We start from the raw sequence: 49,246 nt of genomic DNA, 5'->3' as shown, positions 1-49,246 counted from the left end.
CGGCGCCCCAGGCGGCGCGGCAGCCGGTGGTTTCCGTGGTCGCCCCGGCGGCGGCGGTGGCGGCGGTCGTCCCGGCCAGCGCGGTGGCGCGGCAGGTGCGTTCGGTCGTCCCGGTGGCGCAGTCCGTCGTGGCCGCAAGTCGAAGCGGGCGAAACGCGCCGAGTACGAAAGCATGCAGGCACCGGTCGTTGGTGGCGTGCGGTTGCCGCAGGGCAACGGCGAGACCATCCGGTTGGCCCGTGGCGCATCCCTGGTGGACTTCGCCGACAAGATCGATGCCAACCCGGCATCGCTGGTACAGGCGCTGTTCAACCTCGGCGAGATGGTGACCGCCACCCAGTCCGTGGGTGATGAGACCCTCGAACTGCTCGGCAGCGAGATGAACTACATCGTTCAGGTCGTGTCCCCGGAAGACGAGGACCGCGAGCTGCTGTCCTCCTTCGACCTCACCTACGGCGAGGACGAGGGTGGCGAGGACGACCTGGAGTTCCGTCCGCCGGTCGTCACCGTCATGGGTCACGTCGACCACGGCAAGACGCGCCTGCTGGACACGATCCGCAACGCCACGGTCCGCGAGGGCGAGGCCGGCGGCATCACCCAGCACATCGGTGCTTACCAGGTGCTGACCGAGCTGGAGGGCAACGAGCGACTGGTTACCTTCATCGACACCCCCGGTCACGAGGCGTTCACCGCCATGCGTGCCCGTGGTGCCAAGGCCACCGACATCGCGGTGTTGGTGGTCGCGGCCGACGACGGCGTCATGCCGCAGACGGTGGAGGCCATCAACCACGCGCAGGCAGCCGACGTGCCGATCGTGGTGGCGGTCAACAAGATCGACAAGGAAGGCGCGGATCCCCAGCGGATCCGGTCGCAGCTCACCGAATACGGCCTGGTGGCCGAGGAGTTCGGTGGCGACACCATGTTCGTCGACATTTCCGCCAAGAACGGCACGAATATCGACGCGCTGCTCGAAGCCGTCCTGCTGACCGCCGACGCCTCCCTGGATCTGCGGGCGAACCCCGACATGGAAGCCCAGGGTGTGGCGATCGAGGCGCACCTGGACCGCGGTCGCGGTCCGGTGGCCACCGTGCTCATTGCGCGCGGCACGCTGCGGGTCGGCGACTCGATCGTGGCAGGCGATGCCTACGGGCGGGTCCGTCGCATGGTCGACGAGCACGGCGAAGACGTCCACGAGGCGCTGCCGTCGCGGCCGGTCCAGGTCATCGGCTTCACGTCGGTGCCGGGCGCCGGTGACAACCTGCTGGTGGTCGACGAAGACCGCATTGCCCGTCAGATCGCCGATCGTCGCAGTGCCCGTAAGCGCAACGCGCTGGCGGCACGGACCCGCAAGCGCATCAGCCTGGATGATCTCGATGCAGCGTTGAAGGAGACTTCGCAGCTGAACTTGATCCTCAAGGGCGACAACTCTGGCACCGTCGAGGCGCTGGAAGAGGCGCTGCTCGGCATCGAGATCGACGATGAGGTGGAACTGCGCGTCATCGACCGCGGCGTCGGTGGTGTCACCGAGACCAACGTCAACCTGGCGTCGGCGTCGGACGCGATCATCATCGGGTTCAACGTCCGCGCCGAGGGCAAGGCCACCGAGCTGGCGAACCGCGAAGGTGTCGACATCCGGTACTACTCGGTGATCTACCAGGCCATCGATGAGATCCAGGCCGCGCTCAGGGGCATGCTCAAGCCGGTCTACGAGGAGAAGGAGCTCGGCCGCGCCGAGATCCGGGCGATCTTCCGATCGTCCAAGGTCGGCAACATCGCAGGCTGCCTGGTCCAGTCGGGCATCATGCGGCGTAACGCCAAGGCCCGTCTGCTCCGCGACAACGTCGTGGTCGCCGAGAACCTGACCGTGTCCTCGCTCAAGCGGGAGAAGGACGACGCCACCGAGGTGCGCGAGGGTTATGAGTGCGGTCTGACGCTGACGTACGGCGACATCAAAGAAGGCGATGTCATCGAGACGTACGAACTGGTCGAAAAGGCGCGCGTCTAGATGAGCGAAGCGAACAAGACAATGAAGGCACGGGTCTAGGTGGAGCGTCGTAATGGTTGATGTAGGACGGGCCCGTCGGCTCTCCAAGCGCATCGGCACCATAGTCGCCTCAGCGATCGAGTTCGAGATCAAAGATCCCCCGTTGGCCTTCGTGACCATCACGGACACGAAGGTGACGGGTGATCTGCACGACGCCACCGTCTACTACACGGTGCGTGGCGTGACTCTCGACGACGATCCGGACTACGCAGGTGCGGCCGCAGCCCTGGAACGGGCCAAAGGCACCCTGCGGACCCGGGTCGGGGCCGGCACCGGCGTGCGGTTCACCCCGACGCTGACGTTCGCGCTGGACAAGGTTCCTGAGACGTCCCAGAAAATGGAGGAGCTGCTGGCCCGTGCGCGCGCGGCCGACGCCGAACTCGCCAGGGTTCGGGAGGGCGCCAAGCCGGCCGGTGAAGCGGACCCGTACCGTGTGAGTGGGGTGGAAGAGGCTACCGGGGGAGCTGACGACGACACTGACGAGTGGGACGCTGAGGAATCCGTTGACCGCGATCGACCCGAAGACTGACACTGTCGTAGCTGGACGCCGGGTAGGCGCCGATGAAGCAGTCGAAGTGCTGGTTGCTGCACAGAGTGTCGTAGTGATCTGCCATGTTTTCCCCGACGCGGACACCATCGGAGCCGGCCTCGCGCTGGCTCAGGTGCTGGAGCGCTCAGGCAGGGCCGTCGAGGTCAGTTTCGCCGCCCCCGCCACGTTGCCGGAGTCGCTGTGCAGCCTGCCGGGCGGTCATTTGCTGGTCTCTCCCGACGAGGTCAGCACCGATGCCGATCTGGTGGTCACGGTCGACATTCCGAGCATCAACCGGCTCGGCGCGCTGCGCGAGCTGGTCGAGCCCCAACACCGCGACGTGGAGGTGTTGGTCATCGACCATCACGCTTCCAATCAGCTGTTCGGGACCGCCAACTACGTCGACCCGTCCGCGGATTCGACCACTTTGCTGATCGCCGAGCTGCTCGACGCCTGGGGCGAGGCGATCGACCCAGCCATCGGACACTGCCTGTACGCCGGGCTGACCACCGACACCGGATCGTTTCGCTGGGCCAGCGCCCGTGCCCACCGGCTCGCCGCGCGCCTGGTCGAACTGGGGGTGGACAACGCGACGATCAGCCGCACCCTGCTGGACACCCACCCGTTCGCGTGGCTGCCGATGCTGTCGCGGGTGCTGTCCTCTGCGCGGCTGAAGCCCGACGCGGCCGGCGGCCGCGGACTGGTGTACGCCGTCGTCGGCTACCGGGAGTGGGCCGATGCCAGGCCGGAAGAGGTCGAGAGCATCGTCGACATCGTTCGCACCACCCAGCAGGCCGAGGTCGCTGCGGTGTTCAAGGAGATCGAGCCACAGCACTGGTCGGTATCCATGCGCGCCAAGACATTTGACCTGGCGGCGGTGGCCATGACGTTCGGCGGCGGCGGGCACCGGCTCGCCGCGGGTTATTCGGCGACGGGATCGGCCGACGAGGTGGTCCAGGCGCTGAGTTCAGCCCTTGGCTGAGGCAACCGCTGTCCCGTCGGGGAGGCGGATAGCCGGACTGGCGCTGCCGGCGCTTGGCGTGCTGGCTGCCGAACCGCTCTATCTCCTGTTCGACCTCGCGGTCGTCGGACGCCTGGGCGCGCTGCCGTTGGCCGGCTTGGCGATCGGCGGCCTGGTACTCGGCCTGGTGGCCTCGCAACTGACCTTCCTGTCCTACGGGACGACCGCCCGGTCGGCCCGGTATTTCGGAGCCGGCGACCGCCCGTCCGCGGTCGGTGAGGGTGTGCAGGCCACCTGGCTGGCGATCGGGCTGGGCACCGTGATTGCTCTGGTCGTCGAAGTCGTTGGGGCTCCACTGGTTTGGGCTATAGCTGATGGCGGCGAGATCGCGGCGCAAGCCTTGCCGTGGCTGCGGATCGCAGTCCTCGGCGCCCCGGCGATCCTGATTTCGTTGGCAGGGAACGGCTGGATGCGGGGTGTGCAGGACACTGCACGTCCGTTGCGGTTCGTGATCGCCGGGTTCGCGTTGTCGGCGGTGTTGTGTCCGGTGCTGGTGTACGGCTGGCTGGGTCTGCCTCGGCTCGGGCTGACGGGTTCGGCGGTGGCCAACCTGGCGGGGCAGTCGCTGGCCGGACTGCTGTTCCTGTCGGCGCTGCTCGCCGAGCGGGTGCCACTGCGCCCACTACCCGTGGTGCTACGGGCCCAGGTGGTGATGGGGCGCGATCTGCTGGTGCGCACCCTGGCCTTCCAAGCGTGTTTCGTGTCGGCGGCTGCGGTGGCCGCCCGCTTCGGGGCGGCTGCGGTGGCCGCGCATCAGGTGGTGCTGCAGCTATGGAGTTTCCTTGCGCTGGTGCTGGATTCGTTGGCGATCGCGGCGCAATCTCTCGTCGGGGCCGCCCTGGGCGGTGGTCACACCGCGCATGCGAGGTCGGTGGCCTGGCGGGTGACGATTTTCTCGGCAGTGGCGGCGGCGCTGCTCGCATCGGTGATCGCGATCGGCGGATCGGTGATCCCGGCGCTGTTCACCGACGATCGGTCGGTGCTCGACGAGATCGGGGTGCCGTGGTGGTTCCTGGTGGCCCAGCTGCCGATCGCCGGGATCGTCTTCGCGCTTGACGGGGTGCTGCTCGGCGCGGGAGATGCGCGTTTCATGCGCAACGCCACCCTGGCCAGTGCGCTACTCGGGTTCCTCCCGTTGATCTGGCTGTCACTGGCGTTCGGGTGGGGACTGTTCGGCATCTGGTCGGGCCTGACCACCTTCATGGTGCTGCGGTTGGTCTTCGTCGGCTGGCGGGCGTTATCGGGACGCTGGCTGGTGGCGGGGACCAGCCCGGCCTGAGTCGGACCCGCAAAGGGTGGAACGGGCCGGCGTTACCGCACCTGGGCCCGACCGCGGTCCAGCACGGCGTCGCGGTTGGCGGCGATATCGTCGCCGCTGGTGCTGCGCATCCACTTGCGCGCCGACTCGGCTTCGATCCACAACGACGCATCGGTCTGCGCGGCATCGATGCGGTGATAGGAATCCAGCAGTGCATGGACCGCGTGCTGGTTGTTACCGACGATTGACGTGGCAACTGCCCGCGCGGCCGTCAACAGCTGGTCGTGCGGTACCACCTCGGTGACCAGACCGGCCCGCAGTGCGTCGTCGGCCGACAGGTAGTCGCCGGTCAGGCTCATGCGCCTGGCCATTCCGACGCCCACCTTCTGCGGAAGTCGCACCGAAAGGCCCCACGTCGGAAGCAGCCCCACCCGGGCGTGCGTGTCGGCGAACCTGGCCCGGTCCGACGCGATCAGCACATCGCAGTACAGGGCCAACTCGAGGCCGCCGGTGACCGCGGCGCCGTTGATCGCGCCGATCACGGGTTTGGTCATCGCGGGCCAGCGCGGCGAGATGTCGGGCAGCGCTGTCGAATCGCCGAGCTCCTTGAGGTCGAGGCCGGCGCAGAACACTGGGTCGGCGCCGGTGAGTATGACGACGTCGACGCCCGGCTCGGCCTCGGCGTCGGCCAGCGCGGCGAAGAACCGGTCCCGCAGCGCCGACGACAAGGCGTTGCGCGACTGTGGCCGGTTCAGCGTCAGGGTCTGGATTCGCTCTTCGGTCTCGATGAGGAGGATGTCGTTCGTCATGGAGCCAACCTATCGTGGTGGCATGTGCCGAAACATCACCGAGCTGCGCGGGCTTGAGCCCGCTGCCACCGACGAGGAGATCGAGGCCGCCGCCAGGCAGTACGTCCGCAAAGTCAGCGGGATCACCCGCCCCTCCGGGGCCAATGTCGGACCCTTGGAGAAGGCGGTCGCGGAGGTCACGGCCACCACCACCCGGCTGCTCGACCAGCTTCCGCAGCGCCGGCAGCCGCCCACAACCGTTCCGCCGCTGCGCCGGCCCGAGGTACGTGCGCGCATCGCCGCAGCCGCGAAGTGACCGCCGCCCTCAAAGAGTGGAGTGCGGCGGTACAGGCTCTGTTGGCAGGCAGCCAGACCGTGCTGCTGCGCAAGGGCGGAATCCATGAGAAACGCTTCGACGTCTCGGCCACCGATTTCCTGCTGTTCCCGACGGTCGCGCACAGCCACGCCGAACGGGTCCGCCCCGAGTACCAGGATTTACTCGGTCCTGCCGCCGCCGACAGTACCGAGACCCATATCGTCATCCGCGCCGCAGCGAAAGTCATTGCCGCAATTGAGGTTCGACGACCCGATCAGCTCGACGAGATCGCCGATCTACATATCTGGACCGCAGACTCGGTGCGCGCCGACCGGCTCGACTTCCGGCCCAAGCATCTGTTGACGGTGCTCGTCGTGCAGGCCAGCCCGCTCGTGCGGGCGGTCACCTTGGCCCGCACTCCCGAATTCGGGGGCTGCACAAGCTGGGTTTCGCTACCGGGCGCTACCCAAGTCGGGTCGCCCGTGCACGACGACGCCGTATTGCACGAGATTGCCGAGCGGGTCGGTCAGCACGTCGGCTGACGGTCGACGGGCAGGATCAGCCGTGACGGCATCGGGCCCGCCCCGAGGGCCACGCTGTGCGTGGCGGGCGCCATCGCCCGGCCCGTCAGCGCGGGTTCGTCGGTGCCCAGGTTTCGGGCGTAGCGCGGGTGCGAACCGCCCGCGATGATCACCCGGATCCGGTGACCGGCCCGGAACCGGTAGGCGATGTCGTCTAGCTCGAGCCGCAGGCCGGCGCGGTCGCCGTCGCCGGTGTACCGCTGGAAGCCGTCGCTGACATTGCGTGAACGGCCCTTCGGGTCAACCTCGCTGAGTCGGACGAACACATCGTGGTTGGGGTTGTCGCAGGTATGTGCCAACTCGACCACCGGTGTTCCCAGCACCGTCAGATCGGAGGCCAACGCCGCCCCGGTGAAGCTGATGACGTCGGTGCGCTCGGCCAGTGCGCTGTCATCGCGGTAGCCGCTGCTCGGCGAGAGCAGTCGGCCGCCGATCGTCGGGGTGGGATCGGCCGGATCGAAGGTGAAACTGGCGGGTGTGGGGGACGCCGCCGGGAGGGTGTCGACCAAGCCGCCCGCCGCCCCCAGATACATCACCTGCTCGCACGTCGTAGCCGGTGGCCAGTCGGGTAGGTCGACCCAGCCGCCGTGGACAATCTCCACCTCCACCGGGCTACGGTCCGGCTCCGGCTGGTGGGCCAGGTGCGTGCCCAGCCACGCCAACGACTCCCTGCCGACCAGGGCCGCCGCTCGTGTCGTCATCTGACCGTGGGTCCAGGGGCCGACGGTCAGGGCAACGGTCGCCCCCCGATCGCGCAGCTGCCGGTACTGCAGCAGCGTCTGGTGTAGAAACGTGTCCTGCCAGCCGGTGAGCAGCAGGATCGGGACGTCGACCTGTTCCAGCGCCGCCGACATCTGCCGCGGCACCCAGTACGGGTCGCCGGCGTCCGGTTTTGCCAGCCAGGACTCGTACCACCTGGCCTTCGTGCCGAGCAGTTCGCGTGCCGCCGCGCCCATCGGGGCTCGGCCGGCCACCTCTTCGACGATTCTGCCGGCCTGCAGACCTCGCACGATCTTGCGTAGTCGGGCCGGATCGTCCTGATGCGCCATCGCATCGCTCCAGCCGAGGAAGTCGCTGACCGCGAACGCACCGCGTCCCCAGGAGACCTCGTGGAAGTCGTGCGGCCCGACGGTGATGACGGCGGCGGCCAACTCGGGCGGCGGATCCGACAACATTGCCCACTGGGTGTATCCCAGATACGACAGGCCGATGGTCGCGAACGAGCCGGTGAACCACGGCTGATCTCGCAGCCACGCAGCGGTGTCGTGCCCGTCGGCGGCCTCGTTGACGATCGGCTCGAACTCGCCGCCGGAGCCCTGGGTTCCACGGACACTCTGCTGGATCACGTGGTATCCGCGGGCGGCGTAGATGGCCCCGTACAGCGACGTAAATGGCCATTTGCGGGGATACGGCGTGCGGACCAGCAAGGTGCCCGCCGGGCTCGACGTGCGTGGCGCGTAATGATCGGCGAGCAGTTCGACACCGTCGCGCATGGGCACCCGCACGTCACGATGCACGCAGAACTCCGTCGTCGGCGCCGGCATCCGCATGGCCCGGCTGATCGCTCGGCGGGTGCTTGTGCGCAGGACAGTTCCGAGGGTCACCCGGACAGGCTACCGGCGCCGGAAAACCTGCTCAGAATTTGTAGAACGGCGAAAGCTGTTGGCCCCGCGCCACATTCTCCTGCAGACAGTCCGGGGCGGGGTTGGAGTACTTCGGCGAATAGAACAACGACTGCTGGATCAATCCCCAGCTGGTCTTGTACGCGATCATGCAGGAAACCCACCAGCGGTCGTTCCAGTCGGTCGGCTTCATCACCCAGAACTGGGCGGCGCGATGCCCGTTGATAGTCAGTTCGACGGCGTCGGCCGGGAGACTCTGCTCGTAGGTGCGCCAGATGATCGGCTCGACGGCGAGCTGGTAGTTACCGGCGTCGTAGTGGCAGCGGCCACTGTCCTCGGGCTCGGGTGGGGTGAACCCGAGTCCGAGCCCGTCGGTGACATCGATCGGGATATCGCGGCAGGCGTCGAACGGGGACGGGTCGGTGGTGGGGATGACCAGACTGGGCGGTGGGGCATCGATCAGCGGCACGCCCGTGGAACGTAGCTGCAGATCGGGGACTCGGACCGCCTGCGGTCGCTGCGCACCCTCGCCCTGTGCAACGACGACGACCGCGGTGAGTAACGCCACCGTTGCCGCGACAAGCCGCATCCTGGTGACCATCATGCGGGGAGTGTACAAGTCAGCAGAAGCCCTTCATCGAAGAAATCAGAACCTGTTCTAGTTTCTCCTGGAAGCGGCCGATTGTTACTTCAGTAGGCTTGAACCTCGTGGCGACCCAAGAATCTCAGCGTGGCTCGCGGCCCACCCTGTGGGCGATCAGCGATCTGCACACCGGACACACCGGCAACAAACCGGTGACTGAGTCGCTCTATCCGTCGTCGCCCGACGATTGGCTGATCGTCGCCGGAGACGTCGCAGAGCGCACCGATGACATCCGGTGGTCCCTGGACCTGCTGCGTAAACGCTTTGCGAAGGTGATCTGGGTGCCGGGCAACCACGAGCTGTGGACCACCGCCAAGGACCCGGCCCAGGTATTCGGCCGATCCCGCTACGACTATCTGGTCAACATGTGCGACGAGATGGGGATCGTCACCCCCGAGCACCCCTTCCCGGTGTGGACCGACGAGGGTGGGCCCGCGACCATCGCGCCGCTGTTCCTGCTCTACGACTACACATTCCTGCCCGAGGGCACGGCAACCAAGAGCGAGGGCCTGGCCGTCGCCAGGGAGCGCAATGTCGTGGCGACCGATGAATTCCTGCTTTCCAGTGAGCCGTACGCCACCAAAGAGGCGTGGTGCCGCGACCGCCTGGCCTACACCCGCAAGCGGCTCGACGAGCTGGACTGGATGACGCCGACGGTATTGGTGAATCACTTCCCGCTGGTACGCGACCCCTGCGATGTGCTCTTCTACCCGGAGTTCGCACTGTGGTGTGGGACGGTGGAGACCGCCGACTGGCACACCCGCTACAACGCGGTGTGCTCGGTGTACGGGCATCTGCACATCCCGCGCACCACCTGGTACGACGGGGTCCGTTTCGAAGAGGTGTCGGTCGGCTATCCACGGGAATGGAAGCGCCGCAAGCCATATCGTTGGCTTCGCCAGGTGCTGCCCGATCCGCAGTATGCACCGGGGTACCTCAACGATTTCGGCGGTCACTTCTCCGTCAGTCCGGAGATGCGCGCAGAGTCCGAGAAGTTCCGCGAACGGCTCCGCAGCAGGCGGTCATGAACAGTCTGATCGGGGCGGTGCTGCCCGACACGGTCGCCTCGGCGGAGCTGTACAGCGATCCGCCCGATGTCGCACCGCTGCCAGAGGAAGAATCGCTCATCGCGAAGTCAGTTGCCAAGCGGCGCAACGAGTTCATTACAGTGCGGTATTGCGCGCGCCTGGCCCTGGCCGATATCGGTGTGCCGCCCGTGCCGATCCTCAAGGGCGACAAGGGTGAACCGTGCTGGCCCGACGGTGTGGTCGGCAGCCTCACCCATTGCGAGGGCTACCGCGGCGCCGTCGTCGGCCGGCGTGAGCAGGTTCGGTCGGTGGGAATCGACGCCGAACCCCACGGGGTCTTGCCCAAGGGTGTGCTCGACGCGATCAGCCTGCCCGTCGAGCGCGGTGAGCTCAGTGTGCTGCCAGGCGGCTTGCATTGGGATCGAATCCTGTTCTGCGCCAAGGAGGCAACCTACAAGGCATGGTTCCCACTGACTCACCGATGGTTAGGCTTCGAGGATGCGCACATCACGTTCACGATTGATGGAACCGGCGCTGAGACCGGTGCGAAAGGCAGCTTCGAGTCGCAGATCCTGATCGATCCGGCCGCCGAACACGGCGCCCCGCTGTCCACTCTGGCCGGTCGGTGGTCGGTGGCCGACGGCCTGGTGCTCACGGCGATCGTGCTGTGACAGAAGTTCCTCCCGGCCTGGTGATCGTCGACAAACCGGGCGGCATGACCAGTCACGACGTCGTCGGCCGCTGCAGACGCATATTCGGAACCCGCAAAGTCGGCCATGCCGGCACGCTCGATCCGATGGCGACCGGGGTGCTGGTGATCGGTATCGAGCGGGCGACCAAGATTCTCGGACTGATCTCTGGCACGTCCAAAACATATTCGGCCACCATCCGGCTGGGTCAGGCCACGTCCACCGATGATGCCGAGGGAGAACTGCTCCAACAGGTTTCAGCCGATCACGTCACCGACGAGGCCATCGAGTCAGCGGTCGCGGCCCTGCGCGGCGGTATCGAGCAGGTTCCGTCGACGGTCAGCGCCATCAAGGTCGGTGGAAAACGTGCCTACCAGCTGGCTCGCGAGGGGGAGACCGTTGAACTGAAGGCGCGTGCGGTGCGCATCGACCGGTTCGATGTCATTGCGATTCGTCGCGACGCAGGTCTGGTGGACGTGGATGTCGAGGTCGACTGCTCGTCGGGTACCTACATTCGCGCGCTGGCCCGCGATATCGGTGTCACATTGGCCGTGGGCGGGCATCTGACGGCGTTGCGGCGCACCCGGGTCGGCCATTTCGGCCTCGATCAGGCCCGCACGCTAGACATTCTCGCCGAGGGGCCCAGGCTGAGCTACAGCCTGGACGATGCGTGCCTGCTGGCCTTTCCTCGCCGCGACATCAGCGCCGACGAGGCGTTGTCCGCCAGCAATGGGAGAGCGTTGACGCCCGCCGGTATCGACGGGATCTACGCGGCAGTCGACCCGGATGGTCGGGTGACGGCGCTGTTGGAGGACGGGAAGTCTCGGACGAAATCCGTTGTGGTGATCAGGCCGTCAACCCTCTAGCGCGGCCAGTCACCCCGGCGAACTCCGGAGAATCCTTATCTTCCGACGGCAACATCTCATTTAACATGCTGTAAAAAGTGTCAGCCGGCATGCGGCGGTATATGTGACGACCCGGCATTCTGGCGGCCATCCACGACTCAGCGTCGGTGCTGAGGCGGTTGAATCAATCCTCCGAGTAGTTTAATATTGATTAGAAATTAATCCCTCTTGCCGGTTGGAGCCGCATAGCCCATGGTCGATTCCTTGCTTGCCGAGCGCGTCGCCATCGTCACAGGTGCTGGCCAGGGCATCGGACGAGAGATTGCCCGGACCCTGCATGCCCACGGTGCACATGTGGTGCTGGTTGACCTCGACGGTGACGCCGCCAAGGCCGCCGCCGCGGAGCTCGACGGTGTGGGATTGGCCTGCGACGTCACCTCTGAAGAGCAGGTCAAGGCGGTCGTCCGCGACACAGTGGGCGAGTTCGGCCGTCTCGACGTCTTCGTCAACAACGCTGGCATCACCAGGGACGCTTCCCTGAAGAAGATGACCGTCGACCAGTTCGATGCCGTCATCACCGTGCACCTGCGCGGGACGTGGCTGGGAGTCCGTGAGGCGTCGGCGGTGATGCGTGAGGCGAAGACGGGCAGCATCATCAACATCTCGTCGCTGTCCGGAAAGTCCGGCAACCCCGGCCAGACCAACTACAGCGCCGCGAAGGCCGGCATCGTCGGGTTGACCAAATCTGCGGCTAAGGAATTGGCGCACCACAACGTTCGGGTCAACGCCGTGCAACCCGGGCTGATTCGCACCCCGATGACCGAAGCCATGCCACCGGAGATTTTCGCCGCGCGCGAGGCTGACGTTCCGATGAAGCGGGCGGGCGAACCGGTCGAGGTCGCCGGTGCGGTGGTCTTCCTGGCTTCGGATCTTTCGAGTTACATCACCGGCACGGTCATCGAGGTCGGCGGAGGTCGGTACATATGACAGCGGTGTCGGTCGCCAAAGAAGCGGGTATCGGCCGAATCATTCTCGACCGACCGAAGCAACTCAACGCCATCAACGTCGAGTTGGGCGTGCAACTGGAGCAGGCGATTCAGCAGCTGGGTTCGGATCAGGACGTCAGTGTCATCCTCGTTCGCGGTGCGGGCGGAAACTTCTGTGCCGGAGGAGATTTCGCTGAGGTAGAGCGACTCCGTGAACAGGGGCCGGATGCGTTACGGTCGTTGTTCGTTGCCTTCCGCGCGGCCTGCGATGTCATCGCCGCCGTCGATGTTCCCGTCGTGGCAGCTGTTGAGGGCGTCGCGGCCGCTGGTGGATTCGAACTCCTGCAGGCTGCCGACATCGTGCTCGTCAGCGATGATGCGCGAATCGCCGACAACCACATCAGGTTCGGCATGATTCCCGGTGGGGGCAGCACCCAGCGGTTGCAGCGGCTAGTCGGCCATCAGCAGGCCATGGGATTGCTACTCAGTGGCGAACGAATCTCGGGCACCGATGCCGTCCGGCTGGGTCTGGCTTACCGCAGTTTCCCGCAGTCCGAATTCGAGTACGCCACAGAGGAATTCGTGGCAACCATGGCCGGTCGTCAGCGCAGCGCCCTGACGACCATCAAACACTTGGTTGTCTCGGGCTCGTGCAAACCGCTGCCCGAAGGGCTGGACGACGAACTTGTCGCGGTCGTGAACCACATCAGCCAAGGCGCCGGGCGCAACGGCGCGTCGGCGTTCAGCCAACGAGGAGCAGCTCAGTGACGACTGTCAATGCCACCACACCTATCGCGCTCGACGTGGACGGCGGCATCGCCCGTCTACGACTGAACCGACCCGAGGTCTCCAACGGGTTGAATGTCGAGCTTCTCAAGTCTCTCCACGAGGCGATCCTGACCTGTCACGCCGATCCGGGAGTCCGGGTCGTGCTGCTAACCGGTGAAGGCCGAAACTTCTGTGCCGGCGGCGATATTCACACCTTCGAGTCCAAGGGCGCCGCTCTGCCCGACTATCTACGTGAAGCAACGGCGTGGTTGCAGCTGGCTTCCGCCGCACTGATCCAGCTGCGGGTGCCGGTGGTAACCGCGGTGCAAGGCTTCGCCGCGGGCGGTGGCGGGTTGGGGCTGGTCTGCGCATCTGACATCGTCATTGCCGCCGAGTCGGCGAAATTCTTCTCCGGCGCCGTGCGCGTGGGAATGGCGCCTGACGGCGGGGTGTCGGTGACGCTCACCCAGCTGGTCGGCTTGCGGCAGGCGCTGCGGATCGTCCTGACCAACCCGACCTTGACCGCCGCCGAGGCCCTGCAGATCGGGCTTGTCACCGAGGTCGCCGCCGACGAAGCGTTACTGGCCCGCGCCGAAGAGGTCGCCGCCCAGCTGGTCGAACTGCCCACCCAGGCGCTCTCGGCAAGCAAGCGGCTGGTCTGGAACGGTGTCGGTGCGTCCGTCGAACAGCGGCTGGCCGAAGAGGCCCGCACGGTCTCTGAGCTTTCCGGTACCGCCGACGCACTGGAGGGTCTGCGGGCCGTCATCGAACGACGACCGCCCAGGTTTCAGAAGTGACTGCCGCTGCTGTGCTGACCGAGCAGATCGGCGCTGTAGCGGTGGTAACGATGAATCGCCCCGACAAGCTGAACGCGATCGACATCCCGCTGCGGTTGGCCCTCGCCGATGCGATCGAGGCCGCCGACGGCGACGCGAGCGTGCGGGCCATCGTGCTCACCGGTGCCGGAAGGGCGTTCTGCTCGGGCGGTGACATCGCCTCCATGGACCGGATGACGCCCCAGGACGCCCTGGAGCGAGCGCAACTGGCGCAGCGCGTCATCCGAGCCATCTGGAGTACCGGCAAGCCCGTCGTCGCTGCGGTGGAGGGAGCGGCGTTCGGCGCCGGGACCGCGCTGGCTGCGGCGTGCGATCGCGTGGTGGCAGCACATGACGCCAAGTTCGCGACAACTTTCACCAAGGTCGGACTGGCCGGCGATATGGGCGCCTACGTTTCGTTGCCGACCCGGGTCGGGGTGGCGCGAGCTCGGCAGATGCTGATGCTGCCCAAAACCGTTGGAGCGCAGGAGGCTTTGGAAATTGGTCTCGTCGATGCGGTCGTGGAGACCGGAACGGCACGCGCCGCCGCGCTGGATGATGCGACGCAATTGGCCGCCGGTCCGGCGGATGCGCTCGCCGTCATCAAGTTGCTGCTCGCCGAGGCGTCGGGTTCGTCACCGTTCATCATGCTCGATCGGGAGGCCGCCGAGCAGGCCGTGCTCTTCGGCAGTGACGACTTCGTCGAGGGCATCACCGCGTTCCGGGAACGGCGTCCCGCCGTCTTCGGCACCAAAGAAGGAGTTGGGGAATGACTTCAGGACTGACGGGGATCAGCCGCGTCGCGCCGCTGATCCAGCGCGATAAAGTGCACGCTTCGCTCTACACCGACCCGGCTATCTTCGCCGAGGAACTGACCAAGATCTGGTATCGCACCTGGGTCTTCGTCGGTCACGAAAGCGAAGTCAGCCAGCCGGGCGACTACGTCCGCAAGCGGCTCGGTCTGCAGGACGTCATCATGACGCGCGATCGCGACGGCGAGATTCACCTTCTGCTGAACAGGTGTGCGCACCGAGGCAATCAGGTGTGCGACGACGCCAAGGGGAACTCCGCAACTTTCCGTTGCCCGCTGCACGGTTGGACGTTCCGAAATACCGGCGAGCTCATTGGTTTCCCGTTCCATAAGGGGTACGGCACCCGCAAGCTCGACCTCGCGATGGGACGCGTTGCGCGCGTCGACTCCTACCATGGTTTCGTGTTCGGCAGTTTCGCCGAAGACGGGCCCTCACTGCTGGAGCATCTCGGCGCCGCGGCCGGTGAGATCGACCGGTTGGTCCGGCTGTCGCCGGAGAACCGCGTCGAGCTGACCGCGGGTTGGCTCGGGCACGAGACCCATTCGAACTGGAAGCTGCTGGCGGAGAACGAGACCGACGGCTATCACCCGCAGTTCGTGCACGGATCGATCTTCGGGGTCACCGGCAGCACCATTGCACCGCTGTACAGCGAAGCCTCGACTGCCGTCACCCGCGACCTCGGCAACGGTCACAGCGAAAATGACCTGCGCCCGGAATTTCGGAAGTTCGCCGAGCCGATGAGGTGGTTCGGCACCACCGAGCAGAGGGTGCCGGACTACGTCGCGGCGATGCGGACGCTGCACGGGGAGGCGGCCGAGCAGATCCTCATCGAGGGCGCACCACACGTGATGATCTTCCCGAACCTGTTCATCGCCGAGATCCAGGTGTTCAATATTCAACCGGTGGCGTCCAACCAGTGCACTCAGTACTCCACCGCGGTCCAGCTGGTGGGCGCACCCGAACTGAACAAGCGGATGGTGTCCCAGTGCGTCGGGTCAGTGGGTCCGGCAGGCATGCTCCTGGCCGATGACACCGAGATGTACGAACGTAATCAGCTGGGTCTCGAAGCCCGCCAGCCGGAATGGCTGCAGATTCGCAGGGGTTTACAGCGCGAGCGCACCGACGACAACGGCTTCACCGTCGGTGGTGCCACTGACGAGACCGGCATGCGGGGCTTTTGGTCGCACTACGCATCGTTGATGGAGGCAGAATGACCAGCACGATCAACGCGACCTCCGATTCGAGTGGCGAGCTGACAGCGGTACCAATCGGTTTCGACGTCCGCGAGGTCGAGCAATTCCTCTTTCAGGAAGCGCGTTTCGCCGACGAGAGTGACTACGACTCGTGGGAGGCGTTGTGGACCGACGACGCGCTGTACTGGGTTCCCGCCGGTAACGACGGGCCCGACCCGCTGCAGACGATGTCGGTGGTCTACGACAACCGCAACCGCATCTCCACCCGGCTCAAGCAGTTGCGGACGGGTCGGCGCTACGCCCAGGCACCACCGTCGAATCTGCGCCGCCTCATCTCCAATGTCGAGCTTCTCGGCGGCCGGCCTAGCGCAAGCGGTGGAACCGATCTGGAGGTGGGGGCCAACTTTCTGGTCGTCGAGTCCCGTGCGCGCGACACTCGCCTGTGGGGCGGACGGGTGACCTTCCGGTTACGGCGGGTGGATGACGGAACGCTGCGGATGTCCTACAAAAAGGTGGTTCTGGTGGACAAGGACAAGCCGCTGCCAACCCTGGGTTTCCTGATCTGATGTCCATCGAATTCAGCGGTGACGCGCCCCTCAACGTGCCGGGTATCGGCCCGTTGGTGGAAAGCGAATTCGCCCAGGTATCAGTCAATATCGACAATGCGGGGAACTCACCGCGGCTTCGTCTGGAAGACCTCCGGACCGGGCGGGTGCGCTATCTCGACGCTCTGGAACTGGAGACCATCGTCTGGCTGCCCGAAGGCAAGATGGCCCAACTGCTCGATCCTTCCGCCGATCGGTGGAGCGGCGCATGAGGCGTGCAGCGATCGTCGCCCCGGTACGCACCGCCGTCGGCGCCTTCGGCGGCAGTCTGCGGCCCATGCGCGCCGAAGACCTCGCCGCCAAGGTGGTCGAGGCGACCGTGCAGCGCAGCGGCGTCGACCCAGAGCGCATCGAGGACGTGGTCTTCGCGCAGTCCTACGCCAATTCCGAAGCGCCGTGCATCGGGCGGTGGGTGGCGCTGCATGCGAACCTGCCGATCACGGTGCCGGGTCTACAGATCGACCGACGCTGCGGCGGGGGCCTGCAAGCCGTCATCACCGCGGCGATGTCCGTTCAGACCGGAGCTGCCGATGTCGTGATCGCCGGCGGTGTCGAGTCGATGAGCAATATCGAGCATTACACGACCACCGCCCGATGGGGTGCCCGGTCGGGGAATCAGATGCTGTATGACCGTCTCGACCGGGGCCGCGAAAGATCGCAACCCACTTGGCGTTTCGGTGAGATCAGTGGAATGATCGAGACGGCGGAGAACCTGGCAGGTGACTACGGTATCGACCGTGAGGCAGCCGACGCCTTCGCCGCGCGCAGCCATCACCGGGCCGCCGCTGCCGTGGCCTCGGGTGCCTTCGATGCGGAACTCGTTGCCGTCGAGGTTCCCCAGCGCCGGGGCGAGCCAGTCGTGTTCGACCGTGACGAGGGCATCCGCCCCGACACCACGGCGGTGTCGTTGGCGAAGTTGCGCACGATCACCGCGGGTGGCACGGTCACCGCAGGCAACTCCAGTCAGCAGAACGACGCCGCCGCAGCGTGTCTGGTGGTGGCCGAGGACAAGCTCGAAGAACTTGGCCTCGAGCCCATCGGGTATCTCGAAGGCTGGGCTGCAATGGGCTGCGAGCCGTCCCGGATGGGTACTGGTCCGGTCGGCGCGGTGGAAAAGCTATTCAGTAAAACCGGATTCGGCTTCGACGACCTATCCCTGATCGAGATAAACGAGGCTTTCGCGGTGCAGGTGCTCGCGGTGCTGTCCGGTTGGGGACTCAAGCTCGCTGATGTTGACGACCAGCTCAACGTCAACGGCTCGGGAATCTCGCTTGGCCACCCCATCGGGGCCACCGGTGTCCGAATCCTGACCACCATGCTGCATGAATTACACACCCGTGGTGGGGGATTGGCATTGGAGACCATGTGTATCGGCGGCGGCCAGGGTATCGCCGCAGTCTTCCGGGGAGTCTGAGGGTGACGACGGGAATGCTGGCCTACGCCTCCTACCTCCCGCGGCGTCGGTTGGCCGGAGGTGATATCGGCCTGCGCCGGGGGGACCGGGTCGTCGCGTCTTATGACGAGGACAGCACCACCATGGCGGTCGCGGCGGCCGCTCGCGCGCTGCACGGGCAGGCCTTGCCGACCAACCTATACTTCGCCACCAGTAGCCCGGCTTACGCCGATAAAACCAACGCCGTGGCCATTCACTCCGCCCTTGGGCTGCCCGAAGACGCTTTCGTCACTGACCTGTGCGGGACTGGCCGCAGCACCATTGCGGCATGGCGATCCGCCGCTGCCACCGGAGGTCTCGCGGTCAGCGCCGACATCCGAGTGGGTCGGCCCGGCTCTGCCGATGAACGCCTCGGCGGTGACGGCGCCGCGGCCCTGCTGTTCGGTGACGGCCCTGCAATCGCCGAGATCGTGGCCAGCACGTCGCAGACGGCTGAGTTCCTCGATCGGTGGCGATCCCCGCAATCGGTCACCGGCGAACAGTGGGAGGAACGCTTCGGCGCGGAGCGCTACGCGGGGCTGATACGTGCGGCGGTCGAGAAGATTCTCGACGATGCCGGCCTCGCCGAGGTCGATCACGTGGTGATGGCCTGCCCCAACAGTGCTATCACCAAGCGAATTCCGACTCTGGTCAAGGCGGTGAAGGCCACCCATATCTCGCCCGTCGGGTTCTCGGGCGCGGCCGATGCCGCGATTGCGCTCTGCTCCGCGCTCGACGTCGCCGCACCGGGCGAGACGATCCTGGTGCTGTCGGCATACGACGGCTGTGATGCCCTACTCCTGTGTGCCACCGACCAATTGGTATCGACTCGCCAGGCGACGCTGGTCAGTGCGCAGCGCACCGGCGGCATCACGGTACCGCATTTGACCTATCTGTCCTGGCACGGTCTGGTCAAACTCGAACTGCCCCGGCGTCCCGAGCCCGACCGGCCCGCTGCACCTCCCGCGGCCCGCGCCGAAGGGTGGAAGTTCGGCTTTGCGGGAACACGTTGCCGCAATTGTAGATTCATACACCTGCCGCCACTTCGGGTGTGCCGCAGCTGCGGCGCCCTCGACGAGATGGACCCCGCTCCGGTATCGAATCTGCAGGGCAGCATCGTCACCCACACGGTCGACCACCTGGCGTATTCGCCGTCGCCACCGATGATCCAGGCCGTCGTCGACGTCGACGGCGGTGGGCGCTGCACCATCGAGGTCACCGACGCCGAGCCGGCGGAACTGCGGGTGGGTGCCAGGGTGGCCTTCACGTTCCGGCGCCTGTTCACCGCCGGTGGTGTGCACGACTACTTCTGGAAGTCGTATCTGTCGGACCAGGAAGACGAAGAATCGGGGAACGATGGCTAGCCGCGGGATCACCGACAAGGTCGCCGTCGTCGGCATGGGTTGCACCCGCTTCGGCGAGCGCTGGGACAGTTCGACCGAGGACCTGATCCTCGAGGCGTTTGGTGAGTGCATCGAGTCGACGCCGAATATCAGCAAGAGCGATATCGACGCCTACTGGCTCGGAACCTTGGGGTCGGGGCAGTCGGGCTTGACGTTGAGCCGCGCGCTCTCGACCGACGACAAGCCCGTGACTCGGGTCGAAAACTACTGTGCCACCGGTTCCGAGGCCTTCCGCAATGCCTGCTATGGGGTGGCGTCCGGCGCCTATGACGTGGTGATGGCGGTCGGCGTGGAGAAGCTCAAGGACTCGGGTTTCTCGGGTCTGATGCGCAGCGATCCGCCCAGTGATGGCACCTCACCGGAGTTGTCGATGACGGCGCCCGCAGCGTTCTCGCTGTTGGATCCCGCCTACTGCGCCAAGCACGGTGTGCATCCTGACGAGATGCGGGCGGCGATGACGCATGTTGCCTGGAAGAATCACGACAACGGATCGCGAAACCCCAAGGCGCAGTTCCGTTCACCGGTCGCTCCGGGGACGATCGAGAAGGCCGTCAAGGTTGCGGGTCGTCTTGGCGTCTTCGATTGTTCGGGTGTCTCCGACGGTGCGGCATGCGCGCTCATCGTTCCCGCAGAGCGAGCGTTGGAGTACACCGATACGCCCATGTACGTCAAGGGCTTGTCGCTGGTGGCGGGCTCGACGCGGGGTTCGATGGATTCCGGTTTCGATTACACCACTTTTCCCGAGGTCGTGCGTTCGGCGCGAGATGCCTACGCCCAAGCTGGAATCGGCGATCCCCGCTCTGAACTCTCGATGGCCGAAGTTCATGACTGCTTCACTCCCACCGAGATCGTCCTGATGGAGGATCTCGGTTTTTCGGATAGCGGGCTGGGGTGGAAGGACGTGCTCGGAGGCGACTTCGATGCGGACGGACGCCTGCCGATCAATCCCGATGGGGGATTGAAGTCATTCGGCCACCCGGTCGGTGCCAGCGGTCTACGCATGCTCTATGAAGCGTGGCTACAGTTCCGCGGCACCGCAGGGGACCGTCAGCTGTCCGATCCTCACACGGCACTTACACACAATCTTGGCGGCCGCCCTGGCGGCTGTGTATCGTTCGTATCGATCGTCGGACGCGAACTCGGTCGCTAGAGCCACCGTCATCTTGCTAAGAGATGAGCAGGAGTGCAGCCGTGATGAGCATGACGGTGGCGGTGGCGCCGTGGACTCCCCAGGCGATGGACTTGGGGCCCCCGCTGTTGAGCACGATGGCCGCGTCGGCCAGCGGAATTATGGTGGCGGCCAATATCACCCAGCCAAGTAGGTGGGTCGCCCCTGCGACCAAGAGAATGATGACGAACAGACCCGATGCGATATCGCGGACGCCTTTGACGCGGAGGTAGGCGGCGACTGAGGGCTGACTGACATCTGGCACCACGCCGTAGCCGCCGGCGCCGACGCGCGGCGCGATGATGAATCGTGCGCCGATGAAGATGATGGCCGCGGCGATGAGTCCAGCGAGCACGTATCCGATGGTGGTGGTCATATCGAGTACTCCAGCTTTCTTAGTGAGTAGGGGAGAAGGACGTCGGTTCTAGTAGGACGGACGCAACGTCGACGATCTCGTCGACATCGAAACCGGCCATATCGGCGGCGAATTCCGGGCTGGCCATGACGTCTCGGGTGATCTTTTCGGGGTCGGCGCCAGGTGGATAGTGGACGAGTGCGACGAGTCGATTCGCGCCTTCACCCTGTTCGGTCCACACACCCTGGGTGGTGACCCCGAACGCGGTGAAGGTAGCGAGGTGCCGGGCCCAGTGCACGGTTGCGTACCGCTGCAGAGCGTCCGGTGATCGAAGTGTGTAGATCCTGAGCTGAAACATCGAATGCTGCGCTGCCTTTCGCCGATAACGGCGGAGTGAGTCCGGTCGTGGACAACTGCTAGCAACGCTAACTCTAGACTTGCTAGATGTCAATAGCGGCGCTAACGCATCTAGCAGTGATACTCTTCGCGAATGGCCATCGAGGATCGACGTGAGCGTGAGAAGGCCGCCCGCCGGCGGCTGATCATCGAGACGGCCCGCAGGCTGGCTGAGGCAGAAGGCTGGGATGCCGTCACCACCCGGCGGCTGTCCACCGAGATCGAATACAGCCAGCCTGTCTTGTACAAGCACTTCGCCGGCATGGAACATATCGCTGATGCCGTCGCCATCGACGGATTTGTGGAACTCGGCGAGGTGACGCGGGCTGCCCGATCGGACACCGGCACCGCCGGCGACGTCCTGACCCGGATTGGCCACGCCTATCTCGACTTTGCCCGTGACAACCCGGCGGTGTACGACGCGATGTTCACCCGCTCGACGTCCTTTCGCTTCGCAGCCCTGGACACACCGCCTGAGCTGACGGCGGCCTTCAGCGAGCTGCGCCAAGCGGTCAGCCTCGTCGTCGACGAACAGCATGCGGACACGCTCACCGAGGTGTTGTTCGCCGCACTGCACGGACTGGTCACCCTCAGCCGTGCCGACCGGCTACGCCCGGACTTCGCCTCGGAGCGTCTTCAGCTGCTCGTCGAACTGTTCACCAGCAGAAGGGAAACGGAGCGCTAGGCAGCGTCGATACTCCTGAAGCTCCGCTGTTCCGGGGCGGCCACCGTATGACGAATCAGCTATCCCGCGGGTGGCTGGAGCCGAAGCAGGACCTCCGTCGGTCAGCAGCTGTTCGGTTGGCTGGCCGTTGCGCTCGCGATGAGGTCTTCTGCGATACCCCACTCTGCGAGCACGGCGCGCGTATCGGCTCCCAGCGGGACGGGAGCGGTGCCGACGGCGGCTGGTGTTCCGGAGAAGCGCGGTGCGGGAGCTGCTTGTAGGACACCGTTGTGTTCGACGACGGTGCCGCGGGCCTTCAAATGGGGGTGCTCGGCGGCTTCGCGCAGGCTCATGACCGGAGCGACACACGCGTCCGTCGGCTCGAAGACTTCGGTCCAGTGCGCCCGCGTGTTAGCGCGGAACGCTGCGGCGATCCGTTCGCGTGTTCGTGGCCACGTTGATCTGTCGTCCTGTAGAGCGGTGTCGACATCGTGCAGTCCCAGGCCGGCGAGAAGCAGACGATAGAACTTGGACTCGATCGCGCCGACGGCCATATGTTCGCCGTCGGCGGTCGCGTAGACCGCGTAGTACGGTGCTCCGCCGTCGAGCATGTTGACACCGCGTTCATCACGCCAGGTGCCGGTGTTGAGCATCGCGTGGGTTGCCGACAGCAGGTGTGCGGCGCCGTCGATGATTGCGGCGTCGACGGTGCGACCCTTGCCGGTTCGGCCGGCCTCCCATAGTGCGGCGAGCACCCCCATCACGAGATAGGTTGCCCCACCGCCGAAGTCGCCGACGATGTTGAGCGGGATCTGCGGTGGGCCGCTCGCGTCACCGATGGCGTGCAGTGCTCCGGTGAGCGCGATGTAGGAGACGTCGTGACCGGCCCGGTTGGCGAGTGGACCGTCTTGGCCCCAGCCGGTCATCCGTCCGTAGACCAGTGCCGGGTTGCGCGCGTGACAGTCGGCGGGCCCGATACCCAGCCGCTCGGCTACGGCCGGCCGGTGTCCCTCGATGAGGATGTCGGCGTGCGCGGCCATGGCCAGCACGATCTCGACAGCCGCGGGCCGCTTCAGATCCAGGCAGACCGACCGCTTTCCGCGGTTGAGTAGATCCTGGGTGGGGTCCCCCGGAAATACTCCCGGGCCGCCAGGCCGATCGATCCGGACGACCTCAGCACCCATATCGGCCAACGTCATTCCGGCGAACGGGCCCGGCCCCATGCCTCCGACTTCGAGGACTCGGACGCCGTGCAATGGGGCGGGAAGTGGCGTGGTCATGGGCTTTCCTCTCGCGGGGCGAATCAGACGATGTTGACCACGTTGAGAAACCGCTCGCCGTAGTCGTGGTCGCCGCCGATGGTGATGTTTCGGTCCTGCCACCGTGCGCGCCGCGTCGCCCACTCCGGAAACTCCTCGGTGGTGGCGACGATATCGGCGGCGCGGTGAACTTGTGCCAGGCCCGCGGTCACGGTGCCGTCGGCCGCGATCGACCAGAAGCCGCCGCCGAGCCCTGTGAGTTCCAAGCTCACGGGTCTGCGCATCCACTCCAGCGGCGCTTGGCGCAGCTGGTTCGACAGCACCGCCAGCATCCATTCGATGACCACTGACATCCGGTTGGCATCGGTGGGAGGTGTCTCCCTGCCGATGGCGGGGGCTATGTCGAAGCGCAGATGCGTGTGGTGATCGAACACCATCGCCGCACCGAGCAGCAAACCGATAGGGAAGGAGCCCAATTCGGCCAGGCGGATCCGCAGCCGGCTCAGCGGCGTCGTCGCAACGGCGCCGGACAACCGGGTGACCCGGGCGCTCCAACGGCTGTACTCCTGGAGAACTCTGTCGGGCTCCCAGGAGCGCCGGGCCGCCACCATCGTGTCGTTGGTGTGCTCGATGTCCTTGCTCAACAGCATGGTCACCGCGGACGGGGTGAACAGCGAGTGGCAACCGGAACCGAGGTGAGCTACCACGTCCTGGACCCGCCAGCCCTCGGCTGCACTTCGCGCCGTCCATTCCTGGCAACTCAGGTCAGAACAGAGGCGTAGGATCTCGTCGCGCTCGGCGCGCAGGGCCGCTGTACGGTTCGGCTGGGCTCGCACGATCATCGGGTCAGTGCCCCTTCTGGCTGACAACGTAGTCGTTGACGGTCCCCGAGCCGGTGCGCTCCAATGCGCCTTGTGTCACAAGAAGTTCCAGGTGGGCAAGTACTTCGAGAATCGCGGTCATACCGTGCACCGCGCCGAGTTCGTCGATGGTGCGTTCGTGCCGGGTCCACCGCATCTGCCGGGCTACCTGATAGGCGGTGGAGTTGCCGGCCGCCACGAGTTCGCGTGCCTGTTCGAGCCGGTCGCGGTGGTGCTCGAGAAGTTGCTCGGCCCGGGCCTTGACGCTCTCGGTGACGGCGCCGTGGGCGGGCAGCATGGTTGCGTCTGGGAGGTCGAGGAAGAGCTTCAGCGACGCGAGGTAGGAGCGCAGTGGCAGTTCTTCGGGCTGCCGCTCGAGCGCTATCGACGGGGTGATCCGCGGCAGGATGTGGTCACCGGTGAACGCCAGGCGCGATCGACGGTCCTCGTACACGATATGGCCGCGGGTGTGCCCCGGCGTAGACCTGGCGACCGGATCGACGCCTCCACAGTCGATATGGATGCCGTCCTCGAGCCACACGTCCGCGGGGCCATACGGGACGTTGCGTTCGTACGTCTCCAGCGGGAAGGCTGCGATGGTCTCCGCGAGTTCGGTCGCCCCGGCTGCGATGAGCTGCTGAGCCTGGACGGGGTAGGTGCAGGTCCGTTCGTCGAACGCCTCGATCGAATGGCGTTCCTCCCGGCCGATCATGACCGTGGTGCCGTACCGCCGTTGCCAGTCGATGGCCCGCGAATAGTGGTCCCAATGGTGGTGGGTGACGACGACGCGTGCGACATCGTGGGGCGCGAATCCGAGCCGGGCCAGGGCTTCGACGAGCACTGTCTCGCTGGCGTCGTCGGCCCAGCCCGAATCGACCAGGGTCACGCCATCCTCTCCGAGGATGGCGTAGACATTCACCTCGCGCAGATCCCGAAGGGGCAGTGGCAAAGGAATTCTCACGACGTGGGACGGGAGCTCGTCGTCGCTGTCTACGTCCAGGTCCGACGTCAACTGGTTGTTCGACATCTCAAGCGAATCCCTATCTCCCGACGCCCCGATCATAATTTAACACACGATAAAAAAGATTCCGCTGGCGTCCGGCATCGCGGTGTACCCGGTGGTGTGTCGTCGGTCAGGCGACGTTGAGCAGATCCAGGAATCGGGTCCATAGTCCTCGTCGCCGGCGATGGTCAGGTCGCGGCTGCGCCAGTATGCGCGGCGGTTCGCTCATTCCGGGAACTCCAAAGCGGAGGCGCGAACGCGGCGAGGTATCTGCAATCGAGTGGGACCCGTTCGTCAGGGCGCGATGCATAATATTAACGCACGATAAAATCGGTCCGTGAACACCGATCTCCGTGCCATCGTTGAATCTCGCAGATCTGATCGGCTACCGGCCGATGCGGCCACGACGCTGGCACAGCTACTGGCCATTCGGACGAGCTGTCGAGCCTTTAAGCCGGAACCCGTTGCCGGGGAGACTATCCGGGCGATTCTGGCCACCGCGCAGCTGACGGCCTCCTGGTGCAACAGCCAGTCCTGGAAGCTCGCGATCACCAGCGGAGCGGGAACCGACCGGCTTCGCGATGCGCTGTACGCCGCGGCATCGAGCGAGTACGTCGAGACGCCCGACATTCCGTTTCCGCGGGAGTATCGCGGGGTGCATCTCGACCGGCGCCGGGAGAGCGGATACCAGCTCTATTCTGCGTTGGGCATCGAACGCAGGGATCGCGAGCGTCAGATGGCACAGACGTTGGAGAACTTCAGGTTCTTCGGCGCCCCGCACGTGGCGATCGTTCACACCGATGAGGCGCTGGGGCCCTACGGTGCGGTCGATTGCGGCGGATACGTCAGCAACTTCCTCCTCGCCGCGGCCGCACACGGTGTCGGCAGCATCGCCCAAGCCGCGCTGGCGATGTATCCAGGAGTCCTTCGCGACGAACTCGGCCTGGCGGCGGACCGCACCGTCGTATGCGGGATTTCCTTCGGTTACCCCGACATTGACCATCCGACCAACGGCTACCGCACCTCACGGGCCCCACTCGACGAGGTCGTCGAGTGGGTTACTACCTGATCGGCACCTGGCCCACCGTCAGGAGGTCGTCGGTATCGCCGACCAGTCGATCGGTTGCACTCGGAACCCGCGGACGTCGCGCATGCCCGGATCGATGAGCTCGATCTGGCGTTGCACGCGGCGGCTGAGCAGGCCGACGATATCGCGTTCGCGGTCCGCGGCATGCTCGGCGACGAAACGTTCAAGTCGTTGGTCGGCATCGAGCCAGCCGTCGGGTTGCACTCCGAGCAGCCGCTGCTCGTCCTCGCGATCCGCCTCTCCCACCGACGCTGCGGCCGTCGCGCCGCGGTGCAGACCTGTCAGCAGATCACGCACGATTGCCAGCCGGAAGGCAACGTGGTCATCGGGATTGAGGTCATCGAGTACGCCACCGATGATCCTCTCGACCGAGACGAAGCCCGGGTCGTTGCGCGGGGTCACCGAGGTCACCGCGGGCGGCGGTTCCAGCGAGTAGCCGCCCTCTTCGGCGATGATCTGCAAACAGATCATGAAGGACATCAGTGACCAGGCTTGCCATTGCGCCAGATCGAACTCCGCCGGCGGATCGGCACGCGTGGCCGCGGACAACATGGGTGTGAGCAGGGCGAAGCGCACCGCATGGAAGTTGACCACACTGCGGTCGATCGGTTGCCCCGTCGCGCTCGCGTAGGCGGCGTATGCCCCGGTGAGATCTCCGATGGGCTGGGCCGTGTCGCGCATACGCATGGCGCCAAGATCGGCGAGTGGGTCACCCAGGCAGGAGAATTCGACATCCATCACCGCCGTCACCCGGTCGTCGGCATGAAGGAACTGCCCGGCGTCGAAGTGAATCCACGATGTCTGTTCGCGGTGTGTCGGCACGTGGCGGTGCAGCCAGGACACGATGAACTCGATCGTCGGATCCGGCCCCGGCTTGATCTGCCGGTACCACTTCTCCGAGAGGCCGAATCCCATGTATCCGATGTCGCGGGGAGTTGCCGGACGCGAGAGGCCGATCGTTTGAAACAAGGCTGGGTCCAGACGATGCGCCTCGGCGAGCTGTGCGACGTAGTCGTTGATGACAGCGCTGCGGGTTTGGGCGTCATCGCGTTCGTCGAAGCGATCCCGGCCACGGATCGACTCCATCAGGATCGATTCGGGTTCGTCGCAGAAGGCCAACGGGGCGGGCACTGCGACACCGTTGTCATGCAGGACGCGCATGATCTCGTATTCGCGACGCAAAGAAAGGGTTTGAGTCCACGGCATGGATTCTTCGCGCTGGCAGCGGGCGTAGAGCTCGCGCCGATTGCCCTCGACGTCGACGGTGAGAAACCACGCCGGCCGCCACCGTGCCTGTCGGCGCCAGGACACGATTCGGCCGCCGGTCACCTCTTCGACCCAGGTGAACAGACGAGGCCAGGGGGCGGGCAGGGTGTCCCGCGCGCCGTCCGCGATGTCGACGGTCATCTGGTGCAACTCCTCAGTCGAAGGGGCAATCGGCGGCTGCTGACGCGCAGTGCGTGGCTATTTCTAGTCTAAATTAAAAACAACTCGAGCGGCAGGGTGAGCCGTTTCGGCTAGGTATGACGGTGTGCCGAGTGGCGCCAGACGTCGTAGACGGTGCTGACCAGATTCCGCCAAGGGGCCCGGCCGGCGCGCGGACCGCCAGCACCTGGCTCGACACCGCGCAGACGTTGGGCCTGTCCGAGTCAGAGGTCGTCGCCAAGGCCCGGCTGGCGGTCGCCATGGCATTCTCGGATGCTCAGCCAGACTTCACGCGCATCTCCGAGACGGAGGTGGCGCTGATCGCTTCGGTCCCTGGGCATTACGCGGCCACGCGTCAGGCGCGTGACGCGCGGCCGGCGCGCGCACGTCGCCGGCGACTTCCTCACTCACTCGGGGATCGAGGCTGCCCTCCTGGCCGGTGAGCGCGCCGCCACGGACCTCCACGCGGTCAGCCCGTCACGTCTCGCCCGATGAGTTGACGGGCGACGATCCACTGTTGCAGTTCGTTCGCGCCTTCGAAGATTTCGAGGATCTTGGCGTCGCGGAACATCTCCTCGAGCCGCACCGATTCACCGGCCTCGCCCACCTGCCTGGCGAAGCCCAGCGCACCGTGGATCTGAATGGCTTCTCGTACCAGATCGTTGGCCAGGCGGGTGCCGTAGGCCTTGGCCATCGCTGCCTCGGGTTCGGCATTGCGGTCACCGCGATCGAGCAGGGTCGCTGCCTTCTGATAAAGCGTTCGAGCACATTCGATCTCGGTCGCCCGTTGGGCCATCGTGAACTGCCAGTGCTGCATGGCCCCCAGCGGGCTGCCGAAGACCTGTCGGGTCCGCAGCCGTTCGACGGCGAGGTCCAAGGCCGCCTGTGCGACGCCGACGCCGGCAGCGCCGATTCCGACCCGTCCGCGGACCAGTGCCGACAGCGCGACACCGAGTCCGCCTCCTGCCGTGCCGAGAATATTTTGGTGGGGGACCAGGACGTCGGTGAACACGATATCGGCGGTGATCTGCCCGCGATGCCCCATCTTGAGATCCGGGGCGCCGATTCGGATACCGGGTGAGGACAGGTCCACGAGCAACATCGTCGCTCGGTTGCTACCCGCGCCAGCCCGCGCCAGGACCGAGACCCAGCCGGCCACGATGCTGTTGGTAATCCACCTCTTTCGGCCGTTGACCACGAAGCCCTCTGGGGTGTCCTCGGCTACGGTCTGCATCCGCTCGGCGGTCAGATCGGAGCTGGTCTCGGGTTCGGTGGTGGCGAACGAGAATGCCGTTCGGCCGCTGACCAGTTCCGGGATCAACCGAGCGCGCAGGGTGTCGTTGGCATAGGTCAGGGTCTGCGGAACCAGAATGCACTGGCCGTCGTATACCCCGGCCATCGACGAGGAATGGTAGGCGATCTCCTCGGTCACGGTGCAGGTGCCGAGCATCGGGTGCTGCAGTCCCCGGCCGTAGTCGAAGCCGAAGGGCACAGCGAACAGGCCTTCGGCGGCAAGTCCGCGGAATGCATCCCACGGGAAGCTATCGGCGGACTCTTCGCGTTGGCCGATGTCACGCGCACGGGGGGCCAGCTGCTTCTCCACCGCGGCGCGTGCGTGCGAGCGTAGTTCGACGATCTCATCCGGCAACCACACGTCGTGGGTCATGCGGTCTTGCGTCCTGGGAACGGCGGCGACCGTTGGTGGCGGGTCAGCCGGTGTCATGGGAGCTCCTAGTCGTGCCGCTGTGGCGTTCGTGAAACCTTGGTGAAGTTCATGGTCGAAAAGCGCCGAGGATTCACGAACGGCGGTCGAGGATGAAATCGACTGCGCGCAGAGCGATCATCATGGTGGGGGCGTTGGTGTTGCCTGAGGTGATGGCCGGTATCACCGAGGCGTCGGCGACGCGCAAACCATCGACTCCGTGCACGCGCAGGTCCGGGCCGACGACCGACCCGTCATCGGTTCCCATCCGGCAGGTGCCGACTGCGTGGTAGATGCTGCCCTCGGCTGTAGACAGCCAACGCCGCGCATCGTCGTCGATCGGAGTCAGATTTGCGCCAGCCACCCTGCGCATGGCGGTCTGAGATTCGATGAGCTCGCGGGTTAGCTTCGCGCCCACCAAGAGCTTTCGCACATCCTCGGGCCGGCCCAACCGGTCGAATTCGATATGCGGCTTCCCGTCCCGGACGCGGACCCGCCCGCGACCTTCGGGATGCATCAACACCGTGTAGGCCGTGAATGCATCAGAGCGCTTCACGATGGCCCGACCGGTGACGGGGTCGAGCTCATAGCGGACAGGGCTGACCGCGATCTGGAAGTCCTCGGTGAAGAGCTGAGCCTCGAAGGGGGTGGTGGTCATCGGACCCTCACCCCGCGCGAGGAATTCGCGAAGTGCCTTGGCGGCGCGGACCGGGCCCATGGTGTTGATCGTCGGTACCTTCGAGGCCCAGGATTGGGTGACGACGAGATGGTCATGGAAGTTCTCGCCGACGCCCGGCAGGTCGGCCACGCGTCCGCCCGCGGCTATGCCGGAGTTCATCAACAACGCGGGGGACCCAATGGCCCCGGCGCACAGGATGACTTCCTGGCGCGCCCGGACGACCTGATCACCGATCTGTACGCCGATGGCGCGTCCGTGCTCGACGATCACCCGAGTTACCGTCTTGCACGTCAGGACGTGTGGGCGTTGTTCACGGGGGACGCGGCGGAGGAATTCCCGGCCCGACGAACTGCGATAGCCGCGCCGCTGGTTGACCTGGCTGCGCGCCACGCCCAATTGGTCGGCGCCATTGGGGTCCGGGTTGAGCCGATGGCCAGCGTCGGTAGCTCCCTGGATGAAGGCGTCGTCGATGTCGTGGTGATGGCCGCACCACGACACCGCGATGGGTCCGGATCCGCCGCGATGCTCGTCGGGACCTCCTGCCCAACTTTCCAGCGCCTTGAGGTGGGGGAGCACATCGCGGTAGGACCAGCCGGTCGCGCCGGCCTGCGCCCAACCGTCGTAGTCGGCTTGGCGCCCCCGCGCGTAGACCATCGCATTGATGGATCCGCTTCCTCCGACGATTCGGCCGCTGGCGAAGGCGCTGGCTTTACCGTCCTTGCCCGGCTCCGGTGCGGTGGGGTACTTCCAATTGGCAGTTGCGTAGAGCGTGGCGATGCCCAGGGGGAAGGCCACATCGGGGCGGCGATCGGTACCGCCTGCTTCCACGACGATCACACTCGCGCCGGCCGAAGCCAGGCGAGCCGCGATGATCGAACCGGCCGAGCCTGCCCCGACCACGATGTAGTCCGCGAGTTGTGGGCGCTTCATACTGGCGTCCTATCGTGGCAGCGTGGTGTAGGGGTGGCCTTGAGCTGCAGTGGATTCCAATGAACCAGCATTGAGGTCACGCCGCGCGTAGCTGTGCGATCATCTGGGTGACATCCCAGAAGTCTCGGTGGCTGGTCAGCTTGCCGTCCGTTCCGTAGCGGCAGGCGGCGACGCCTGGCACGCTGAATCTCCGCCCATTGGACGGGAGTAGTGAGCCGTCGGCCAGCCGGAGCGCACCCTGGAAAGATCCGTCCCACAGCCACTCGAGGTAAACCACGCCGTCACGAGCCGCCGGGGCGCTGAACTCGATGACCGAGTCCGGGGCGAACTTCAGCATCCACCGGTGGAAGCGCTCGATGCCGTCGTGGCCTGCGTAGGTCGTGTCCATGGCCATATCGGTGTACGTGCCCGCCGGATCGAAGAAATCGAGCAGGCTGACGGAATCCTTGGTCCACGCCGTTGAGTAGGCAGCGGCGAAGGCATCGAGGTTCTCTGTCGGGCAGGGTGCAGGCATGGCGACGGCCGTCCTTTGGCTGATGAGCAGTGTTTAGTTGAGATTAAAAAGAATCTAACCCATGTGGTTGACCTGAACCAGAATGGCGCAGCCGATCCTCTCGCAGAGCGCATATCGAGATCATCGTGAAGTCGGGTGGCCCTGACTTAACCCTAAAAAGATCGCCGTCGGGATTCGTCGAAATGCTCCAGCGAGGTCCATAGAGTGCTCTATGGTGATGGCGAAGCGCTGGTCGAAGGTGCACGTGAAAAGAGGGAACGCGATGGCGATAGATGTGCAATCCGCGGCGGGCGATATCGCGCAGGCTCGCGATGAGGGCGCTCTGCGCGCGGATTTTCGCATGTTGCGCGTCGCTATCTGGTCGGTTGTCGTGTACTGCGGGCTGGGTCTCGTCGGCTTCGCAGTGTTGGCCGGCTTCTGGCCGCCGCCAGCGGAATACCTGGGCGCAGCGGAGATCGCCACCTAATTCCGTGAGCACGAGACGGCCATTCGGACCGGCATGGTGATGATGGCGATGGGCGCGCCGTTCTACTTCGTGTGGAGTGCGGGCCTGTCGAAGATCATCAGCCGAATCGAGGGACCGATGGGGGTGCTCTCCACTATCGAGCTGCTCGGTGGGCTTCTGACCGCCATCGTCACCCTTGTCCCGCCGACGATCTGGTTGACGGCAGCGCTGCGGGCCGGCACGCGCACCGACGGAGCCATCCAGTTGTTCTACGACTTCGGTTGGATCTTCTTCGATCTGACGTTCATGTGCTCGGTTCTGCAGAGCATCGCTCTGGGCTTGGCGATCCTGCGGGACCGTCGCCCAATGCCGCTGTTCCCTCGTTGGGTCGCATGGGTTGCCTTCCTCGTGGCCGCGACATACTTTCCGCTCATCTTCGTCCCGTTCTTCCGGGACGGTCCGTTCGCATGGCACGGGCTGATCAGCTTCTGGGTAGTGTTCGTGATGTTCTTCGTGCTGATTGCCCTCGTTACGCCCTACGCGCTCAAGGCTTCACGCACCGTGGAAACTGAGATGACGACCCCGGCTTGACCGGTGGTCGAAGGATCAGACGGACGACGCGCTGCCGCGCACGAGTTCGATGAACTGACCGAGCATGTCGTCGAGCACGTATGCGTCGAACGGGTGGCTGAGTTGTTGCCAACCCACGATGATGCTCAGTCCGTGCTGTGCCAGGAGACCCGCTCGCGAGTTGGTCACTCCAGCGGCGGAGACGGCTTCGCGAATGATGGCCAACCGCTGAGTATCTACGTGATACTGAGCGGTCGCCACCGCCGGATCCGTGGCGCTCCACAAGCGCATCGCGGCTTCGGCGCTGTGCGGCACCGACCGCGCTAGCAATCGCAGTGTCTCCAGGCGATTGAACGGGTCGGATGCCAGTTGAGCCTGTGCGGAGATCTCGGCGGTCTGTCCGACCCAGTTCTCCAGGAACTGGGCGACGAAATCGTCCCAACCGGCGAAGAAGTGATAGAACGATCCGCTGGACACCCCCAGCCGCTGGTGTAGCGACGTCATCCTCAAGTGCCCAAATCCCTGGTCGGTCAGGATCTCCAGAGCTGCCGCGAAGTACTTCTCACGACTGGCGTTTCCGGACACGGCACTCCTCCACTCGAACCGCATGGCGGTGGCCATCGTTTCACGCAGCGCGGCGATCTCGCCACATCCATCAGCCGTTAGAGTTGTTGGCGTGCAAGTAAGGGATTGCTCGCAGAGGCTGGCGGGGTGGCGGTGAGCACTCCGTCGCGACGTTCGCAGCGCGAACGGGTGGAGGAGTCTTCCCGCCGGCTCGCCGAGGCAGCCATCGAGCTGATTGCCGAGAAGGGGTATGCCAATACCACTGCCCAGGAGATCGGTATCCGGGCCGGTTACAGCCGTGCCATGGTGCGTGAGCGGTTTGGGTCGAAGGAGGCGCTAGTCGACGCTGTGCTGCGCGACTACGAGACCCGCATCGACGCGCCCCAAGAGCCTGGAACCTCGGGTCTGCAACGGGTGCTTGCCCCGATCCTGGCCCTCCGGGATTTCGCGGCCGAGGATCCACGGCTGTTGCGCGCGGTGTTGAGCTTGAATTTCGAAGCCCTGCATGACCATGACACGCTCCGGCAGCGTATCCAGAGCTGGCTCACGCAGGTGGAAGAAGGTATCGGCCGCGCGGTCACCGACGGGCAAGCCGACGGTTCCATATCGAGTTCGGGCGGCATCGACGATATCGGTTCTGAGATGGTCGCCATGGGCATCGGTTACGCGTATAGGTGGATTCTGGACCCGAGCACCGCCGACTTCGACGGGGTGTTGACGCGCTGGCATGACCGTGTCGCCGCCCGGTTGTCCGGACCAGCGTAGGCGGGTGCTTTCGGCGGACTCAGCTGGTGCCCTTCAGTGCCCGCACCGCACTGACCGCATCGGAATCGGCGATGACCGCAAAGCAACGTTCCATCAGGACCTGAAGCAGCTCTTTGCCTCTGGGATTGAGGCTCTCCCATGAGGTCATGGCGAGCAGCGGAAGGGCGACTTGCGCCACGACGGCGAGCTGGAACTGCTGCCACGCCTGGTCGAACGGGTAGTCGATGCCCAAGCCGGAGAGGGTTTCGAGGTACCGGGTGACCAGCTCCCGCTCCTGTCCGTTGCGTTCTTCGGGTGTCAGTCCCTGACCGACGAGGTAGGCGACGTCCCACATGCCGCAGCCGCGACCGGCGAACTGGTAGTCGACGGTGACGTGCGGGCCCGCATCGCCAAAGAAGAGGTTATCGGCCCGCAGATCGCCATTGATGAGCGTGGCCGGCTCGGTGAGCGCGCCGAGCAAAGCGGATGCCAGCACGGCGTACTCCTGGATCGCCTCGGCCAAACCGGCTGGGGCGCTGGCGCGCCCGTGTTCCAGGTAGATCGGCCAGCCGGCTGTGGCGCCGACGGTGAACAGGCCTGCCATGCGCGCATCGTCGATTGGCAGGAAGGCCGGGTTGGTGGTGTTAGGCGGTTTCATCTCCCAGCCCCAGGCGTGAAAGCGCGCCACCTCGTCCAGCACGGCGTGCATGCGGTCAATGCTCAAACCCTCGAGGTGGTCGGCGTTCTCGAGGTGGGCGAGGTCTTCCATGACGATAACGAAATCTGTGCTGTCATCTTCGATCGCGGCGAAATAGGCACGCGGCGCGCTGACCGGGGCGGCGGGCGCGATGTCGTTGTAGAAGGCCACCTCGCGGTCGTAGAGGTACATCGACTTGGCCAGCTCGAGAAAGGCGGGGTAGTCGGTGGGCCATTTGATGATGAGCGTGGCCGGGCCGTCGCCGTCGAGCTCCAGGTGGGCTCGGTACAGGAAGGATGCGAAACCGACCCCTTCGGCAATCCGTTCCACTCGAAGGCTTTTGATGCGGGATCCCGATGCGATGGCTCCCGCCGAGGCGAGGACGTCGGTCAACCAGTTGGCCGTCAGCTCGGAGGCGGTGCGGGGGAAACGGGAGATTGTTGAAGCCATATTAGAAAAGTAGTTGTTAACTTGCGCACAAGCAAGTAAGAATGTGGTCATGGTTACACATCGATTCAAGATCGCCGGCAGTCGGGCACTGGTCACCGGTGCCAGTAGGGGAATCGGCGCCGACCTGGCACGCGGACTGCGACGCTCCGGTGCAACCCTGGCCCTCGTCGCCCGCCCATCCGACGAGTTGTTCGCGTTGGCCGAGGAGCTCGGCGCCAAGGCGTACCCGACCGATCTCACCGATCACGAGGCCGTCGCTGGGCTGCTGGATCGCGTCGAGGCTGACGGTCCCATCGACATCCTGGTGAACAACGCCGGCGATGAGAAGATTGGTCGTTTCGATGAAATGACCTACGAAACCTTGGATTTCATCCTCGACCTGAACGTCCATGCGGTGGTCGAACTCCAGCGCCAGGCGATACCCCGCATGGTGGCTCGGGGTCGCGGCCATGTGGTGAACGTGTCGTCGATCGGCGGCCTCATCTGCCCGCCAAATCTGGCCGTGTACGCGGCCACCAAGGCCTTCATCACTCATCTGACTGCCAACCTCGCTGCCGAGTTTCATGACACACCAGTAGGTTTCACCAAGGTGGAGATCGGCGAGGTAGCCGACACCGGTCTGATGGAGAAGGGGCGGACCGATGCGGTCTTCGCCGCCTTGGTGCAGCGGATGTATCGGCTACACCTGAGTCGACTGATCACGCCCGCGGAGATCACCAGCGCCACGTTGGCGGCGATCGAGAACGGGCGGCTGTCGGTGCGGTTGCCCCGGCGGATCGGTCTCAGCTCGTACCTGGTGGACGCCCCGCGTGCGTTGACCAGCCTGCTGGCACGGGATCTTCGCCGTAAGCAGCCCGCGACGGCCAACCGGTGAGAGACCGGGCGGCGAGTCCGAGGACGGTCGTCGAACGCTACAACTACGAACTCTGGAACGCCCAGAAATACGCCGTTGCAACGGAAATCATCGGCGATGAGATCGTTCGCAACACGCCGGGCGGCCGGACGGTCCTGACCCACGAACAAGCGGTCCAGCGTGTCCGGGACCTGTGGGACACGGTCAAGAACGTCCATTTCACCTTGTTGCGGGTCGTCTCCGACGACGAACTCTGCACGATCGTCTACCAGGCGGAGATGGTCAACCATGACGGCACTGCCGATGCCATCGCCGCGATCGAGGTGTTCCGGGTAGACCAGGGGCGAATCGTCGAGGTGTGGAACCCCTGCGATTACGACCATGACCGGTGGCCTGAGTTTGCCACGGAGAGGAACGCATGAGTACGACTGTTCGACCGGAGCTGGGCTTCTATGCCCTTGGTGGACAACCCGAGTCGCCGAGGGTGCTGATCGACGAGATTCGTCAGGCAGAGGCTATGGGTCTTGGTCACGCCTTCCTCTCGGAGCGATTCAATACCAAGGAGGCGTGCACGTTGTCCGGCGCGGCCGCGGCGGTGTCGGAGCACATCGGCATCGCCACCGGCGCGACCAACCACAACACCCGCCACCCGATCGTCACGGCGGCCTACGCCCTGACGATGCACGGGATGAGCAACGGACGTTTCACTCTGGGCATCGGCCGCGGAATCCCGCCGTTGCAGGATGCCTTCGGGATGCCCCGCATCACGACCGCACAGATGGAGGACTTCGTCGGCGTCATGCGCAGACTCTTCCGCGGGGAAACCGTTGTCGGACATGACGGCCCGATGGGCCGCTATCCGATGCTGCGTCTCGGCCAGGATTACGACGTCGACATCCCGATGGGCATGGTGGCGTTTGCGCCGAACTCGTTGGAGATGGCCGGCCGCGTGATGGATCAGGTCATCCTGCACACCTTCTTCACCGACGAGACCTTGGCTCGATGCGTCAAGACGGTGAAGTCCAGCGCCGAACGCGCAGGGCGCAACCCGGATGACGTCAAGGTGTGGTCGTGCCTGGCGACCATCGGCGATCACATCCCCGAGGAGATGCGCCTGCGCAAGCTCGTCGGCCGCCTTGCCACCTATCTGCAAGGTTACGGCGACCTGATGGTGCGGACGAACCGCTGGGATCCCGAAGTTCTGCAACGCTTTCGCGACGATGAGGTAGTCAAGAGCTTCTACGTGGGCGGGCTGCAGGCGATCGACAGCCCGACCACGCCCATCGAGAAGCTCGAGCACATCGCGGCATTGCTGCCGCCGGAGTGGACGGCGCCCGCGGCGACGGGTAGCGCGCAATCCTGTGTAGCGACCCTCCGCGAGCAGCTAGCGCTCGGCGCCGACGGCGTGATCCTGCATGGTGCGACCCCTAGCGAGCTGGAGCCGATCCTGGCGGCCTATTAGGGGGTGGGGTAGGGGGCGCATCGCAATGGTCTTGCTCGGCGATAATTTCTAGTCTCTATTCAAATCGCTCGCTGGTGTGCGATGTGCTCAACTCCGGATGCGTGTGCGCAGGCTTCCGACCGCAGTGGATAGAGGATTGTCGATGCTCGACGACGCCCGGACCCAAGCTCTGGATCTTCAACCTGTGTTCCTGGGGTGGGGTTGCTGCCGTCCTGATCACCCTCATCGGTTGGGTGGTGGCGGGCCTGTTGCCGTTGCCGCTGGGTCCGTCGCACAGCATGCAGGATGTCGTCGCGTTCTGCTCCACTGACAGCACCCGCGGGATCCAGAATCAATGCGTCGGTGTAGTCGTCGAGATAGGCCTTGACCTCGGTGTGGTGCGGATAATCCGGCAAGTCGTCGCTCATGGGAAAGTCCTTGAACGACAGGCAGTCCCGCGAGGTATCGATGTGCAGTGAGCGGTAGGCACTGGAATGACCGTTGGGGTTGCGGAACGCCCAGTTCCCGCCGACGCGGTCGGAGGACTCGAAGCAGTCGTACTCGACACCGGCGTCGGCAAGGTTCTTGGCTGAGGTGAGGCCGCTGATACCGGCGCCGATGATGGCGGTCTTGGGTGTGGCGTCCATGACTCTCCCTAAATATTGTGACCGCAGTCACGGTAACAGGATTTTCTGACAAGAGTCAACAAATCGGACGTTCGTTTTTATCGTGGAGTTGTCTAGCAGAGATGGGAATATATTCGGTTTTACCTGCCTGTTTGATGCGATATCTGTCACCAACCCGGCTTCGTTTCTAATTGATATTCATCTACCGTGTGTGAGGCGCATCATGGCACCCAGGCCGACGAGGAGGACACGATGGCAGCGTTTCCGGAGGATGTAGCGGGCCTGCGGTATGCCCATCTGCCTGCGGATCAGAGCGCGGAGTTGATCGACCTCACGGTCGGTCAACTTCTGGCGCTCCGGGCGCAGACTCGTGCCGATCAACCCGCGCTCGTCGGAGTCCGACACGATGGTTCTCCCGACCGCCTGACCTATGCGCAGCTCTACGACGAAGCTGCTCGGGTCGCGACGGCCCTGAGCGCGCTGGCCGAGCGCGGCAGTTATGTGGCCCTTTGGGCTCCAAACATACTGGAATGGACGGTTATTCAGTACGGTGCGGCGCTGGCGGGCATGGTGCTGGTTGCACTCAACCCGGCACTGCGGGCCGGGGAACTCGAATATGCGCTCACGCACTGTCGCGCCTCGGTCCTTATCCACGCCGACAGCAATCGCGATGACGACCTGGTCGAGGTTGTGGCCGGCGTAGCAGCGGGGCTGCCGAACCTGCTGTGCATCTCCCTGTCGGAGCGGGATCGGTGGCGGACCCCCGAGGTGAGCGCCGCGGTCCTCGCTGCTGCGCCGACCGATGCCGACGATGCGGTGATGCTGCAATACACCTCGGGTACGACGGGCCGGCCCAAAGGCGTCCTGCTCAAACACCGGTCGTTGGTCAACGTCGCCAAGCTGACGCTTGAAGTCGCGGCAGTGCAGCGCGGTTCGGTGTGCCTGAACCCGCTGCCGATGTTCCACACCGCCGGTTGCGTCATCGCGACTCTGGGCCCGCTATGGATCGGCGGGACGGTGATTCTCGTCGAACGCTTCCGGCCGGCTCCCGTGCTCGAAGCGATGCTGCGCGAACGGGTTTCGGTGCTGTTCTACGTGCCGACGATCCTCGGCGCGCTGCTGGAATGTCAGCGCAGCGCGCCCACTCCTGCTCCGGCCCTGAAAGTGATCATGGGGGGCGCGTCGAATGTTCCGGCCTCGATGATCGAAGACGCCAAGAAGATCTTCGGCGCGTCGGTATTGAATCTGTTCGGGCAGACGGAGCTGGCCCCCGTGCTGTCGGCGACCAGGCCGTCGGACTCGCGCGAGGATCAATTGACCACCGTCGGCCGACCTTTGCCCAGAGTCGAATGCAAGATCGTCGATCCGGTATCTGGCGAAACAGTCGCGGTGGGCCAGCCTGGCGAGATCTGTGCTCGGGGGTATCAACAATTTCTGGAGTACCTCCACGACCCCGAGGCGACCGCCCGCGCGGTGGACTCCGAGGGATTCGTGCACACCGGCGATCTGGGCACCATCGACGAGCGCGGATACCTCAGCGTCACCGGACGTCTCAAGGAATTGATCATCCGGGGTGGGGAGAACATCGCACCCGCCGAGATCGAGACGGTCCTGGTCAGCCACGATTCCATCGACGACGCTGTTGTCGTCGGGGTGCCCGACGACCGTTGGGGCGAGATCGTCGCCGCAGTGATCCGACCCCGCGGCGGGGCAGCGCAGCTGGTCAAGGCCGACGTGGTCGACTACGTCGCTCGTCGACTCGCGCTGTTCAAGGTCCCTGTCCGCTGGTTCGTCACGGACTCCCTGCCCACCACCCCCACTGGCAAGGTGCGCAAGTTCGCCCTGCGCGATGCCATTGCCTCCGGCCACCTGCGGGAGATCTGAGATGGCTCGATCCGTCAGCACAGTCCACGACATCCATGCCAGACGACAGGCGCTCCGCGACGCCTTTGTGGAATGGAAGCCCACCACACTGCACGGTCGGCTCGATGCGAGCGCCGAGCGTTACGGAAACCGGCCGCTGGTCATCTCCGATGACGAGGTTCTGACCTACCGCGATGTGGCCCGCCAATCACGTGGTCTGGCTGTGGGATTGCGTCAGCTGGGCATAGTGCCGGGGGATCGGGTCGGCCTGGTCATGGCCAATCATCCCGAGTTCGCCACCCTCAAGTTCGCGATCTCGCGGGCTGGCGCCATCGCCGTGCCATTCAACTATCTCTACAAGCAGGACGAACTCGCCTATGTGCTGGCCGATTCCGGCTGCCGCGTGCTGGTGACGATGACGGGCTTCGACGGCCTGGACTACCAGGGCATGCTCGACGGGCTCGCACCCGGCTGGGACCGGGCCGGTTTCGCGGACCGCCCTGGCGCGGACCGTGACGCGGTGCCCCAGCTGCGACACGTGGTGGTGTTGGACACCGACGGGCGCGCCCGCCGCGGTGTCAGGACGGTCGCCGACGTGGCGGACCTGGAGGACGAGGACTGCGACGACATCGAAGTCGGCTTGACATCACCCGACGATCCGGCCGACATGCTCTACACCAGTGGAACCACCGGCACCCCCAAGGGAGTTATCACCACACATGATGCGGTGCTGCGGACCGCTTACGCGTCGGCGTTGACCCGCGCCTATGACGACGGACGGCGAATCCTCTTCTCGCTGCCGTGTTATCACATGTTCGGGTACGTCGAGGGACTGCTCTCGGTTCTCTACGTGGGCGGAGCCATCATCCCGCTGACCTCATTCAGTCCCGAGCGATACTTCGCAAGCGTCGAACGCCACCGGGCGACCGACATGTTGTGTGTGCCGACGATGGCTGTGGCCATGAGCGAGAGCCCGTTGAAGTCCTCCTACGACCTGTCATCGCTGACCGCCCTGCTCTGCGGCTCCGCGCCCGCGCCGGTATGGCTTTGGCCCCGTATTGCCGAGGATTTCGGCGTCCACGAAATAGTCACCGGGTACGGAATGACGGAGTGTGGCGGGGCGATGACGCTCACCCTTCCAGAGGGTCCCCTGCACTTGACCACCGAGACGGTGGGTCGGCCGAAAATGGCCGGAGCGGCGTCTGTTCCGGGGTCCGACGAGCTGGTCGTCTACAAGGCGGTCGACCCGGTGACGGGTGATGATATGCCGGCGGGAGAAGAAGGCGAGTTGGTCTCGCATGGGCCGACAGTCATGCGGGGCTTCTGGAACCGACCGGAGCAGACCGCAGTCGCGCTGCGCGGTGAATGGCTGCACTCCGGTGACCTAGGTGTGGTGCGGTCCGATGGCTATCTGCGCGTCACGGGTCGCAGCAAGGAGCTCTACAAGAGCGGCGGCGAGCTGGTGATGCCCAAGGAGATCGAGGACCTCCTGGCTCGTCACGACGAGATCAGTCAGGTGTTTGCGATCGGATTGGTCGACGATCGATGGGGTGAGATCGGTTGCGCTGTCGTCGTTCGCGCACCGGGAGCGACGCTGACCGAGTCGGATGTCCTGACACTGTGCCGGGACAATCTCGCCAAGTTCAAGGTGCCCAAGCGCGTGGTGTTCGTCGACGCCGACGATCTTCCGAAGGAACTGTTGACTGCACTAAGAGCCTGTGGGTCTACTGCTGGGCAGCGAAGGGAGCCGGGATGGAACTGCGAGAGTCGATCAGACAAGGCCGCGTTCAGCTGCCCGCCGTCGGCAAGGTGTGTTTGAGCGAAGGTGTCCCGCGCTTTGTCGTGGAGGCCGATGGACGCCCAGTCGAACCCATTGGTGCCTACTTGAGTGAGTTGACACTCGCCGATGGAAGTCCCCTGACACCGAAGTCGTATGCGTATGACTTGCTGCGCTGGTGGCGGCTGTTGTCGTTGCTCGACGTAGCGTGGGATGAGGCGACCCGGGCCGAAGTGGAGCTGTTGGTGGGGTGGATGCGATCAGCGGTCAATCCGCAACGGCGCCGGACCGCAACGGATGGACTTCAGCCGGGCTCCGTAAATCTGCACACCGGGAAGCAGGCATTGGCCGCCGGGTATGCGCCCTCGACGATCAATCACCAGCTGACCGTCTTGTCCGAGTTCTACGACTTCCATCTGCTCTTTGGGCGTGGGCCGGCGCGCAACCCGGTTCCGGCGTCACGACGCCGGCACGCAATGGCGCATCGCAGCCCGATGGAACCCGTGCCGGCGTTCCGGCGGGCACCCTTGCGCCAGAAGATGCCCAAAAGGGCGCCCCGCTCCATTCCCGACGCGCTGTGGGATGAATTGTTTGCCTCGATGGGCAACGACCGTGACCGCGCGCTGCTGGCGTTCTTCGTGTCCTCCGGTGCCCGGGCCACCGAATTGCTGGAACTGATCGCTGAACGCGTCGACTGGGGTCGCCAACGCATCTGGGTGGTGTCGAAGGGCAGCCGCGAAGTCTCGGTGGTGCCCGGCTCCCCGGACGCCTTCGTCTATCTCGCATTGTATTTCGACGCCTTCGGTACCCCTGCGCCGACGGAGCGGGTCTGGCGCACGATGCGCGGCACCCCGCGGCCGTTGACCTACTGGGCCATGCGCCGGGTGATGCAACGCGCCAACGACAAGCTCGGCACGAACTGGTCGCTGCACGATCTTCGGCATACAGCGGCGACCCGGATGGCCGCCGACCCCGCTCTCACCTTGGTCGAGGTGCAGACCGTCATGCGGCATCGACACCTCGCCACGACCGAGGCATATTTACAGCCCCGTATAGACGAGCTGCAGGACAAGATGCAGGAGCATTTTCGTCGACCACGAACCGAACCGACCTACACCACCGGATATACGGCCGAGGACATCGCGACGGTGTTCGGTGAATGAACGGCGCGCCGAGCGTGCCCTGCGCTTGCGGCGCGACCAGCCTGGGTCGGTGCGCTACACGCGCCCGGCGGTGGTACCGACGTTCGACATCCGCGAACCTGCGCATTTTCCGCGCGGTGATCTCCGCCGCGCCGACGTCGAGCAGATCCGCACTGTCGCCAAGCAGGTGTGGCCGGACCCGGCGAGCCGACGCCGCAGCCGCGACCGCGGTCTATACAAGCTGGCGGCTTTGCTCGCCGAACACCCTGGTGACACGTGGCAGCAACGGTGGGATGCCAGCCCGTTGGGTAGCGAGCAGGTCGCCGCCCGGGTGCTGGGTGGCGGGGGCGCGGTGGGCACCGAATACACCCAGGGCGTGCAAACCCTGTTCGCGCTGCGCATCGTGCGGCCCACGCTGGCGGCGTTGCGGATCAACCAGCTCACCATCTATCCGCAGTACGTGGTGCCCGCCGAGAACGACGACGGTTTGAACGGCTTCGCGGCCGCGGTGAGCGCGGCGGCGCTGTCGGACCACTTCAAGCGGTGGGCGTTGTTCGACGTATGCGCAGCGATGACCATCCACGGGGTGTCCTTCGCCTATGTGACCCCAGAGTCGTTCCTGCACTACGCGTTCGAGACGCGCGAGACGACACCACGCACCGGGTTGCACGTCGGCAAGTACGTCGGCCACTCGGCATGGCAAGTTCTGTTCGCGATGGGACACTTCCCGCCGTCAGCACCACCCACTCTGCGCAACGCGCTGCGTGCCCCACAGTTGACGATCGAGGAGATGGTCGACCGTTACGAGGTCGCCGACCCGCGAATGCGGGAGCTCTTCGTGGCGTATCTGCACCGCCGCTATCCCGACGTCGACTACTCCGGCCTACTCGCCGCGGCCTACGCGATCGTCAAGCTGTTCTGGAACGGCATCATCGAGATCAACCCCGCTCAGGGGGACTTGAACGTGTCGCAGGAGGTGTACCAGCAGTGGCATCGCAGCGTCGTCGTCCGTGAAGACGGTGAGCAGCGTCTGGACATGTCGGCGGTGCTTTCCCCGGTGCGGGCGTTCTACTTCGATCTGCAGTCCTGGGCGGTCGACGAACCCGCGATGTGGGGTCACTGGGTGACAACGTGTCCGGTGCCGCGCAGCACCATGAATCAGATCGGCAGGGCCAAGCGCCGCGTGCGCGAACGCGTCCATGCCACGGTACGCACCCTGCAGCCGCTGCTCCCGGTGCTGGTTGACCACGTCACGGCCGACTACGAACGCTGGGCAACGCTGTTGCACCGGGCGACCGCCGCCGCGGATGGCGAAGCTTTTACGATCGGCGGCGCCACCTTCGTCCGAACCTTCTCCCGCGAGGACAACCGGCGCGTGCGCCACGGTCTGCCAGCCAAGGTCCGGGTCTTCGACGAAGCCGGTCGACGCATCGACGTCAACCGCTCAGAGGACTCCGCATTCTGGGCCTGGGCTATCGTAGAAACACTGCGCCACAGCGGGTTACGGATCGAAGAACTGACCGAACTGTCCCAACTCAGCGTGCGACAGTACCGCCGACCCAACGGCGAGGTGATCGCCTTGCTCGTCGTCGCGCCGTCCAAGACAGACCGCGAGCGGGTCATCCCAATGTCCGCGGAGCTGTTCCACGTCATCGCCAGCATCATCCGCCGGCTTACCGTCGGCGGTAAGACGGTGCCCATGGTGACGCGGTTCGACACCTACGACAGGGTGTGGAGCGACCCGCAGCCGTTCCTTTTTCAGCGTCACATCGGCCAGCACGTCGAGGTCATGACCACCGGAGGCATCGCCGAGAAGCTGCGCCACCTCTGCCAGGCCATCGCCGAGAATGACCCCCGGTTCGAGGGAGTCCACTTCCGCCCGCACGACTTCCGCCGCCTGTTCGCCACCGAGTTGGTCAACAACGGCTTGCCGATTCACATCGGCGCCGCGCTCCTCGGGCACCTGAACTTGGAGACCACCCGCGGTTACGTCGCGGTGTTCAACGAAGACGTCATCCGCCACTATCAAGCGCATCTGCAGCGCAGACGAAAGGCCCGGCCCGCCGAGGAGTATCCGAACGTGACGGTTGACGAGTGGGAGGAATTTCAAGCGCATTTCGATAAACGTAAGGTCGAACTGGGGAGCTGCGGTCGACCTTACGCGACACCATGCATTCATGAGCACGCCTGTGTCCGTTGCCCATTGCTAAATGTGGACCCGAATATGCTGCATCGTCTCGACGAGATCGAAGCCGACTTGATCGCGCGGCGCCAGCGGGCCGACAACGAGGGCTGGCAGGGTGAGATCGAGGGCATAGAACTCACCCTGGGCTTTCTGCGCGGCAAACGGGGCGACGTCAACGGTCGCATCCGTCGTTCCCACGATTTGGGAATACCGACCCCCGCACCTCGTGATCATCCGGGGTAAAGCGGGCTCGAAGCACGCCGCACGTGCCGGGATGAGGGAGGGCTGTTTCTCGGTAGTCTCGCACCGTTTCCTGTCACACGCCGCTTGTGCGTGCGCCTACCCACACACCGGATCGTCCGGGAGCGATGAGCAAGTGTGCCGATAGCAGCCGCACCGACCCTCGGCACGGCAACGGCGACGGCAACGGCACACGATGTCCAAAATATTGTGCGGGTGGCCGGTAAGCCCGTTGCGTTACAATCCTCGATGCAGCTGGTTTGCTGCGTGGGGCTCTGAGCCCGGCGCGGCATCGAGCGGCGCAGGCTTCCACAGATGCGTCGTGAGAGGGAACCCGGTGGGAATCCGGGACTGTCCCGCAGCGGTATGCAGGAACGACCGCCGTCATCAGCACTGGCTCGCAGAGATACTTCCGCGGCTGGGAAGCGACGGCCAGTAGGAGCATCGAAAATTGATGTGCGCCTGTGAGTCCGAAGACCTGCCAACTGTGTCGGGCGCGCCGCGCTCGGCGGCACATCGCCTCGTGGAATGGGCGCATTGTCCTTGCGGTTCGCGCGTGCTCTGGCGCTGCGATGGCTGTTCGGCTCTACGTCTGCTGGCGATGTCCACCCGTCGCACATTGAAGGACGTCTCATGACACCTCAACCATTCACCGCAACCATTCTCGGCTCACCCCGCATCGGTCCCCATCGCGAACTCAAACGGGCCACCGAGCGCTACTGGGCAGGCACGATTCGTCGTGCAGAGCTCGATTCGATTGCCGCCGGCTTGCGCCGCGACACCTGGACAGCACTGACGGCCGCCGGCCTGGACTCCATGCCAACGAACACGTTCTCCTACTACGACCAAATGCTCGACACCGCCGTCCTATTGGGCGCCCTCCCTCGGCGGGCCGCCGACATTGCCGACGACCTCGACCGGTACTTCGCCGCGGCCCGCGGAAACGACGCTATCCAGCCACTGGAAATGACCAAGTGGTTCGACACCAACTACCACTACATCGTCCCCGAGATCGGCCCGGACACCCGGTTCGCGCTGAACCCCGCCAAGGTGCTCGGTGAAGTGAAGGAAGCTCGAGACCTCGGCATCACCGCTCGGCCAGTCATCGTCGGACCGCTGACCTTCTTGGCGTTGAGCAAGGCCGTCGATGGTGCCGGCGCACCGATCGGACGTCTCGACGAGGTGATCGCGCTCTACGCCGACCTGCTCGCCGACCTGGCTGACGCCGGCGCGGACTGGGTGCAGATCGACGAACCGGTGCTAGTCACCGACATCCTGTCCAACGCCGCCGAACTCACCGCCCAAACCTACCGACTCCTAGGTGGGCTGACGAAGCGGCCCGCGATCTTCGTGGCCACCTACTTCGGCGCACTCAACGGCGTACTAGCGGCATTGGCCCGCACACCCGTGGAGGCCATCGGTGTCGACCTGGTCGCCGGCGGTTACCAGGCCGTGGGTGCGGTCCCCGAGCTAGCGGACAAGACCGTCGTCGCTGGGATCGTCGACGGCCGCAACATCTGGCGGACCGATCTCCACACCGCTTTGGGCATGTTGGAGTCGCTCCGGGGTTCGGTTGGCGAACTAGCGGTGTCGACGTCGTGCTCGACGCTGCACGTGCCCTACACCCTGGATGCGGAGCCCGACGTCGACCCCGCCCTGCGTAGCTGGCTCGCCTTCGGATCCGAGAAGGTGACTGAGGTGGTTGCGCTGGCACGGGGGCTGCGGGACGGACGCGAGGCCATCACCGAGGAGATCGCCGCCTCCCAGGCCGCCGTGGCGTCACGTCGTTACGATCCGCGGCTCAACAATGCTCACGTTCGCGAACGAATCTCCTCCATCGCATCGTCAGGTGCCACGCGCGGGCCCGCCGCCGACCGGCGTTCGGCGCAGAATGAGCGGCTGCACCTGCCTGCGCTGCCGACCACCACGATCGGTTCCTATCCGCAGACCACGGCGATCCGCAAGGCCCGAGAAGCATTGCGGGCCGGAGAGATCGACCAGGTCGAGTACACCCACGACATGCGCGCCGAAGTCGCCGCGGTCATCGCACTGCAGGAGGACCTCGGGCTCGACGTGCTGGTGCACGGCGAGCCCGAACGCAACGACATGGTGCAATACTTCGCCGAGCAGCTCGACGGGTTCTTCGCCACCCGCCACGGCTGGGTGCAGTCCTACGGCACCCGCTGCGTGCGTCCACCGATCCTCTACGGCGACGTGAATCGGCCCCAGCCGATGACCGTCGAATGGGCCACCTACGCGCAGTCACTCACGCGTAGACCTGTCAAGGGCATGTTGACCGGACCGGTGACGATTCTGGCGTGGTCGTTCGTCCGCGATGATCAGCCACTGGCCGACACGGCGAATCAGATCGCGCTGGCCATCCGCGATGAGACCGTCGACTTGCAGGCGGCGGGCATCGCGATCATCCAGGTCGACGAACCCGCACTGCGGGAACTACTTCCGTTGCGGTCGAAGGATAAAGGCGACTACCTGGCGTGGGCGGTCGGTGCGTTCCGCCTGGCAACGGCGGGGGTGAACGATTCGACACAGATCCATACTCACCTGTGCTATTCGGAGTTCGGCGAAGTGATCGGCGCGATCGCCGACCTCGACGCCGACGTCACCTCCATCGAGGCGGCCCGGTCACGCATGGAGATTCTGGACGATCTGAACGCGATCGGGTTCTCCAACTCCGTCGGGCCGGGCGTGTACGACATTCATTCACCGCGCGTACCCGGGACTGCCGAGGTCGCCGCGTCTCTGCGGGCGGCGTTGAAAGCCGTTCCTGCAGAGCGGTTGTGGGTGAATCCGGATTGCGGGCTGAAGACCCGCGGTCAGGATGAGGTCGTGGCGTCGCTGCGGAACATGGTCGACGCGGCCAAGGAAGTGCGAGTCGACGGCTGACGGTGGGTGCGTTGCGGGGACGGACCTCAGTGGTCCGTCCCCGCAACGCTGCCCAATCACGTCGCCGTTCCCCGAATCAGGAGTAGATCCATGACACTTGGCACCATCGCGCTCGAACTCGTCCCATCCAACGCCGAGCACGGCCACGAACGGGCACTCGAGGAAGCCCGCAAGGTGGTGAAGGCTTCCCTGGAATCGGGCCTCGACGGGGTGATCGGGCATGTGATGATCCCCGGCATGATCGAGGAGGACGACGGTCGACCGGTCGAGATGAAACCCAAGCTCGACGTCCTGGACTTCTGGTCCCTGATCACGCCGGAACTGCCCGGCGTGCGCGGGTTGTGCACGCAGGTAACGGCCTTCCTGGACGAACCAGCGTTGCGGCAGCGCGTGGTCGATTTGCGCACCGCCGGGATCGATGGCATCGCCTTCGTCGGGGTGCCCCGCACGATGAACGACGGCGACGGTGCGGGCGTCGCCCCAACCGATGCACTGGCGATCTACGAGGACCTGCTGGATCACCGCGGTGTCATCCTCATTCCCACCCGCGAGGGTGAAAATGGGCGGTTCGAGTTCAAGTGCGATCGCGGCGCCACCTACGGCATGACACAGCTGTTGTACTCCGACGCCATCGTGGGCTTCCTGACCGACTTCGCGAACACGACAGATCATCGTCCGGAGGTCCTGCTGTCCTTCGGTTTCGTGCCGACGCTCGAACATTCTGTCGGCCTGATCAATTGGCTGATCCAGGACCCGGGCAATGCAGCCGTTGCCGCTGAGCAGGACTTCGTCAAGACCTTGGCCCGCACCGAACCCCTCAAGCGCCGCCAACTGACGGTCGACTTGTACAAGCGGGTGATCGACGGTGTGGCGGACCTGGGTTTCCCGTTGAGCATTCACCTCGAAGCGACCTACGGCATCAACGTCGCGGCATTCGACACCTTCGCCGAGATGCTCGACTACTGGTCACCGCCGACACCACGATCCGCCAACACGTGACAGCCGCCTGTAACCACAACCGACAGGATCGACGACAGTGGCACTGGATCAGTCCAAGCCGACCGTCACCGTGTGCCGCGGATGCTGTTGCGGCACGGTGAAGAAGCACCCGACGATCGACCACGACGCCCGACTGGCCAACCTGCGCAACCGGGTCGAGGGCATTGGCAACCTACGCGTCAGCGACTGCCTCGGACCGTGCGAACGGTCCAACGTCGTGGTGGTCTCGCCCTCGAAACGCGGGCATCGCGTCGGCGGCCGTCCTGTGTGGCTCGGTTACGTCCTCGACGCGGCCGCAGAAGCTGGCATCGCCACGTGGCTCCTCG

Annotated in this window: 49 protein-coding genes, 1 pseudogene and 1 riboswitch (1 of these 51 running past the window's edge); of the genes and pseudogenes, 35 read left to right on the top strand and 15 right to left on the bottom strand. The window is 65.2% G+C overall.

Annotation, left to right across the window (positions count from 1 at the left end):
* The 4 genes from infB to H7J73_RS10925 all read left to right on the top strand — a co-directional run.
* Positions 1 to 2,005 (top strand): translation initiation factor IF-2 (gene infB, locus H7J73_RS10940; RefSeq protein WP_264067373.1); only part of this gene is annotated, 2,005 nt, incomplete at its 5' end.
* Positions 2,006 to 2,057: 52 nt separating this feature from the next.
* The gene (rbfA, locus tag H7J73_RS10935; protein ID WP_264067372.1) at positions 2,058 to 2,573 is read left to right on the top strand and encodes a 30S ribosome-binding factor RbfA; all 516 of its coding nucleotides are present in this window, start codon (positions 2,058 to 2,060) and stop codon (positions 2,571 to 2,573) included.
* Complete coding sequence (locus H7J73_RS10930) at positions 2,548 to 3,555, top strand: DHH family phosphoesterase (protein WP_264067371.1); 1,008 nt, start codon at positions 2,548 to 2,550, stop codon at positions 3,553 to 3,555. Before rbfA ends, H7J73_RS10930 begins: the two co-directional genes overlap by 26 nt.
* Positions 3,548 to 4,873, top strand: a complete 1,326-nt coding sequence (locus tag H7J73_RS10925) for an MATE family efflux transporter (protein ID WP_264067370.1) — start codon at positions 3,548 to 3,550, stop codon at positions 4,871 to 4,873. The genes H7J73_RS10930 and H7J73_RS10925 overlap by 8 nt, the downstream gene beginning before the upstream one ends.
* Before the next feature lie 32 nt (positions 4,874 to 4,905).
* Here H7J73_RS10925 and H7J73_RS10920 read toward each other — a convergent pair whose 3' ends face one another.
* The gene (locus H7J73_RS10920) at positions 4,906 to 5,661 is read right to left on the bottom strand and encodes an enoyl-CoA hydratase (protein ID WP_264067369.1); all 756 of its coding nucleotides are present in this window, start codon (positions 5,659 to 5,661) and stop codon (positions 4,906 to 4,908) included.
* 22 nt (positions 5,662 to 5,683) lie between these two features.
* Between H7J73_RS10920 and H7J73_RS10915 the strand changes: the two genes are divergently transcribed.
* Complete coding sequence (locus tag H7J73_RS10915) at positions 5,684 to 5,956, top strand: DUF2277 domain-containing protein (protein WP_264067382.1); 273 nt, start codon at positions 5,684 to 5,686, stop codon at positions 5,954 to 5,956.
* Positions 5,953 to 6,498, top strand: a complete 546-nt coding sequence (locus H7J73_RS10910) for a DUF1802 family protein (RefSeq protein ID WP_264067368.1) — start codon at positions 5,953 to 5,955, stop codon at positions 6,496 to 6,498. Before H7J73_RS10915 ends, H7J73_RS10910 begins: the two co-directional genes overlap by 4 nt.
* On the opposite strand, the gene H7J73_RS10905 is transcribed toward H7J73_RS10910, so the two are convergent.
* Positions 6,483 to 8,087: a CocE/NonD family hydrolase gene (locus H7J73_RS10905; RefSeq protein ID WP_264067381.1), complete on the bottom strand. Its 1,605-nt coding sequence runs from the start codon at positions 8,085 to 8,087 to the stop codon at positions 6,483 to 6,485. The two genes, H7J73_RS10910 and H7J73_RS10905, sit on opposite strands and share 16 nt — an antisense overlap.
* Positions 8,088 to 8,172: 85 nt before the next feature.
* Positions 8,173 to 8,760 carry a DUF3558 domain-containing protein gene (locus H7J73_RS10900; RefSeq protein ID WP_264067380.1) on the bottom strand — a complete coding sequence of 196 codons (588 nt, stop codon included), beginning with the start codon at positions 8,758 to 8,760 and terminating at the stop codon, positions 8,173 to 8,175.
* A 107-nt stretch (positions 8,761 to 8,867) separates the two neighbouring features.
* Here H7J73_RS10900 and pptH point away from each other — a divergent pair, with 107 nt between their 5' ends.
* From pptH to H7J73_RS10835, 13 genes are all read left to right on the top strand, one after another.
* On the top strand, positions 8,868 to 9,830 hold the full coding sequence (gene pptH, locus H7J73_RS10895; protein WP_264067367.1) for an ACP phosphodiesterase PptH: 963 nt from the start codon (positions 8,868 to 8,870) through the stop codon (positions 9,828 to 9,830).
* The gene (pptT, locus tag H7J73_RS10890) at positions 9,827 to 10,501 is read left to right on the top strand and encodes a 4'-phosphopantetheinyl transferase PptT (RefSeq protein WP_264067366.1); all 675 of its coding nucleotides are present in this window, start codon (positions 9,827 to 9,829) and stop codon (positions 10,499 to 10,501) included. Before pptH ends, pptT begins: the two co-directional genes overlap by 4 nt.
* Complete coding sequence (gene truB / locus H7J73_RS10885; RefSeq protein ID WP_264067364.1) at positions 10,498 to 11,385, top strand: tRNA pseudouridine(55) synthase TruB; 888 nt, start codon at positions 10,498 to 10,500, stop codon at positions 11,383 to 11,385. The genes pptT and truB overlap by 4 nt, the downstream gene beginning before the upstream one ends.
* Positions 11,386 to 11,616: 231 nt before the next feature.
* Complete coding sequence (gene fabG / locus H7J73_RS10880) at positions 11,617 to 12,351, top strand: 3-oxoacyl-ACP reductase FabG (protein WP_264067363.1); 735 nt, start codon at positions 11,617 to 11,619, stop codon at positions 12,349 to 12,351.
* Positions 12,348 to 13,118, top strand: coding sequence for an enoyl-CoA hydratase/isomerase family protein (locus tag H7J73_RS10875; RefSeq protein WP_264067362.1), 771 nt, complete (start codon positions 12,348 to 12,350; stop codon positions 13,116 to 13,118). Before fabG ends, H7J73_RS10875 begins: the two co-directional genes overlap by 4 nt.
* A complete protein-coding gene (locus H7J73_RS10870) occupies positions 13,115 to 13,915 on the top strand; it encodes an enoyl-CoA hydratase/isomerase family protein (RefSeq protein WP_264067361.1) in 801 nt (266 codons plus the stop codon). The genes H7J73_RS10875 and H7J73_RS10870 overlap by 4 nt, the downstream gene beginning before the upstream one ends.
* On the top strand, positions 13,912 to 14,706 hold the full coding sequence (locus H7J73_RS10865; RefSeq protein WP_264067360.1) for an enoyl-CoA hydratase/isomerase family protein: 795 nt from the start codon (positions 13,912 to 13,914) through the stop codon (positions 14,704 to 14,706). The genes H7J73_RS10870 and H7J73_RS10865 overlap by 4 nt, the downstream gene beginning before the upstream one ends.
* Complete coding sequence (locus tag H7J73_RS10860) at positions 14,703 to 15,959, top strand: aromatic ring-hydroxylating oxygenase subunit alpha (RefSeq protein WP_264067359.1); 1,257 nt, start codon at positions 14,703 to 14,705, stop codon at positions 15,957 to 15,959. The genes H7J73_RS10865 and H7J73_RS10860 overlap by 4 nt, the downstream gene beginning before the upstream one ends.
* Complete coding sequence (locus H7J73_RS10855; RefSeq protein ID WP_264067358.1) at positions 15,956 to 16,504, top strand: aromatic-ring-hydroxylating dioxygenase subunit beta; 549 nt, start codon at positions 15,956 to 15,958, stop codon at positions 16,502 to 16,504. Before H7J73_RS10860 ends, H7J73_RS10855 begins: the two co-directional genes overlap by 4 nt.
* Positions 16,504 to 16,755, top strand: a complete 252-nt coding sequence (locus H7J73_RS10850; RefSeq protein WP_264067356.1) for a hypothetical protein — start codon at positions 16,504 to 16,506, stop codon at positions 16,753 to 16,755. Before H7J73_RS10855 ends, H7J73_RS10850 begins: the two co-directional genes overlap by 1 nt.
* Entirely contained in the window at positions 16,752 to 17,957 is a 1,206-nt protein-coding gene (locus H7J73_RS10845) for an acetyl-CoA C-acetyltransferase (protein WP_264067355.1), read from the top strand. The genes H7J73_RS10850 and H7J73_RS10845 overlap by 4 nt, the downstream gene beginning before the upstream one ends.
* A 2-nt stretch (positions 17,958 to 17,959) precedes the next feature.
* On the top strand, positions 17,960 to 19,339 hold the full coding sequence (locus tag H7J73_RS10840; protein WP_264067354.1) for an OB-fold domain-containing protein: 1,380 nt from the start codon (positions 17,960 to 17,962) through the stop codon (positions 19,337 to 19,339).
* Entirely contained in the window at positions 19,332 to 20,528 is a 1,197-nt protein-coding gene (locus H7J73_RS10835) for an acetyl-CoA acetyltransferase (RefSeq protein ID WP_264067353.1), read from the top strand. Before H7J73_RS10840 ends, H7J73_RS10835 begins: the two co-directional genes overlap by 8 nt.
* 16 nt (positions 20,529 to 20,544) lie before the next feature.
* Here H7J73_RS10835 and H7J73_RS10830 read toward each other — a convergent pair whose 3' ends face one another.
* Both H7J73_RS10830 and H7J73_RS10825 read right to left on the bottom strand, forming a co-directional pair.
* Positions 20,545 to 20,922 carry a DUF4267 domain-containing protein gene (locus H7J73_RS10830; protein WP_264067352.1) on the bottom strand — a complete coding sequence of 126 codons (378 nt, stop codon included), beginning with the start codon at positions 20,920 to 20,922 and terminating at the stop codon, positions 20,545 to 20,547.
* Positions 20,923 to 20,941: 19 nt separating this feature from the next.
* Positions 20,942 to 21,259 (bottom strand): NIPSNAP family protein, encoded by a 318-nt coding sequence (locus tag H7J73_RS10825; protein WP_264067351.1) that lies wholly within the window; start codon positions 21,257 to 21,259, stop codon positions 20,942 to 20,944.
* A gap of 132 nt (positions 21,260 to 21,391) precedes the next feature.
* Here H7J73_RS10825 and H7J73_RS10820 point away from each other — a divergent pair, with 132 nt between their 5' ends.
* Positions 21,392 to 21,982, top strand: coding sequence for a TetR/AcrR family transcriptional regulator (locus H7J73_RS10820; RefSeq protein ID WP_264067350.1), 591 nt, complete (start codon positions 21,392 to 21,394; stop codon positions 21,980 to 21,982).
* A gap of 101 nt (positions 21,983 to 22,083) precedes the next feature.
* Here H7J73_RS10820 and H7J73_RS10815 read toward each other — a convergent pair whose 3' ends face one another.
* Genes H7J73_RS10815 through H7J73_RS10805 form a run of 3 tightly spaced genes read right to left on the bottom strand, consistent with a single transcriptional unit; the run spans position 22,084 to position 25,107 of the window.
* The gene (locus tag H7J73_RS10815; protein WP_264067349.1) at positions 22,084 to 23,241 is read right to left on the bottom strand and encodes a CaiB/BaiF CoA transferase family protein; all 1,158 of its coding nucleotides are present in this window, start codon (positions 23,239 to 23,241) and stop codon (positions 22,084 to 22,086) included.
* A 23-nt stretch (positions 23,242 to 23,264) separates the two neighbouring features.
* Positions 23,265 to 24,062, bottom strand: a complete 798-nt coding sequence (locus H7J73_RS10810; RefSeq protein WP_264067348.1) for a maleylpyruvate isomerase N-terminal domain-containing protein — start codon at positions 24,060 to 24,062, stop codon at positions 23,265 to 23,267.
* 4 nt (positions 24,063 to 24,066) lie between these two features.
* On the bottom strand, positions 24,067 to 25,107 hold the full coding sequence (locus tag H7J73_RS10805) for an MBL fold metallo-hydrolase (protein WP_264067347.1): 1,041 nt from the start codon (positions 25,105 to 25,107) through the stop codon (positions 24,067 to 24,069).
* A gap of 313 nt (positions 25,108 to 25,420) precedes the next feature.
* On the opposite strand from H7J73_RS10805, the gene H7J73_RS10800 reads away from it, so the two are divergent.
* Positions 25,421 to 26,152 carry a nitroreductase gene (locus tag H7J73_RS10800; protein ID WP_435405464.1) on the top strand — a complete coding sequence of 244 codons (732 nt, stop codon included), beginning with the start codon at positions 25,421 to 25,423 and terminating at the stop codon, positions 26,150 to 26,152.
* Between the two features lie 18 nt (positions 26,153 to 26,170).
* Here H7J73_RS10800 and H7J73_RS10795 read toward each other — a convergent pair whose 3' ends face one another.
* Positions 26,171 to 27,577 (bottom strand): phosphotransferase, encoded by a 1,407-nt coding sequence (locus H7J73_RS10795; protein ID WP_264067346.1) that lies wholly within the window; start codon positions 27,575 to 27,577, stop codon positions 26,171 to 26,173.
* Positions 27,578 to 27,708: 131 nt separating this feature from the next.
* Here H7J73_RS10795 and H7J73_RS10790 point away from each other — a divergent pair, with 131 nt between their 5' ends.
* Positions 27,709 to 28,038: a hypothetical protein gene (locus H7J73_RS10790; protein ID WP_264067345.1), complete on the top strand. Its 330-nt coding sequence runs from the start codon at positions 27,709 to 27,711 to the stop codon at positions 28,036 to 28,038.
* A gap of 26 nt (positions 28,039 to 28,064) precedes the next feature.
* Here H7J73_RS10790 and H7J73_RS10785 read toward each other — a convergent pair whose 3' ends face one another.
* The 3 genes from H7J73_RS10785 to H7J73_RS10775 form a co-directional block, all read right to left on the bottom strand.
* Entirely contained in the window at positions 28,065 to 29,318 is a 1,254-nt protein-coding gene (locus H7J73_RS10785) for an acyl-CoA dehydrogenase family protein (protein ID WP_264067344.1), read from the bottom strand.
* A 73-nt stretch (positions 29,319 to 29,391) separates the two neighbouring features.
* On the bottom strand, positions 29,392 to 30,906 hold the full coding sequence (locus H7J73_RS10780) for a GMC family oxidoreductase (protein WP_264067343.1): 1,515 nt from the start codon (positions 30,904 to 30,906) through the stop codon (positions 29,392 to 29,394).
* Between the two features lie 76 nt (positions 30,907 to 30,982).
* Positions 30,983 to 31,420 (bottom strand): nuclear transport factor 2 family protein, encoded by a 438-nt coding sequence (locus H7J73_RS10775; RefSeq protein WP_264067342.1) that lies wholly within the window; start codon positions 31,418 to 31,420, stop codon positions 30,983 to 30,985.
* A gap of 262 nt (positions 31,421 to 31,682) precedes the next feature.
* Between H7J73_RS10775 and H7J73_RS10770 the strand changes: the two genes are divergently transcribed.
* A complete protein-coding gene (locus tag H7J73_RS10770; RefSeq protein ID WP_264067341.1) occupies positions 31,683 to 31,886 on the top strand; it encodes a hypothetical protein in 204 nt (67 codons plus the stop codon).
* Between the two features lie 48 nt (positions 31,887 to 31,934).
* A complete protein-coding gene (locus H7J73_RS10765; protein ID WP_264067340.1) occupies positions 31,935 to 32,456 on the top strand; it encodes a hypothetical protein in 522 nt (173 codons plus the stop codon).
* 15 nt (positions 32,457 to 32,471) lie between these two features.
* Here the strand turns inward: H7J73_RS10765 and H7J73_RS10760 are convergent, their stop codons facing one another.
* Positions 32,472 to 33,020, bottom strand: coding sequence for a TetR/AcrR family transcriptional regulator (locus tag H7J73_RS10760; RefSeq protein ID WP_264067339.1), 549 nt, complete (start codon positions 33,018 to 33,020; stop codon positions 32,472 to 32,474).
* Between the two features lie 132 nt (positions 33,021 to 33,152).
* On the opposite strand from H7J73_RS10760, the gene H7J73_RS10755 reads away from it, so the two are divergent.
* Positions 33,153 to 33,764, top strand: coding sequence for a TetR/AcrR family transcriptional regulator (locus H7J73_RS10755; protein WP_264067338.1), 612 nt, complete (start codon positions 33,153 to 33,155; stop codon positions 33,762 to 33,764).
* A 19-nt stretch (positions 33,765 to 33,783) separates the two neighbouring features.
* Here H7J73_RS10755 and H7J73_RS10750 read toward each other — a convergent pair whose 3' ends face one another.
* Positions 33,784 to 34,890, bottom strand: a complete 1,107-nt coding sequence (locus H7J73_RS10750; RefSeq protein WP_264067337.1) for a phosphotransferase — start codon at positions 34,888 to 34,890, stop codon at positions 33,784 to 33,786.
* A 49-nt stretch (positions 34,891 to 34,939) separates the two neighbouring features.
* On the opposite strand from H7J73_RS10750, the gene H7J73_RS10745 reads away from it, so the two are divergent.
* From H7J73_RS10745 to H7J73_RS10735, 3 genes are read left to right on the top strand one after another with little or no spacing between them, the layout of a single operon-like run.
* On the top strand, positions 34,940 to 35,764 hold the full coding sequence (locus tag H7J73_RS10745; protein WP_264067336.1) for an SDR family NAD(P)-dependent oxidoreductase: 825 nt from the start codon (positions 34,940 to 34,942) through the stop codon (positions 35,762 to 35,764).
* Positions 35,761 to 36,165 carry a nuclear transport factor 2 family protein gene (locus tag H7J73_RS10740; protein ID WP_264067334.1) on the top strand — a complete coding sequence of 135 codons (405 nt, stop codon included), beginning with the start codon at positions 35,761 to 35,763 and terminating at the stop codon, positions 36,163 to 36,165. The genes H7J73_RS10745 and H7J73_RS10740 overlap by 4 nt, the downstream gene beginning before the upstream one ends.
* A complete protein-coding gene (locus tag H7J73_RS10735; protein ID WP_264067333.1) occupies positions 36,162 to 37,205 on the top strand; it encodes a TIGR03857 family LLM class F420-dependent oxidoreductase in 1,044 nt (347 codons plus the stop codon). The genes H7J73_RS10740 and H7J73_RS10735 overlap by 4 nt, the downstream gene beginning before the upstream one ends.
* 335 nt (positions 37,206 to 37,540) lie before the next feature.
* On the opposite strand, the pseudogene H7J73_RS10730 reads toward H7J73_RS10735, so the two are convergent.
* Positions 37,541 to 37,831 (bottom strand): annotated as a pseudogene (locus tag H7J73_RS10730) (NAD(P)-binding protein); the annotation flags it as partial.
* A 231-nt stretch (positions 37,832 to 38,062) separates the two neighbouring features.
* Here H7J73_RS10730 and H7J73_RS10725 point away from each other — a divergent pair.
* The 7 genes from H7J73_RS10725 to H7J73_RS10695 form a co-directional block, all read left to right on the top strand.
* Positions 38,063 to 39,694 carry a class I adenylate-forming enzyme family protein gene (locus H7J73_RS10725; protein WP_264067332.1) on the top strand — a complete coding sequence of 544 codons (1,632 nt, stop codon included), beginning with the start codon at positions 38,063 to 38,065 and terminating at the stop codon, positions 39,692 to 39,694.
* A 1-nt stretch (position 39,695) separates the two neighbouring features.
* On the top strand, positions 39,696 to 41,492 hold the full coding sequence (locus H7J73_RS10720; RefSeq protein WP_264067331.1) for a class I adenylate-forming enzyme family protein: 1,797 nt from the start codon (positions 39,696 to 39,698) through the stop codon (positions 41,490 to 41,492).
* Positions 41,493 to 41,926: 434 nt separating this feature from the next.
* Positions 41,927 to 42,613 (top strand): tyrosine-type recombinase/integrase, encoded by a 687-nt coding sequence (locus tag H7J73_RS10715; protein WP_435405463.1) that lies wholly within the window; start codon positions 41,927 to 41,929, stop codon positions 42,611 to 42,613.
* Positions 42,606 to 45,020, top strand: coding sequence for a site-specific integrase (locus H7J73_RS33685; protein ID WP_264067329.1), 2,415 nt, complete (start codon positions 42,606 to 42,608; stop codon positions 45,018 to 45,020). The genes H7J73_RS10715 and H7J73_RS33685 overlap by 8 nt, the downstream gene beginning before the upstream one ends.
* A 274-nt stretch (positions 45,021 to 45,294) precedes the next feature.
* Positions 45,295 to 45,517, top strand: a riboswitch (cobalamin riboswitch).
* 133 nt (positions 45,518 to 45,650) lie between these two features.
* Positions 45,651 to 47,921, top strand: a complete 2,271-nt coding sequence (metE, locus tag H7J73_RS10705; protein ID WP_264067328.1) for a 5-methyltetrahydropteroyltriglutamate--homocysteine S-methyltransferase — start codon at positions 45,651 to 45,653, stop codon at positions 47,919 to 47,921.
* 90 nt (positions 47,922 to 48,011) lie between these two features.
* A complete protein-coding gene (locus H7J73_RS10700) occupies positions 48,012 to 48,920 on the top strand; it encodes a mycobacterial-type methylenetetrahydrofolate reductase (RefSeq protein ID WP_264067327.1) in 909 nt (302 codons plus the stop codon).
* A 37-nt stretch (positions 48,921 to 48,957) separates the two neighbouring features.
* Positions 48,958 to 49,246, top strand: partial view of a (2Fe-2S) ferredoxin domain-containing protein gene (locus tag H7J73_RS10695; RefSeq protein ID WP_264067326.1) — the 5' portion only. The gene runs 71 nt beyond the window's last position; the window shows 289 of its 360 coding nt (coding positions 1-289); its start codon is at positions 48,958 to 48,960; its stop codon lies off the right edge, out of view.

This window comes from Mycolicibacterium komossense (genome assembly GCF_025822605.1).
Taxonomy (GTDB): Bacteria; Actinomycetota; Actinomycetes; order Mycobacteriales; family Mycobacteriaceae; genus Mycobacterium; species Mycobacterium komossense.
The sequence above is the reverse complement of the archived record's forward strand: the minus strand, read 5'-3'. Positions and strand labels throughout refer to the sequence as shown.

What these genes read in the sequence shown, in the direction of transcription:
- rbfA (WP_264067372.1), top strand. Translation starts at nt 2,058, where the DNA reads ATGGTTGATGTAGGACGGGCCCGTCGGCTCTCCAAGCGCATCGGCACC.
- H7J73_RS10920 (WP_264067369.1), bottom strand. Translation starts at nt 5,661, where the DNA reads ATGACGAACGACATCCTCCTCATCGAGACCGAAGAGCGAATCCAGACC.
- H7J73_RS10915 (WP_264067382.1), top strand. Translation starts at nt 5,684, where the DNA reads ATGTGCCGAAACATCACCGAGCTGCGCGGGCTTGAGCCCGCTGCCACC.
- H7J73_RS10905 (WP_264067381.1), bottom strand. Translation starts at nt 8,087, where the DNA reads ATGCGGATGCCGGCGCCGACGACGGAGTTCTGCGTGCATCGTGACGTG.
- H7J73_RS10900 (WP_264067380.1), bottom strand. Translation starts at nt 8,760, where the DNA reads ATGGTCACCAGGATGCGGCTTGTCGCGGCAACGGTGGCGTTACTCACC.
- pptT (WP_264067366.1), top strand. Translation starts at nt 9,827, where the DNA reads ATGAACAGTCTGATCGGGGCGGTGCTGCCCGACACGGTCGCCTCGGCG.
- fabG (WP_264067363.1), top strand. Translation starts at nt 11,617, where the DNA reads ATGGTCGATTCCTTGCTTGCCGAGCGCGTCGCCATCGTCACAGGTGCT.
- H7J73_RS10875 (WP_264067362.1), top strand. Translation starts at nt 12,348, where the DNA reads ATGACAGCGGTGTCGGTCGCCAAAGAAGCGGGTATCGGCCGAATCATT.
- H7J73_RS10860 (WP_264067359.1), top strand. Translation starts at nt 14,703, where the DNA reads ATGACTTCAGGACTGACGGGGATCAGCCGCGTCGCGCCGCTGATCCAG.
- H7J73_RS10855 (WP_264067358.1), top strand. Translation starts at nt 15,956, where the DNA reads ATGACCAGCACGATCAACGCGACCTCCGATTCGAGTGGCGAGCTGACA.
- H7J73_RS10850 (WP_264067356.1), top strand. Translation starts at nt 16,504, where the DNA reads ATGTCCATCGAATTCAGCGGTGACGCGCCCCTCAACGTGCCGGGTATC.
- H7J73_RS10845 (WP_264067355.1), top strand. Translation starts at nt 16,752, where the DNA reads ATGAGGCGTGCAGCGATCGTCGCCCCGGTACGCACCGCCGTCGGCGCC.
- H7J73_RS10835 (WP_264067353.1), top strand. Translation starts at nt 19,332, where the DNA reads ATGGCTAGCCGCGGGATCACCGACAAGGTCGCCGTCGTCGGCATGGGT.
- H7J73_RS10830 (WP_264067352.1), bottom strand. Translation starts at nt 20,922, where the DNA reads ATGACCACCACCATCGGATACGTGCTCGCTGGACTCATCGCCGCGGCC.
- H7J73_RS10825 (WP_264067351.1), bottom strand. Translation starts at nt 21,259, where the DNA reads ATGTTTCAGCTCAGGATCTACACACTTCGATCACCGGACGCTCTGCAG.
- H7J73_RS10820 (WP_264067350.1), top strand. Translation starts at nt 21,392, where the DNA reads ATGGCCATCGAGGATCGACGTGAGCGTGAGAAGGCCGCCCGCCGGCGG.
- H7J73_RS10815 (WP_264067349.1), bottom strand. Translation starts at nt 23,241, where the DNA reads ATGACCACGCCACTTCCCGCCCCATTGCACGGCGTCCGAGTCCTCGAA.
- H7J73_RS10810 (WP_264067348.1), bottom strand. Translation starts at nt 24,062, where the DNA reads ATGATCGTGCGAGCCCAGCCGAACCGTACAGCGGCCCTGCGCGCCGAG.
- H7J73_RS10805 (WP_264067347.1), bottom strand. Translation starts at nt 25,107, where the DNA reads ATGTCGAACAACCAGTTGACGTCGGACCTGGACGTAGACAGCGACGAC.
- H7J73_RS10795 (WP_264067346.1), bottom strand. Translation starts at nt 27,577, where the DNA reads ATGACCGTCGACATCGCGGACGGCGCGCGGGACACCCTGCCCGCCCCC.
- H7J73_RS10785 (WP_264067344.1), bottom strand. Translation starts at nt 29,318, where the DNA reads ATGACACCGGCTGACCCGCCACCAACGGTCGCCGCCGTTCCCAGGACG.
- H7J73_RS10780 (WP_264067343.1), bottom strand. Translation starts at nt 30,906, where the DNA reads ATGAAGCGCCCACAACTCGCGGACTACATCGTGGTCGGGGCAGGCTCG.
- H7J73_RS10775 (WP_264067342.1), bottom strand. Translation starts at nt 31,420, where the DNA reads ATGCCTGCACCCTGCCCGACAGAGAACCTCGATGCCTTCGCCGCTGCC.
- H7J73_RS10770 (WP_264067341.1), top strand. Translation starts at nt 31,683, where the DNA reads ATGGCGATAGATGTGCAATCCGCGGCGGGCGATATCGCGCAGGCTCGC.
- H7J73_RS10765 (WP_264067340.1), top strand. Translation starts at nt 31,935, where the DNA reads ATGGGCGCGCCGTTCTACTTCGTGTGGAGTGCGGGCCTGTCGAAGATC.
- H7J73_RS10750 (WP_264067337.1), bottom strand. Translation starts at nt 34,890, where the DNA reads ATGGCTTCAACAATCTCCCGTTTCCCCCGCACCGCCTCCGAGCTGACG.
- H7J73_RS10745 (WP_264067336.1), top strand. Translation starts at nt 34,940, where the DNA reads ATGGTTACACATCGATTCAAGATCGCCGGCAGTCGGGCACTGGTCACC.
- H7J73_RS10735 (WP_264067333.1), top strand. Translation starts at nt 36,162, where the DNA reads ATGAGTACGACTGTTCGACCGGAGCTGGGCTTCTATGCCCTTGGTGGA.
- H7J73_RS10725 (WP_264067332.1), top strand. Translation starts at nt 38,063, where the DNA reads ATGGCAGCGTTTCCGGAGGATGTAGCGGGCCTGCGGTATGCCCATCTG.
- H7J73_RS10720 (WP_264067331.1), top strand. Translation starts at nt 39,696, where the DNA reads ATGGCTCGATCCGTCAGCACAGTCCACGACATCCATGCCAGACGACAG.
- H7J73_RS10715 (WP_435405463.1), top strand. Translation starts at nt 41,927, where the DNA reads ATGGCGCATCGCAGCCCGATGGAACCCGTGCCGGCGTTCCGGCGGGCA.
- metE (WP_264067328.1), top strand. Translation starts at nt 45,651, where the DNA reads ATGACACCTCAACCATTCACCGCAACCATTCTCGGCTCACCCCGCATC.
- H7J73_RS10700 (WP_264067327.1), top strand. Translation starts at nt 48,012, where the DNA reads ATGACACTTGGCACCATCGCGCTCGAACTCGTCCCATCCAACGCCGAG.